A 42149-nucleotide genomic window follows, 5' to 3' on the forward strand; every position below is an offset into this window, starting at 1 on the left:
GCCATTAAGGTCTTTTGACGGTTATTAAGTTTGAGTTGGGTCTTGAAGGCTCGTTGCATAGATGTATTCTGTTATCTTACAGATAGTACCGTGTTGTACCATAAATTGTCAACTAAGTTACTGCTCTAATGTATCTCGGTGCAACGGTTTGTCTACCCAAAGCCCCAAACTGTTCGCAATGTCCCTGGAATACCGATTGTCAGGCTCATTTATTCAATTTACAACAGCAAATTCCCATGCGTGAAGCCGCTTCTCCTTTACCCCATAAAATTATCGGCGTTGCCGTCATTTGGAACGAACAGGGACAGATTTTAATTGACAAACGACCCGCAAAAGGACTACTCGGAGGACTTTGGGAATTTCCGGGCGGTAAACTCGAAGCAAACGAAACCCTGGAAGACTGTATTCGGCGAGAAATTCAAGAAGAATTAGCCATTGAAATCGAAGTCGGATCACATTTAATCACGATAGAACACGCCTACACTCATTTTCGCGTTACCCTCAATGTTTATCACTGTCGCCATGTTAGTGGAGAACCTCAACCCCTCGAATGCGATGAAATTCGCTGGGTGACGCTAGATGAAATCGAGCAATTTCCCTTTCCCAAGGCGAATGAAAAGATAATTACAGCCTTGAAAGAAGCGAGAACATCTTAGATTGACCAAAAGGGTAACACTCCACTAACGAACTACTAAACTAATAGTGATAAACAGGTAGGGTGAAATGGAAACAACTGCCTTTATTCGGGGAGGAGTCTACCCAAATTTGACCATAGTGGGCGCGGATAATTCGTTTACACAGCGATAAACCAATACCATAGCCATCTTGAGACTCATCTCGTTCCAGTCTAAAGCGATCTTGAAAAATCCGATCGCGATTTTCTTCAGGAATACCCGGCCCACTATCGCAAATACTGACTTGTATTTTTTGAGTGGTACGATGCAAAATTGACACTTGCAAGCTTCCACCTTTGGGCGTGTACTTGAGTGCATTATCAAGCAGATTGACAATCACCTGTCGAATGCGTTCCTGATCGGCATAGACAAAGGGAATATCACTCGGAATATCGGTTTGGAGTTGCAGAGATTTACTTTGCAACTGACCTTTGAACTCAGCCAAAATCTCCTTGCAGAACTGAGCCAAATCCAGTTGATTCGGTTGCAGCAACAATTTCGCACTCGGGCCGGTTGCCGTTTGCAAAAGATCTGTGATCATTCGATCAATGATCCGGAGCTGGCTACGCGCTTGTTGAACGAGGCGTTCTTTAAAAGCCTGAGTGATCTGAGGTGAGTCTTTCTCTTGAGCCTTTTGAGTCGATGCTAACAGGGTTTCTAAAGCCAGAGAAGCCGCCGTTAGCGGACTACGCAGATCGTGAGCCAGGATTTCTATAATACGGTCTTTAAAGTTCAGTTGTTGAGTCAGTTGCTCTTTTTCCTGCTTGAGACGGAAGACTTCATCACTCAACTTGATCAATTCTGATACATAGGCAACAGAAGTGATGGAGTTGGCATTACTACCAACTTGAGAGACTTGAGGATGAGATTTTTGCTCTGCACAGCAACATTCCTCCAGAGCCAGTTGCCAACGGGGCCACCAATGTTCCAATTGAGCAACCAGATCACTACCCGCTAAGATATGGCGGGGTTCTGGAAAAATCCTGACAATCGCTGGCGTTGCCACCAGTTTAAAATATTCGGCTAGATAGGGCTGTTGTCCCACATCGATCACTTGCAGCTCATAAGCCTCCTCACAATCTAATTTCTCTAGAAATTGGCGGATCTGCCGGATCTGTTCCTTAGAGCTAGGACGCTGGTCGGCAAATAGCAGAAGTTGTAGACACGCTTCTGGGTTAGTCGATTTTTCTGGAAATACCTGCATGAAGTCTGTTTGAAGCAGGGAGTATCTACCGTTTAGGCTGTCTCTCGGATAACAAGAGTTAAGCATTGGCAAAAGTAATTAACTAATAGTTTAATTTAAGATCTCCTTTAGATTCGATCTTTTTAGGAGCTACAGTCGTGGAACGCACACTTAAGGATTAGTTATCTGCCATCCTTGGCTGATCATTCAGTAAGGCAGGCTACCAGTTTAGACACTCACCAGTCACTGGTTATCAGGGTACTGGGTACTGGGTACTGTAAGAGATCATTTGCCCCTAGAGTCTAACTTAAGGGCGCAAATTGTGGGATATTAGGGGTTTGAGACTTCAAGGGGAACGGCGTATGTTCGCAAGTTGGCCGAAAAATCCAGCACTCCAAGTTGTTGTGAAAGCAGCGATCGCATTTTTTGTGATTTGTCTATTCTTAACGCTACATCGCTATTTCAGCTTCTACGCTTCTTATGATCACGGCATTTTTAACCAAGTCTTCTGGAATAACCTGCATGGTCGGTTTTTTCAGAGTTCCCTGTCTTCTGCACTGTCTACGAACGTCGTTCATCAGGGCCAATTTCCCGATGTCTCTTACCATCGCTTAGGTCAGCATTTTACTCCCGCCTTGCTTCTCTGGCTACCGATCTACGCTTTATTTCCCTCGCCAGTCACGTTAATTTTCATCCAAGTCACCCTTGTTACTGCCGCAGGGGTTATTTTATACATTCTAGCCAGACAACATTTAGAACCGCCCTTATCGGCTTGGATCACCGTCAGTTTCTACGCTGCCAACGCCGTAATTGGCCCAACACTCTCCAATTTCCACGATGTCTGTCAAATTCCCCTATTTGTATTTAGTTTGCTGTTGGCGATGGAAAAACGCTGGTGGTGGTTGTTTTGGGTATTGGCTGTTTTTCTGTTAGGGGTACGAGAAGATTCCGGCGTGGTGTTGTTTGGCATCGGTGTGTACCTGATTTTAAGCCAACGTTACCCCAAACAAGGCATTGCAGTTTGTATCCTTAGCTTCGGTTATATGATCTTGCTGACGAATCTGATTATGCCGTTGTTTTCTGAGGATATTTCCCAACGGTTTATGATGGAACGGTTTGGTCAATACGCCGATGGAGAAGAAGCTTCTACTTTAGAGATTATTTGGGGAATTGTCAGTAATCCCTTCCGATTAATTGGCGAAATCTTTACACCATTTTTTGGTACAGTTAAATATTTACTGGGTCAATGGTTGCCTTTAGCCTTTGTTCCGGCTGTTGCTCCCGCCTCTTGGATGATTGCCGGATTTCCCCTCTTAAAACTGTTTATTGCTAAAGGAGATTCCGTTTTAGCGATTACCATTCGTTATGCGATGACCGTTGTTCCCGGATTATTTTATGGTGCTATATTATGGTGGGCAGAGCGACAAAAACAGCATCCAGAACAACAACTTCCCTCCCGCAAATTCAAACGATTTTGGATAGTTTGTATTGGTTTATCTCTATTTTTTACCTTAACTTCCAACCCCAACCGCACCCTTTATTTCTTAATTCCTGACTCAGTTCAACCCTTAGTTTATGTTCCTATTACAAAACAATGGAATCATGTTAAACAATTTCGCCCGTTACTCGCTGAAATTCCCCCCGATGCCAGTGTAGCAGCAACCACTTATCTAATTCCTCAGCTTTCCAGTCGTCGGGAAGTCTTACGGTTTCCTCAATTTGAATTATACAACGATGCGGGAGAATTAGTTAAAATGGAGTATCTAATTCTTGATTTATGGCAAATGCAGCAATATCAAGCCGCCTTTAAACATGAACGAGATAGATTAAAAGAAATCGTTCCTATTTTGAATCAGTTTACCGCCACGAATGAATATGGTATGATTGGGTTTGAAAATGGTGTTGTCTTAATGCAAAAATCAGCCACATCCAATCCTCAAGCGATAGAAGATTGGAATTTGTTTCAAAAAGAGTTAGAACCGATTTTAGCTGAAAATCAATAAAAAATAAATTAATTGTTCTACCATCCGACAATTTACCAGACAAGAAAGGAGGTTTTATGAAGAAGGAAATTGAAAACGAAATGGAAGATGAATTACGTCCAGAGTACGACTTTGCTAAAATGCAGGGGGGAGTCAGAGGTAAATATATTAAACGGTATCGTGAAGGGACAAATTTAGTGCTTTTAGATCCCGATGTTGCTCAAGCTTTTCCCAATGATAAAGCGGTTAATGAAGCCGAAGCGATCGCTTATTCAAATGACTCAACCTCAACACCCTAACGCTTGATTGAAGTAAACACTAAGATGCAGATTAACTTAATTCCGGTATCTAAAGGCATTCCCAATGCCAACAATGTCATAACAGAGGCGATTACTCGTTTTAGAAAACACTTACTGACAGTGATTGTTGTTTGTCCTGAAGATGGATTAGAGTATTTAGGAGAAGAACTGACTCCTGAAAGTATTACACGTGCTGGTATAATGCGGTAATTGTTTTGTTTCGTGAGCCGGGAACTATTGGTCAAATTACAGGCTATATTCAATAAAATGGTATTAACATTAATCTGTCAGGCTCAGGCGGAGGCTATGGAAAGCTATTTATGCAATGCTTAATTCAAAACAATATTCAGCCTTGGTTTCACCCAGTTATACCCGTTTATGATCAATTTTTAAACTGGTCAGGTAAGCTTGATTATTCGGCTTTAGATGAGTTGTCAACCGAGGAGACATTATTGTATTGGAAAAGATTTTTAATTAATGAGATAATTCCTGAGTTTTATACAGAAAGAGTAGGATTATTACTGATGAGTCATCGTACAGGAAGCTGGCAGACATCCTGGCAGGTTGGCGATCAAGAAGAGTATGTAGATCGAAGTCAATTAGAAGCAATACTATCAAATACAGAGTTCTACCGTACTTTTTTAGGTGAGATTGTTAATTTACGAACGTTGAATAATCTCAATATTTCTGACAACCAGGTTAAAATTACTTTAAAAAAACAAATTTATGTGGGTGCAATAACTTGTTTGGAGACTTATTTATCAGACGCTTTTATCAATACAGTTCTATCAAGTAAAGAATATATCAAATCCTTTTTTTCATCATTTAAAGATTTTGAGTCTCAAAAGTTTGCAATGAATGAATTACTTGATTTTGCTGAACAGGCAGAAGACATAGCTAAGAAAAATATGCTGGAGGTTCTTTATCATAACTTACCTAAAGTTAGTAATATGTACAAGGCAACACTCGGCGTTGTGTTTCCGAGTATTGCTGAACTCCAGAAAGATATCTTGGTGAGACATGATATCGTTCATAGAAATGGGAAAACAAAAGAAGGTAAGGAGATTATTCTTAACGATCAATCTGTAGCTGAGGTAATCTCTAGAGTAGAAACTTTTATCAATGAAATTGATGAAAAGTTAAAGGACAAGTAAAATGATCGCGTTTGAGATCGAAAGCGATTTGAGTTTCTACTTCAAGATCATCAGCATCACTATCAGAATATTTCTCAAAATAGTGATGTTGACAAATCATTTGTACTCGTTTATCCTACTGCCAATTTCGTAAACTGGCGCATATAGGGGGATCTATATCCGAGAATAATATCGGACTTAGGTACTCCAGCTTCAATTAACTCATTGGCTATCCCCCTCTCAGTTCCATCTCGTTGAATCCAAATTTTTCCCTCCTTAATCTCAATGTGAATAACACATCCAAATACTCGCTTTTCGCCACGCCATCCTATATGAAACATTAGATAGCGATCGCGTTTGAGATCGAAAGCGATTTGAGTTTCCACTTCAGGATCATCAGCATCACAGTCAGAATATTTCTCAATAACTGACTGAATAAGTTTTCTATATGTCTCTATTTCCATGATACAATTTCCTCTGTAACAGGATTAAATACGAGTAAGTTTAACTGCATTCGGTTTACTGACATTTGAGCTAAACGTCGAGTGAAAAACTCTTCATAAATATCTTCTGGAACTGCTAGATAAAGTATTCTATTGGGTTGTTGCTCCTCTAAAACCACTTTATAGTTCCATGCTTGACCAATAGCAGAATGAAAATCATTAATCAATGAAAGACCTAAAAAACTTTTAATTTATACTGCTATTTTTTGCCCATATCTCTCTGCTCCTAATAACTGATTTTCAGCACCTAAATCCACATATAGCTTATCTTCGTCTATTTTAAGATGCAGAGGATCATCAGTAATTGTCCACCCTTCTTTTTCCAACGCTGAACGTACAACAGCATGAAATAAATCTTTTGCGGACATAGGTGACTTTAGGATGGTTATTTTAATCGTAACACATTCTACGAGGTTGTATTCTTCTTAATTTGTTCAAGGGTAAACTGACTGCAAGGCATTTTGCATCATTTTCCCTTTAAACCGACAGTAAATTAATTCGTTCTATTGTACGTTGATTTTCTTCTGGGGTGCCAACGGTAATGCGTAACCCTCCCCCTGTATGACGAATTAATGTTCCTTGAGACTTGAATTTTTGTTGGATTTGCTGTAAAATAGTATCAGAATCTCCTAACTCTAAAGATTTCGGACGAACATATACAAAATTGGCGTTACTTTGCCAAACTTTTAACTGAGGATGTTGAGTAATCGCATCAATTAATAAACGACGTTGAGCGATTATTTCAGGAATAACGGTTAATAACTCATCTTGATTATTTAACGCAAACTCAGCCGCAATTTGAGAGAAGCTGGGGAGATTATAAGGAAGTCTAACTTTCTCTAAGATAGCAATTAAATCGGAATTGGCGATCGCATAACCCACTCGCAAACCCGCTAACCGAAACGCTTTAGAAAAGGTTCGTAAAATCACCCAATTGGGATGTTGAGGAAGTTCACCCACTAACGTTGTTTGGCTAAACTCAAAATAAGCTTCATCAATAACCACTAAAATTTCTGGGGGTAAGCTTCTTAACCAATTAATTTCTTTTTCTGTTAAGGCATTCGCCGTTGGGGAATTGGGATGAACCACAAACACGACTCGTATTGGCGGGTTTTGGGTTTGTGAAATAGCATTTTGGGCTGCTTCTAAATCCATTTCAAAGTTATTTTCATTTCGCCCAATTTTCACGACTGGAATTCCCAATGTTTCGGCTAAAATTCCATACATCGAAAACGTGGGAGTTGCAACTAAAATTGAACCTTCACCGCCTAAACAGGTTGCAATTAACAACGAGCGAATTAACTCATCCGAACCATTTCCCACACAAAGATTATCGCTATTAACCGGAATTTTAGCATCGGGAATTCCTCGGTTAACATATTGAGCGATCGCGCTTTTTAAGGTAGAATGAGAACCATCCGGGTAACGATTGGTTTCAATTTCATGCTGATACGCCCAAGCCAGTTTTTGTTTTAACTCACAGGGAAGATCATAGGGGCATTCATTGGTATCTAAACGATCTATAATCATCTCAGATGCAACTGGACTCCCAGACTCTCCACCGGGATGAGGTGCATAGGCTTGAAATTGAGCGAGATCGTTACGGATGAAAGGAAGCATAGACTAAAAACAGTGAACAGTTGTGTAGGGCGGGTTCATTACAGTTATCAGTTATCAGTTATCAGTGACCAGTGAAAACAGTTATCAGTTATCAGTTATCATCTGACCTGACACCGACCTTGACACCTGTTCACTGGTAACTGTAAAACTGGTCGCTGTTTAAACCGCCCCTACATTTTTATAAATTATAATCCCTAATCCCCAAAAATGGTTTCTCTTAAACTTGATATTGGTTATCTTCCCACACCGCCTGAATTAGTGACGGCGATGCTTGACAGGTTGAACTTAAACGAGCAAGATGTATTTTATGATCTCGGTTGTGGAGATGGACGAATTGCGATCGCTGCGGCTCAATGCTATGGTGTTAGAGCAGTTGGAATTGATATCGATCCTCAACGGATTCAAGAAGCAAATGAATTTGCTAAAATTGCTGGAGTTAATGATCGCGTAGAATTTCGCTTACAGAATTTATTTGAAAGTGAGATTGGGGAAGCAACAGTGGTTTATGTTTATCTGTTACCTCACCTCAATCTCAAGCTTAAATCTCAGTTTAACCAATTGCAACCCGGAACGTTAATTATTTCACGAGATTTTGAGATGGGAGACTGGAAACCCTTTCAACAGTTTCACATTCAAGGAGTCGAAGAAGAATCAACCTTTTACTGTTGGCGAACTTGACGAAATAACTCGGCTAATTTGTTCGCTTCTGTGGTAATATTATGTTGATGATGAACTCGTTCTGCTCCGTATTTTCCCATTTCTTCGAGTTGTTCACGAGGCATTTCTAGAACAGTTTTCATGGCTGCTGTGAGTGCTTCTATGGAACCTGCGGGAACGAGCCAACCGCTTTTGTTTGGTTCGATTAATTCAGGAATTCCCGCAATATAAGTCGTTAAAGCTGGGCGTCTGAGTGCAAGTGCTTCCATTAAGACTACGGGTAAACCTTCGGCGAAACTGGGTAAAACAAAGGCTTGAGATGCTAATATTTGTTCTCGAACTTCTGCGTTTGTTGCCCAACCTGTAATTTCAATGTAATCTTCCAGATGAAGCTGGCTGATTATCGTTTCTATCTGGGGGCGTATTCCTCCGTCTCCCACAAAGACTAATTTAAACCGAATTCCCTCAGCAGCAAGTTGGCTAGCGGCTTCAACAAGGAGTAAATGACCTTTTTGTTCACTCAAACGTCCGACACAAACAAACCGGGGTTCGTTAGGAATAGCAACAGGAGATTGTTCAAGAAATAGGTGATCAACCCCACAACGAACGACTTTAATTTTAGACCATTGTTTGTAGTCACACCAGCGATAAAGTTGACTTTTTCCAAAAGAACTAATAGCGACAACAAAACTGGCGTTATTGATTTTTTCGGTTAAATTAATTGCTTGAGGTTTATCAAATTCTTCTGGGCCATGAACGGTAAAGCTGTAAGTTGGCCCCCCTAACGCCCGACACAGCATCGCCACAGTGGTGGAATTGGTGCCAAAATGAACATGAATGTGTTCTACATTTGACTCTAAAAGCCATCGTAACAGCACACAGGCTTCTGCAAGATAGATGAGATGATAAAAAATACCGCGTTCTGATTTTTGACCGATTTTAAAAGCCAGTCCGATAGCAGAAAAGAAACGCAGAGGACGACGGATTTTTACCCAGAATACACTCAAGAGTAAACCGATTGCTCCGACATTCAAAATAAATCGGGTTTTAGCCAGTTCTTGTTTATCGGCTTCGTCTACGAGTTCGTCTTCTATGGAGCGAATGGAAAACCGAAAAACTTCTATTCCAGTCGCTTCTACAGCCAATATTTCCCGACGGATAAAACTATGGCTAACTTTGGGATATAGGTTAACGAGGTAGGCTATTTTCATCTATCAATATTTACTCTTTACTGTTGACTGTTAGAGGGCGGGTTTAGGTAGAATATTGGCGAGACAGACAGGCTTTGTGCGGAACCCGCCCCTACGTTGAACCCTACTCTCTGTTAGAGGGCGGGTTGATGTAGAATATTGGCGAGAAATGCAGTATTGTGCGGAACCCGCCCCTACGTTGAACCCTACTCTCTGTTAGAGGGCGGGTTTAGGTAGAATATTGGCGAGACAGACAGGCTTTGTGTGAAACTCGCTTTACGTTGAACCCTACTCTCTGTTAGAGGGCGGGTTTAGGTAGAATATTGGCGAGACAGACAGGCTTTGTGTGAAACTCGCCCCTACGTTGAACCCTACTCTCTGTTAGAGGGCGGGTTTAGGTAGAATATTGGCGAGACAGACAGGCTTTGTGTGAAACTCGCCCCTACTTTGAACTTACTTTGACTTGATCTCGTTCTGTTCTAACCCATTCTTTTTCGCGTTTAACGAGGAAACCGAAATATAAGGGAATTTTCCAAAGGATGTAGAAGGGTACACTCAGTAAAGTCCAACCCGAAATGCGCTCTCGACCATATTTCGCCCAAGCTGCTAAAATGGCGATCAGCATCAGTCCGCCTGCAATAGCGCTGAAGAGAGCAGGTAGCCAGGATAACCCAAAAATTCCGGCTATTATTGCGATGATTGTCACGACTAACCACAACATGACGAGTAGAGATAACGGTGGTACAAATAGATCTAAAGCCATCACGAATAGGTCTAGTCGTTTTTGTTGCAGGGAAGCTTTTAGGAGTCGGGGAACTTGAGTTTGGATGGTTTGTAGATGTCCGTGTTCCCAACGGGTTCTTTGTTTGATGGCGGCTTGTTGTTGTTGGGGCAGAATCCCTGTAACTCGCCCTTGAGGACAGTATAAAGGGGGATGACCTGCGATCGCTAAATCGACTCCAAGCTGCATATCTTCGACAATATTACCACTGGCAACGCTAACTTCACGAATAATTGACCAGGGAAAAGCCATTCCGGTTCCAGTTAAAGCACAGGGAAAATTCAGGCGTTCGAGTCCTTGAGGGCGGACTTGATTTTTGACGAGAAAAGCTAAGGCTGAGATCGAATCTTTGGGAGTCGGTTGCTCAGGAATTTCCATCAAGTATAACGCTTGTACGGGTCTTTGTGTCGCGATCGCTTTTTGGGTAATTTGTTCGAGGGTTCCGGGTTCAACTCGACAGTCTGCATCCACCATGACGACAACTTCAGGCGGGTTTTCAGCTAAAAACTTTAAGCCATAGTCTAAAGCATAGCCTTTTCCGCGTTGATCGAGGCTATGACGTTCGAGAACGGTGACTCCGGTTTGACGAGCAATTTCGGCGGTTTTATCGGTACAATTATCAGCAATGACGACAATTTGATCATTGGTTTTTAATTGAGGTAATAACGGTTCAATTGTCGCGAAAATTCCCAATTCTTCATTATGCGCTGGAATTAAAACAGTAACTTGGGGTTGTAAGTTTTGAGACTTTGATAATTGATTAGATAAAGGGGTGAAAAATGCTAAAACACATTCAAGAAAAAACACTAAAATTGGCATGGACAATCCTAGTGTTATCCCCAATAGGATTATGATGAATAAGTCGCTCACGATTTACCTCGGAATCCGCCTCTGCTTTTAAATTTTATCAGGTAAAATTTCTACTGACAAGATGATAGATTTCGCTGAAAGTTCATCAATACTGTGAATTGAGCGTTTTGCTCCGAAGTATTTAGGCCAGTGGGAGTCAAGAGTAGAGCTTTACAAAAACTTTAATTAAAGCCCAAAAATTTTACAATTTCTTGACATCCGGGGGTAAAAAGCATCACCCAATAGGCTCAGGCTGGGAAGTTTGATCAGGAATTGATCCAGATGCGATCGGCCAAGACTAGGGGATAAAAACAACGAGCCGTGTTGAAATTCTGGCATAAAGGGCTGACGATCGTTAGGGAGAAAGACTATACTGGTTCGGTAGAAATCAACGAATAGTGAGGGCAGCCTGATGCCTGGTTCGGAAGTCAGAGCAGAGGAAATCTCGGATCAAATGTTGAGGATAGCCAAACAGCTCTTGAATAACAATGAGGGTGCAGGTCTCAAATCATTTCTTGAAACAAGGAACAATGCTAATTCAATCGCTTGGCAAATCTGTCACCAGCCTAACGCTACTGACAATTATCAGCTTGAATCTACAGTTACCCGTTCTTGCTCAGAATCAACCTCAGACTTCCCCAGCCAATCAGACAACCAATCCGACTGCGATACCCCAACTCGATGGAACGTATAATCTCGGTACGGGTGATCAACTGCGGCTTGATGTGTTCGGGGTTGACAAGTATAGCGGACAATATCTCGTTTTAACGGATGGAACCCTGAACTTACCAGGAATTGGGACGGTTCAAGTACAAGGACTAACATTACCCCAAGCTCAAGCGAGAATCTCGGAGCGATATGCCGCTTTACTCAAACAGCCCGTTATTACCCTAAGTTTAATCGCCTTTCGTCCGGTACAAGTTGCCATTTCAGGCGAAGTGAACCGTCCAGGGTCTTATCGAATGGCTGGAGTTACAGGTCAAGCCGGAGGCGGTGATGGACAACTTCCCCGAGTCACCCAGGCGATTCAGTTAGCCGGAGGTTTAACTCAAGCGGCGGATTTAAGTCGGATTCAGCTTCGACGGGTTACAGCAACGGGTTCTGTCGTGACGTTGAACCTGGAAGAATTACTCCAACAAGGAAATTTGAGTCAAGACCCGATTTTATTGGATGGGGATAGTCTCTACATTCCAACGGCGGTTAGTATTGATTCGTCGCAAATTCGTCAAATTGTTTCATCGGGTTTAGTTTCTCAAGAGTACGAACCGTTACAAGTGGTCGTCGTCGGACAAGTGTTTCGTCCGGGAGTTTACACCGTTAGTGCAGAAAATGATAACTCAGATCCGCCCACAGTCACCCGAGCGATTCAAATTGCAGGGGGAATTACGAACTTAGCCGATATTCGCAATATTGAAGTGCGTCGGATTACCCGAACCGGTTTACAAACGACTCAAATTAATCTCTGGGAACTCTTGCAATCGGGTGATCCGAATCAAGATCCGTTTTTGCAAGAAGGGGATACGATTATTATTCCCACTGCTTCGGAGATTAATCCGGCGGAGGTCGAAGCCTTGGCGACAGCCAGTTTTGCTCCAGCCACGATTAATGTCAATGTGGTTGGGGAGGTCGTCGATCCTGGTATCTTGCAAGTTCCTCCAAATACGCCTCTCAATCAAGCGATACTTGCGGCGGGGGGATTTGATAGTGTTCGCGCTAGTAAAACAGAGGTAGAATTAATTCGCTTAAAGCCCGATGGTACAGTGATTCGGGAGAACATTATTGTTGATTTAGCCCAGGGAATTAATGACCAAAATAATCCGGTGCTACGGAATAACGATATCGTCGTGGTCAGTCGAAAGGGTTTAACTCGTTTTGCAGATTCCACATCAGAATTTTTCAGACCAGTAAGGGATATTATCACCCTGGGTGCATTTCTGAGATTGTTTGGGGGTAATTAATCATCCGGCTTAACGGGGAAATCTCTCTCTAGAGTCTCTGAGATTGACCATTAGAAAAGCAGATGATCGTCAACAGTTTTGAGAATCTCTAGCATCGCAGCCCCATCAAAAGTGCTGTCATTCAAATATCCACTGATAAGATAGAGTAAGGCTATTTCAAGTTAGGTAATTATGCAGCGTGATACTGTAGCATTCGACTCGGGCGAGCTAAAAGCTTCACAATTTTCTGAGGAGACAGAGGAGACAACGGCTTCGTCTCAGGGTGGGTTAAATCTAGGCCCACTGTTAAGAACGATTCAACGGAAAATCCTGTTAATTGTCGGCCTGACTGGGGCTGCGGGAATGGCAGCGAATCATTATTTGATTCAAGAGCCGACTGCAACTTATCAGGGTCACTTTCAGATGTTAGTTGAACCCGTTAGCTCAACGGATAAATTGGCCGATCCCTTAACATTAACGAGAACCCAGGGAAACCCGAATGAGAATCTGTTTAACCTGGATTATCCCACTCAGTTACAGATTTTGCAAAGTCCAAAAATTTTAGATGAGATTGTCAACCAAGTTCAAGCTGAATATCCTAAGTTTAGCCTCCAAGACATTCAAAAAAACTTAACGGTAGAGCGTTTAGCGGGAGAAAATAAGAGATTTGACGTCACTAAAATCCTGGAAATCAAATATCAAGGTTCCGATCCCGATATCGTTGAACGGGTTTTAGAGGAAACGGCAAAACGATATGAAAAATACAGTGTAGAGGAACGCAGTAGTGGTATTCAGGAAGGCGTTAAATTTATTGATGCTCAACTTCCGGATTTAGAAAAACGGGTCAATAGCTATCAAACTGAACTGCAAAACTTACAACAAGATAACCAACTGGTTAATCCCGAAACTCGCGCTCAGGAATTATATGAACAAATTCAAGTGTTGGAGACTCAAAGTAACGAAGCACAAAGACTACTTCAGGAGTTAAGAACGCAGTACGTTAACTTGCAAGCCCAACTCAATTTTACACCAAATGAAGCTTTAGCTGCATCGGCTTTGAGTGAAGCCCCAAATCGAACTCAGTTGTTGGCAAGTTTAGCAGAAATAGAAAGAGAAATTGCTAAACAATCAGCCGTGTATAACGACAATACACCCGAAATGCAATTGCTCCTCCAGCAACGAGCAAATATACAACAACTCCTCGATCAAGAAACCCAACAAGTCTTAGGAGAAAACTCAGCCAATATCTCCCCTAATTCCTCTGTTTTAGGATTTCAAAGTTCAATTCGTCAGCAATTAATTTCCCAGCTTGTTGACGTGAGTAATCAAATAGAAATGCTAGAAGTGCGTCTAGCAGGACTGCAAGAATCCCAGTCTAGATTTGAGCGACAAGCTCAAGTTCTTCCGAGCATTTCTCGTCGATATGCCGAGCTACAACAAAAACTAGAATTAGCCAACGGAAACCTGAAGCGATTTTTAGAACAACGGGAAAAGTTACTACTAGAATCTGCTCAAGATAACGTACCTTGGCAAGTGATTTCTCGGCCTCAAATTGAGGAAACGATAGAAGATAACAGTCAACAAACCCTAATGATGGGTATAGTTGGAGGCTTAGTGGCGGGGCTGGTATTGGCGATTTTACTGGAAAAACTTCAAAATATTTTCTACACGATTGACGATCTAAAAGGATCAGTAAAACATCCGATGTTAGGGATTATTCCCCGTCAAAAAAGAAAATCTGTTTTTGAGTTATTTAGCAATTCTCAACAGAAACAGTCTCGATTTATGGATGCTTTTGATGTCCTTTATGCTAATGTCCGTTTTCTGTATGGGGATTCTTCTTTACGTTCTTTGGCAGTGTGTTCAGCCGAATCTGGAGACGGAAAATCCACCGTTGCTTTACACTTAGCCCAAACAATCGCCAGTATGGGGCAGAAAGTGTTAATTGTCGATGCTAATTTACGTCATCCTCAACTGCATCAAAGCTTAGGCTTACCCAATCAAAAAGGACTCAGCAATCTTCTCACCGATAACCGCATTGCTCCGAGTATTCTCATCCAACAGTCGCAGATGGCGGATAACCTGTTTGCTCTGACCGCCGGGACTCCCACAGCCGCCGCGATTAAGTTGTTAGGTTCGGCTCAGATGCGGCATATCGTTGATGAATTGCAAAAAACCTTCGACCTGGTAATTTACGATACTCCTCAACTGCGAGACTACACTGATGCCAGTTTCTTATCCGGACATCTGGATGGTCTGCTCTTAGTAGTGGGAATTGCTAAAACCCATCAATCCGTCACTAAAGACGTATTAGCTCAACTCGACAAGTTTCATCTCCCCTGTCTAGGTGTGGTGGCGAACCACGCCAAGAAGGGTCAAGCCTCCACAAACCCTCCTTACTTATTGCAAACGATGCCTGTCCACAAAACAGAAGAGGTTGAGCAGTTAATTTGATCTCAATCGAACCTGAATTCAAAGATGGCTCAGACTCAACTGATCAACCCGTCAAAATCTCTTCTGTCCCGTTTATTACGACTAAGAAGGTTGACATCCTCTCCTCCCTTTAGGGAGAAGATTCCTCACCACGCCACCTTTAACGGGTGGTCGCTGAATGGGGTTGACGCTTCTCAGGACGCTGCTTCAATAACCGGAGTCTTATGCCTTCCTCCACGTCCGTTTCAAGTCTCAGAATGTCCTCCCGCGACTATTAACAAATCTTGTTTTTGTTTGTCTGTGTCTTCAAGTTTGATTTTCTCATTGACTTTAAGACTTCCCTTGTTCTGCCCTCAACTAAAGGAGTTCCAACCTAATCTTCTATTCTGTAGTATTTATGGGACAAGGCGGGTTTTTCAACCTCTTTGATTTTACCATAAAAGTCGCCCTTAAGGGCGAGGCTTGTATCCCAATTTTTTGGTCATCTGCTTATGAAACTTTTGTCTGATCAAGCTCCACAAGACCCGCAAATCAAGAACAAATTTCAAACCAAGTCTGACGGTAACAGGCTAGCCTCTGGAGAATTCCAGTCAACTTTTAAGTCGTATACTCGGCGTTAATTTTCACGTAGTCATAGCTCAAGTCACATCCCCAAGCTTTTCCGACACCCGAACCGGAACCCAACTGCACTTGAATCAAAACCGTATCACTCTTGAGATATTCCCCGGCGGCGGCTCGCTTCAAATACTCACTGGCGGCGGCTCGTTCAAAGGGTAGAGGTTGACCGTTTTCCATTAAAACAAAATCACCCAATTGAATTCGCAATTCTTCTTGCTTGAAACTCACCCCGGCACGTCCGGCGGCGGCGGCAATTCGTCCCCAATTCGGATCACGGCCAAAAATGGCTGATTTCACCAGGGATGAACCCACAATAGTTTTTGCCACTTGACTTGCTGCGGCTTCATCGGATGCTCCAGTGACTTGCACTTCAATCAAACAAGTCGCCCCTTCCCCGTCCCGAGCGACGGCTTTCGCTAAATGTTCACAAACCGTCGTCAACATCGCTTCGAGTTGATCGGCTTCCGGCCCTCTACCCGTAATCGCCGGGGTGCGAGATTGACCATTGGCTAAAGCAATCAAAGTATCATTGGTGCTGGTATCGCCATCAACGGTAATTTGATTAAAGCTGCGATTGGCGGCTCGACTCAACATTTCTTGCCACAAGGGAGGCGACACCGCCGCATCACAAGTCACAAATGCCAACATCGTCGCCATATTCGGGTGAATCATCCCAGACCCTTTAGAAATCCCCCCAATGCGAACCGGGCGATCGCCAAACATCGTTTCTAGGGCGATAGATTTTGTAACTAAATCGGTCGTAATAATTGCACGAGCGGCTGCATCCCCGCCTGTCTCGGAAGCTTGCGCCACTAGCTCAGGAATAGCAGCTTTGAGAGCATCCATTTTAATGCGCTGACCGATTACCCCTGTTGAAGCGAGTAAAACCGATTCCGGGTCAATATTCAAGGCTTGAGCGAGGACTTGAGCGCTTTCAACGGCATCTACGCAACCCTGTTCTCCTGTAGCGGCATTCGCTTGTCCTGCGTTGCACAAAATGGCTCTAGCGCCAAGTCGTGCTTGCAGTTGCTGACGGCAATAATCGACACAGGCGGCTCGGACTTGAGAAGTCGTAAACACTCCTGCCGCGATCGCATCAACCTCCGATAAGATTAAAGCCAAATCCGGCGCTCCCGATGGTTTCAATCCTGCTACGATTCCAGAGGCTTTGTATCCTCTCGGTGCCGTTATCCCCCCTGAAATCTCAGTCCAATCTGACATGGTTTCCCCTTTCTCTGTCGCTTCCAACAGAGGCGATTAGCGTTTCAAGCCCCATATTATACAGTGAACAGTGAACAGTTATCAGCGCAAACTTGCGACGGGCGCGGTTTCCGCCAGAAGCACAGTTTGTAAGAGAGTGACCAGGGAACAGGTTACAGGTTACAGGTTACAGGGAATATTCATAATTGATAACTTTGACACTCCCACGCCTTAAAAGGCGGGGATTCTTGGTTCAGCGAGTCCACTTAATATAAATAAGTTTCCTTATTTATACCAGAGACGGATCTCTCCCCAAACGTTTTACTCCATTCCAGAAGCCTGTTTCCGAATGCCCTTCGGTACAGTTTGAAACCCTAAAAAAACTCTTGGTTTCTCTGGTACTTGGTGCTTGTACGCGCAGCGTTGCCGCAGGCTAGTTTTTACCTTCTCAAGCGTTCCTGAGAAGAACCCCATAACTTCAGTTTTCAAGGTTCGTTGCCTTTTCGGCGACTGGGTTTTTCGCGTGGTTGATTACCCTTTCCACGTCTATAATTCTAACATAAAAGTCGCCCTAAAGGACGAGGCTTGTATCCCAGTTTTTCGGTCATTAAAATCCCCACTATAGCAGGTGCTACGGTGGGGCGATTGGGGTTTAATTGTACACAAAGCAATCTCTTGTGGAGGTTTAACTAACTCATTGAGGCGTTGCTACGGTCATAGCTGGTGCGGAAGTTTTCGGTGGGCTTCCCTTGAATTGTGCTGTGATAGTCACCGACTTCTATACCCACTTCGTCAGCAACCCGATTGAGCATAGCTTGTTGACGATTTTTAACCATCTGGTGATGACGCATCATTAAAGAACGAGCCTGATCTTGAGTACCCATTTTGATTGCTCTCCTAAATTTTTAATGAATCTTGATTTTTTCTTAAAGAATTGTCAGGGATTCTCAGAATAACCCTAGCTCACCCTTAGCTCATCGAAGCATTGCTGCGATCATAGTTTTGGCTGAAGGTGGGGTGGGGTTTTCCTTGAATGTGATTCCAGTAGTCTCCGGCTTCTAAACCGACTTCGGCGGCGGCTCGATTTAGCATCGACTGCTGACGGTTTTTAATGATCTGGTGATGACGGATCATCAACGCTCTGGCTTGGTCTTCAGTACCCATTTCTCTACTCCTCTTTTGGGGTTCAGTTCTGTCTGATGAGTCTGCTTCTTTGACTCACCTTTTTATCATAAACCATAATTCTGTAGTCTATTTTACAAAATAAGCTATATTTACAATTCTTTACATAACTTTACATCAACAGGAGACAAACAGGATGAGTCCCTACCCTAGAGACGGATAGGGATTTCCCCGACATTTGATCTCAACCCGAGTTAGAACAGCGGTCTATAGACATGGAAATCAATATTGGGGAAAATATTGTCAATCGCTTCGACCTTCTGCAACCAACCGGAGTCAATTTTTCCCTGAAGAACATCCTCAAACAGCTTATTAAAGCGCATCAGATGAGATTTAGTCCGTCGCTCCGCATAGGGCACCATCGTTCCGGTACTCATAATAAACGCCCAGTCCGAAGATTGAGCTAAGAGCAATTCTCGTGCAGCTTGGTTGAGGGCGCGGCGTTCGAGTTCATCAGTCGGTTCTCGACAAGCCATCGTAACCATGCGTTCAGCCGCTTTGTGGAGGTGGGGATAAATCCAACTATTGGTATGATTGAGCCAATATTCATGGAACCCTTTGTAGCCCCAACTCGACTGAGCGGGTTTGCAAACTTGGTTGGTGGGGTATTTTTTCAGATAATCCGCTAAGTGAATCATCCCATAGGTTTTTTGATCGAACCAAGTCTTGCGGAATAAACAATCCAAGAACCAGGGGCCTTCATACCACCAATGTCCGAACAGTTCTGCATCATAGGGCGAGACAATCACTGGAGGACGCTGCATAATACTGTAGAGATGCTCAACTTGCTGTTCTCGGTTCTGCATGAAATTTCCGGCGTGTTCAACCGTTTTTTCTCGCGCCCAATAGGGATCGTATAATTCTTTTTCCGACAGCGCTACTCCACGACCTGTAATTTTGTGATATTTAATGCCTGTATTTTTGCGCTGACCATTCGGCATAATATAAGGCTTAATATATTCATACTCAGCTTCCCAACCCAAATCTTTGTAGAATTCCCGATATTCCGGCGCACCCGGATAGCCGACTTCCGAAGACCACACCTGCTGAGAAGATTCATGATCCCGTGCAAATACCGCCACGCCAGATTCCGTAAAAATGGGGGTGTAGGTGCCAAAACGGGGACGAGGACGAGCGTAGAGAATCCCGTGACAATCGGTGAGAAAATAGCGTAAACCTGCATCGGCGATTTGTCTATCTAAACCATCAAAGTAGGCGCATTCAGGTAGCCATATTCCCCTTGGGGGACAGCCAAAATTTTCCTCATAATGTTCACAGGCGACTTTGATTTGCGCCCAAACCGCCTGGGGGTACATTTTCATTAAGGGTAAATAACCATGAGTTGCCCCGCAGGTGATAATCTCTAGGTTATTGGTGTCTTGAAATTGCTTAAAGGCTGTAATCAGGTCTCCCTGATAGCGTTCCCAGAGTTCTCGAACCTCAATAAATTCCTGGATGTAATGTTCAGCTAAGTAGCGGACATGACCATTGTGTTTGTTGCGTACAACTTCCTGTTCGACGAGTTGTTGGAGTTGGGCGAGATGCTTGTCAAAACGGTCTTGGAGAAGGGGATCACGTAACATTGACACCAAGGGAGGCGTCAAACTCATGGTCATTTTAAAATCAACCCCATCCCGTTTTAACCCTTCAAACATTTTGATGAGCGGGACATAGGTTTCTGAGATCGCTTCAAATAGCCATTCTTCCTCTAAGACATAATCGCTCTCTGGATGTCGGACAAAAGGCAGATGAGCATGAAGAACCAGAGCGAGATAGCCAATAGCCATAATGATTTAACTTGAATAGAGAGAAAACAGATAGGGGCTTGCTGACAACTTTACAATATCTTAGGATTTTAAAGCGAAACATGAACACAGCGATAATAATGATTCGGATGTCTGATCCCCGGATTGGTGTTTTTGTTCTCAAATTCCTTAAGCAGAGGAGACAGAATGTAGTAATATTCGCGGTTGTGACTTCTGACTCCTCTATTGTTCAATGAGTGACAGGTGACGCTCAAAACACGATAAGGCTATCTCCTGTGTTGCTGGGTGAGTAGCGATCGCTTCGTCACCAATTGTATCAATCAACATTGTGTCAAAACCGCCCCTAACTGTTTATGGGTCACAGTTGTTGATTCGCCAATGTTCAGAATATCATTAGTTGGGTCAAGGGTGGCAATTTTTCTCGTTTGATGGGACTACGCCAGATCGAATAATAATATTTCAGCCTCTTCTGTTGCTTCTAGGGTGATTTGGCTTTGATCGCTGATGGCTAGTCCATCCCCTGATTTTAAGGTTATATCATTGACTAGGAGTTCACCTCGAAGCACTTGAACCCAAGCATGGCGTTGGGGGGCGAGGTCATAGAAAAGGCGTTCACTTTTCGATAAAATAGCCGCAGATAAGTTAACATCCTGATGGATTTTCAGTGATCCGTTTTCAGGGTTTGAAGCTGCAATCTGTTGAAATTGACCGGGAGTTTCTAACAGGTTAAACGCTTTTTGTTCATAACTGGGGGGGAGTCCGATTTGGTTGGGAAGTATCCAAATTTGCACAAAATGAGCGGGTTCAGTTTTAGAGGCGTTAAATTCACTATGAAGAATACCTGTTCCTGCACTCATGCGTTGAACTTCTCCTCGATGAATGATTGCGCTTGTTCCGGTGCTATCTTGATGTTCGAGTGATCCTTCTAAGACATAGGTGAGAATTTCCATGTCTCGATGTCCGTGTGTATCAAACCCGGCGCCGGGACTGACTCGATCTTCGTTAATCACTCGTAAGGCGCGAAAGCCCATGTGTTTGGGGTCATAATAGTTGCCAAAAGAGAAGGTATGATAACTGTTTAACCATCCAAAGTTTGCTTGTCCTCTTTCGGTTGATTTTCTAAGGGTAATCATGCTGAAAAACTCCTGAAATTTGTTGATAAAAATCTTGTTTATATTTTGAGGATAGATCAAATCAGGGTAAACTGTGAAGTAGGCACTTGAATGTAAGATTGTATCTAAAAAGTAACTATGCAAGCTCCTCAAGAACAGTCTAAGAAAGAAAATTGTCCGGCTGAGACGACGTTAGCGTTGATTAATGGACGCTGGAAATTGTTGATTTTGCGAGAGTTATTTTCCGGGGTGAAGCGGTTTAATCAACTTCAGCGATCGCTAACGGGAGTGACTCAAAAAATGTTAACACAACACCTGCGAGAAATGGAAGCAGATGGTCTTGTGTATCGAAAAGTTTATCCAGAAATTCCGCCGAAAGTTGAATATTCGCTCACCTCAACAGGAGAAAGTCTAAAACCCTTAATTGAGAAGATGCACGAATGGGGAATTGAGAAGTCAGAAGTCAGAAGTCAGAAGTCAGAAGTCAGAAGTTTAGAATTGCCACATGAGATCTAGGAAGATTGCCTATTCCCGACTCCCTATTCCCTAATGAGAAGCGAGCTTTTTTTGTTCTTCTTTGGTCAAGAATTCAGGAACATATTCAGGAAGTAGAATCATAAAGGTTGAACCCACATCCAGTTCACTTTGGACTTGAATTGTACCCTGCATCATTTGACAAAAACGCAGACTAATGGATAATCCTAAACCCGTTCCGCCGTATTTGCGAGTTGTTGAATTATCGGCTTGAACAAAGGGCTGAAAGACTTTTTCTACTTGTTCGGGTGTCATGCCAATTCCCGTATCTATCACACTAAAAACAATCCAATTATCGGATATTTTATCAGCGTTATTATAAGATTCTAAACCATTTTTTTGTTCCCGGGGAGAATGACCATTTTGAATCGGTTCTGTTGTCCGAACCACTTTTAAAGTTACGCAGCCCTGTTGAGTAAATTTGGCGGCATTACTCAATAGATTTAATAAAGCTTGCTTAACTTTTGTGCGATCGGCGTACATTAAACCGATAGAATTAAGACAATCAATATTAAACTTATTATTATTTTTATGAACTAAAGGCTGAACAATGGCCTGAACTTCATTAATCAACGTGGCAATATCAAACTGTTCAAGATAGAGATTCATCTCCCCAGATTCGAGTTTAGAAATATCTAAAATATCTTGAATCAGAGCCAATAAATGTAAACCGGAAGCTTTAATCTGTTCTAGGTCGGGAATAAAATCAGTATAGCCTAAATCTTCAGCATCTTCTCGCAACAAATCACTATAGCCAATAATCGCATTTAAAGGAGTCCGTAACTCATGACTCATACTGGCCAAGAATTCACTTTTTGCATGATTAGCAGCTTCCGCCTCTTCTTTGGCTTGTTGTAACTCAATTTGGGCTAATTTACTATCCGTAATATCGCGAACTATTGCTAAAACTTCATTATTACCACTAACGACAATACGGGCTTCAAAATGACATCGCTTTCCATCAATAAACCACTCATATTCAAAAATCTGAATTTGATCGGTTTGTAGGGCTTCTAGAACGTGATCCGTATACAATTGAGCCACGTGTTCAGGCAACAAATCATAAACGGTTTTATTGAGATGTTTGCTCAAAGACTGAAGCAAATAGCCATTTCTAGAGGCTTTAAAATCCAGAAAAATTCCTTCGCGACTGAAGCGAAACATTAAATCAGGAATCGCATTCAGCAAGGCGCGATTTTTAGCTTCACTTTGACGTAGGGCTTCGGCTCGATGTTCTAAACTTTGAATCAGTTTTTCTTTACTTTCAATCAGTTCTCGCAACTGATCAGTCATACGATTAAAAGAATCAGCTAACAACTCCAATTCATCCTGAGTCTGAATCGTAATTTTTTGAGTCAAATCTCCCTCAGCCAGACGTTGTGTAGCCGCCGTCATTTGCTGGAGAGGTTCAGTAATTGAGCGACTCAAAACCAACGCCAAGGCGGTTCCGGCTGTAGCGGCGGTGATGGCGACAATCAAGCCTTGATTGCGAACGGCTGCCATTTTAGCTTCTAATGGAGCGGTTGATAAGCCCACACTCACGGCGCCCAAGCGTTGACGCCCGACTTTCACAGCTTTTCCGGCGAGTAACTGATCGTCTTCCCATTGAAAAATCGTGTGATTACTTTGGACTAATATTTGACCAAAGGGATCAGGTTCAACCCGATGCACCAACACACTATCACTGTAAGCATCTGCGACAATACGACCTTGCTTTTCATAAATACGTCCGGCGGAGAGAACTTGATCGGCTCCGAGTTGCCCCATAATTTCTTCCATGAAGTCAGCATTGAGCATATACAGAGAGTCTGCTGTTGTCACCGCCAACGTATCTAAAAGAATCCTGGCTTGTTGTTCAAGTTCTTTGCGAAAGGTTTGTTGTTCACGACGTAGGGATAGCCAGGTAACGCTCACCACAGCAACGATGACCAAGCTTGTCATGGCCAACGTTAACTTGCTTGCTAGCGACACCCGTCTGATCCCAAAAAGGCGCATCCAACTCACCTGTTTTTGACCTTCTCATACAATTCTCGCATTCTGGCAATGTCTTCCTCAGTGGGGAAATTGTCAAATTTTGTTGTTTCTTCAAAATTCTCCATTACCTCCCGCCCTTCAGGAGACTGATCCATGTTGAGTAATGTTTGTTTGATTTGTTCAACAAGTTTTGGATCTAAGCCTTCTCGCGCCAAAACAACGTGACGAGCAACTTTTTCAGTTTCAGCTAATACAGTCATGGCTTCACGACTTTCGGGAGGAATATTTAAGAAACTGCGATGATCAATAGCGGCGGCATCCACTCGACGACTGATCACCCATTGAATATTATTTTGGTCGTCTTGGCTAAAGACATAACCCACTTCGTCGGCTGCTACGCTTTCATCGGATGACTCTTTTTTCTTCATATTTAACCCCGCTTCCATCATGTGAACCATCGGTAACACATAGCCCGAAGTGGAGGTGGGGTCATCAAAGGCAACCTTGTGGCTGGTTAAATCATTCAAGCTTGTGAATCCGCTATCGGTCATGGCAAAGATGATAGTATAATAAACAGCATCGCCACCTTTCCAACGACGCAGAACAGGTTTCGCTCCAGAGATTTCATTAACGAGCATCGCTGGATAGGGACTGTCGAAGTAGATATCGACCTCACCCGATTTGAGTAAGCTTGCCATCGCTTCTGTATCGGGGGCAACTTTGACTTCACCCACGCCAATGCCAAATTCTCCGAGATTTGCAGCCAGATAGTCGGCTAACGGTTGATAACGCTTAATTTTTTTTGCAGGTTGACTGGTGACATCTCCAACTACAATGGTTCCTGTTAACTCAGGGTTGTCCGCAGGGTCGTTTGTTTCGGGACTAGAGGTTGTTGTTTGAGCCGTACAACTGAACAATAGGGTAGCTAGACCCACAAGTAAAGTTTTTCCAAAGAAGGTGCGTAGCATTGGATTTAATTTTGTAGTGTTGAGTCAGCAAGGGCTTTAACTTCAAGTATGGCATTTGTGTGAAACGATACTCAATTGGCGATCGCAAAAGTAGATGCAGAGGGATTTCTTGGCAGTTGAGTAGAGTCGTCAGAGGGAATCGTCAAATCATAATCAGCTTCAGTGAGCTTGCCTTCACTGAGCAACAAAATAAATCATAGCTTGCCTATAGCGTGATTTTAACAAACCCTTGAGTGATCAATCAGTAATGAAATTTGAGAACTTGCTTCACATAGGGGTTTTTTTGGAGGATTTACGGAGTGCTTATTTAAAGATTTAGTAAAAAATCAGTAAATTCAACTAGAAGAGCTTGTCATTTGCACTGTAAAAATGCAAGAATTCTGTATACTCACAGATGAATATCAATTCTAATTCCCTCGTTAATGCTACTTATACAGTTAGTGATACATATGTAATGTGATATTCTCAGGGACATCTGTACTAGCAAAACAGATGAGTGCATCTTATCCGCCAAGTGTTATGGGGCTAAACTCGTGAAAACCTTTGAAGCGGTAGAAGTGAGATCACTCTCTGAGAGCATCTTCACAGAGGGATAGATTCATGTTTTTCTATTGAGGTTTTCAGAAATTTTGATTTCATTTTCCTTAAAAACAAACTCTAACTCGGAGGTTTTTCAATGAACAACTTTGATCGGGGAAGCCGTATCTGCTATCAAACCATGAAACATTTTGTTTTCTCAGCAATCCAGTCAACCTTTTTACTCGGTTTAATCTCAACTTCCGCTACTGCTTCTACGCTAAAAATCCAACCGATTGGGAGTTATTCTACAGGCATTTTTGATGATGAAGCTGCCTTTATTTCGGCATTTGATCCGTTTTCAAGCAATTTATTTGTAACAAATCGTAGCGCCCAGTCCATTGACATTCTTAGCCTGTCCAACCCCACGAACCCCTTCCTCGTGGGTCAGATCAAAATTCCGGATCTCAATCCCGATTTGTTTGGGAATGTCCTTCATGTGCGTTCATTTAGCTATGATACTCAGAGTTTGTTTGCCGTTAGCGTAGAAAACGTTAATCGCCAAGACAACGGCAGTTTGTTATTCTTCAACGCCGATGGCAGTCTGTTTAACGGTAGCGTTGAAAATTCCTCGGTCATGGCTGGCCCCTTACCTGATATGTTCAGCTTTACACCCGACGGAACAAAGCTTCTTGTCGCGAATGAAGGAGAACCCAACGATGAGTATACGATCGATCCTGAAGGTTCAGTTAGCCTAATTGATTTAGAAAATCTGTTTGCAGGTTTGGCGCCCACAGAGACAAAAATTGGCTTAACGGACTTTAATGTTGGCGGTTCTAAAGCAGACAAACTAACAGGTGAAGGAATTCGGATTTTTGGGCCGAATGCTACCGTTGCCCAAGACCTTGAACCCGAGTATATCACCGTTTCCGCAGATGGCAAAAAAGCCTGGGTGACATTCCAAGAAAATAATGCCATTGGTTTACTTGATTTAGAAACTCAGGAATTTACCGAAATTGTCGGACTGGGATTTAAAGATCATCGTTTACCGGGTAATGCTTTAGATCCGAGTGATCGAGATGGCGGAATTAACATCAAAAACTGGCCTGTATTTGGGATGTATCAACCCGATGAAGCCGCCGCTTATACCGCCAAAGGCAAGACTTATATTGTCATTGCTAATGAAGGTTCCGGTCGAGCATTTGATGATGGATATAGCGAAGAAGTTCGGGTGGAAGATTTAACCCTTGATCCCGATGCGTTTCCGGCGGATATTCAAGATCGAGATAAACTGGGTCGTTTAACGGTAACAAATCAACTGGGTGACACCGATGGCGATGGTGATTTTGATGAACTTTATGTCTTTGGTGGACGCAGTTTTTCCATCTTAGATGAAAACGGAAAAATGATTTTTGATAGCGGCGATCAATTTGAACAAATTACCGCTAAATTATTCCCTGAATACTTCAACGCCGATAACTCCGAAAATAACTTCGATAACCGTAGCGACAACAAAGGCCCTGAACCAGAAGGTGTTACCATTGGTGAATTGTTTGGTCGTACCTATGCCTTTATTGGCTTAGAACGCATTGGCGGAATTATGACCTATGATATTACTGATCCGTTGAATCCCTTCTTTGTCAGTTACGATAATAACCGGGATTTCTCGGTTGAATTCGACGAAAATGAAGAGGGAGATCCCGATCCGACTGATGAACAATTAGCGGCAGTTGGTGATTTAGGCCCGGAAGGATTGCTATTCATTGATGCCAAAAATAGCCCCAACGGAAAAACGCTGTTAATTTCAACGAATGAAGTGAGTGGAACCACAACGATTTATAGTGTTGAACGTGTTCCTGAACCCGGTACTATTTTAGGTCTTTTGGCTGCTAGTAGTTTAGGAAGTTTGATGGTGAAACGCAAGCGTTAAAATTAGTAGGTTTAAAAGCCGATCAAAAACCCGGTTTCTTTGAGAAACCGGGTTTTTAAAGTGTATTTATATCAAATCGAAAAAATAATGCTACTAAAGCTTCCAAATAGATGCCGGAATAATTTGGATGAACGGGGCGGGTTCATTACAGTTTACAGTTATACAGTTATCAGTTACCAGTTTTTACTGTTCACTGGTCACTGTTCACTGTTTAAACCCACCCCATAACAGAATTAATCAACCGGACATAATATGACATCGATTTGGGTGGAACCCGCCCCTACAGTCAAAACAGGGCGGGTTTATTAATGTTGTTAGTGAGTGACATCGATTTGGGTGGAACCCGCCCCTACAGTTGTGAGGCTTTTTGAAGGGTTTAACGAGTGAATATGGCGGTTCATTTGTTCTAAATATCGCGATAAAACCGAATATTCACGGTTGGGAAGTAACGGATCATTTTTTTCGGTGACAACTTTTTCTAAAGGTAAAATCCGAAAATTATATTTGTTATTTGCTGAGTAACGATGTACCCAAGTGGGAAGGGCTTTAATCTCTGTAAACTCAATCGTTTCTTCGGGAAAAGATTTGCGAATATTCACTTTAAAAATTACCCCTAAATCTTTATAATCTCCCCGTTGGTTAGAAACAAAGTTTCCCATTGAATAAATCGCCACAGCTTTTCTTTTGTTTCCCGACTCATCCGTGATTTCAAAGATTTCATAGGGTTGAACCACATGGGGATGACTTCCTAAAATAATATCAGCCCCCGCATTCACGAGGTTTTTAACTAATTTTTTCTGTTGTTCATTCGGTTGGCGTTGATATTCATTTCCAAAGTGTAACGCAACGGTAACAACATCCACCCCTAACTGACGGGCGGCTTGAATATCTTGAATGATTTTAGGTTCATCAATTAAAGAAACTAAATAGTCTTTTCCTTTGGGAATGGGAATGCCATTTGTTCCATAAGTATAAGCAAACATTGCCATCGATATCTCATTTTTTTCCAGAATTAAGATTTCTTCGGCTTCTTCCGCAGAGGCGGCTGTTCCCACAGGTACTATGCCTCGACTGCGAACATTTTCTAGGGTTTTTAAAACCCCAGCTTCTCGGCGATCTAGGGAATGATTGTTAGCAGTGGTTAAGACATTAAATCCAGCCTTTTTAATCGCATCGGCGAGGGTATCGGGTGCGTTAAACATAGGATAGCCTGTATAACCTGTTTCTGGCCCTGCTAACGTTGTTTCTAAATTGCCAATTGCCCAATCTCCCTGAGAAATAATATCTTTAACTTCTGTAAAAAAGCTATCATAATTGTAGGTTTTTGTGTTAGGATTATAACCAGATTTAATCTGGGTTCCGTGCATCATAATATCCCCAACAGCGACTAATTTTGCTTCGCGAGTATAAGGCTGAGGTTGGGGTGGTTCAGGGGGTGAATTTTGGGCGGTTTGTTCAACAGTTGAGTTTGAAGGGCGATCGCATCCTGAAATCAAAAATACACCAAAAATTAAAATTGTCGTTAAAAATTGAATCGGTTTTCCACTGGTTTTCATCGGTTCACTCCTCAAATCACTGATCAGACTTGATTATTGTAGAATAGGAGCGATACTTTGCAGAACCCGAATTATTAAAGGTGAACCCAGTAGTAAAACTTGCTCAACCCAAATATTAGGTGGGGAAAGGCACAATACAGAAATCAGGGGTTTCTAGTATCAGGGGATGAAGCTAAAGTCTGATCAAAGGTCATAAACCGGGTTTCTAGCAACTGCCTTTAGTTTATAGCCTATATTTTTCTTGGAGAAACCCGGTTTCTCAGGTCTTGTTGAATAAGTTGGAGAAACTGCATAAAACCCATCAGTCCATCCTAATAGTTAAGTAGAGCAGTAACCTAGTTGACAATTTATGGTACAACACGGTACTATGTGTAAGATAACAGAATACATCTATGCAACGAGCCTTCAAGACCCAACTCAAACTTAATAACCGTCAAAAGACCTTAATGGCTAAACACGCGGGATATTCTAGATGGGTCTGGAATTGGGCCTTAGCGATGTGGAACGAGGCTTATAAAGAAGGACTAAAACCTTCAACAAACAAGCTTAAAAAATTCTACACCAATCACATTAAACCTCAATACTCCTGGCAGTCAACGCTAAGTTCTAGAGTTTATCAATTTGCTTTCATGCACTTGGGAGAAGCATTTAGCCGATTTTTTAAAGGCATTGCCAAACATCCTAAGTTCAAGAAAAAAGGCAGAAATGATAGCTTTACGATTGATAATTGTGGCAAAGTAATGAGGTTTTCAGGGAGGAGATTTAAGCTTCCTTTTATTGGATGGGTATTCACTTATGAACCCCTACCTGAAATCAACACAAAGCGAGTCACAATTAGTCGAGTAGCTGATTCTTGGTATCTGTCTGTAGCCTACGAATTTGAATCAGAACAGACTGTTAAATCAAGAGTTTATCTGGGTGTTGATGTTGGGGTTAAGGCATTGGCGACCTGTTCAGATGGTACTGTTTTTGAAAATCCCAGAGCTTACAAAAAAGCACAGAAAAATCTGGCAAAACTTCAGCGCGAACTCTCGAGAAAACAGAAGGGTTCAAATAACAGGAACAAAGCTAGACTGAAACTCGCAAAAGCACATCAAAGAGTGGCTAACATCCGAAAAGATACAATTCATAAATTGACCTCATGGCTATGCAAAAACCACGCAGTCATCGGGTTAGAAGACTTGAATGTTTCTGGGATGTTAAAGAATCACAAGTTAGCGGGTGCTATTGCTGATTCTGCTCTTTCTGAAATTCGTCGCCAAGTCGAGTATAAGTCTGAGTGGTACGGTTCAAGAGTAGTGTTTGCTGATAGATTTTATCCGTCAACTAAGACTTGTTCAAGTTGCGGTCACGTTCAAGAAATGCCACTGAAAGAACGAGTTTTTAACTGTTTAAATTGCGGTGTAAGCGTTGACCGTGATTTAAATGCCAGCCTGAATTTAGAAGGTTATGCCGAGGGCTTCTTGGTGAAATGCCTGTCTGACCGGGTGCTGCTGACAGTCCGGGGTGATGCAGGAAATAAACATTAACACGGTTTATACCGCGTTATATCAGTTTTATAAAGCAGCAGTGTCAGCCTGCTCTGGGAGAAAAAATATTCTGTGTGTGATGGACTTTCAAGCGGCTTTTTCCTCTGCTTGGGCGGAGGGTTGTTCCTTAACCACAACCCATCGGCCAGTTTCAGGGTCCCGATAGGTTGTAAAGGGATTGGGTTGTAAAGGTTTTTCACAGGCTTTCATGGTCGTTTCGTCACTGTTTCAAAGATGATAAAGCTCATTTCATGTGGTTCTACTGTGATAGTGACGTCAATTCGCAAAATTTTCCGTGATTTCTTTCTAGTCGGGTTGTGAAACAGATCAACAAAACCTTGTGATGGCAAGCACAGACAATAAAGCGCTTGTAGGGTATGTCATCGATCAAAGACTGACAAGAGATTTTAATCTCTTGCTAATAACAAAAGTCCTCTCAAGAGGACTACATTTAATGTTTCTCAAAATGCTGTATCAAACTGATTGATTTATTGATAAATTGTAGGGTTCATCAAACTTATTAATGAATTGAGACTGCAAATCATTGTTGAATTTGATGCACCCCACGAGGAGAATTTAAGCGGGAACGGTTGCGGGTTTGAGTTCATTTTCTGACTCGTATTGAACTTTGAAATACCAATATAAATTCGCAACCGTCATGTGAGAAGCTTTTTGTAAATTAGCAGAAACAAGGCTTTTAAATCCTGCATTTTTTGCTTGTTCACTCACATAACGTTCTGACTCTCGCCGTAATTCGGGATTCATTAAAAATAGAAGTTGTTTATGTAGAGATTTAGGGTGAGACTTTTGTTTTAACTCCTGATAAAATTGGTATTCTAGCGGTTCTGCAACGGTGGTTAATTGTGTTTCTGGGGTTTCGGTGGACTCTTGAAAATCTGCACTTGCTAATAGTTTTAAGTCTTCGGGTGGTAAACTGATTATCCAATCTATTTGATTTTCCCACGCTGACAACGCTGCTAAATCATGGTCGTGAATGCGGGTCAATTCGGGGAATATAAAATCTAATTCTTCTTCGGTTTGGCAAGATTCGATCACTTCTAAGGAATCTTGACGAATTTTTTCTTGTAAATCAGAAACGGACTGTTTTAACGCTTTGGGTTCATTTTGTAGTTGATAGGTGAGACAAATCGTTTGTTCTATTGCCCAAGCACATTCGTGTCTTCGCAGTTTTCCGGGTGCGGAAGTTTCTGATAACAAATGGGGACTATTGTAAATCGCCAACGCTTCTCCGAGGGTTTGACGGGCGTTAGAAAGTTCTACTTTTCTCGCGTCTAAATCTTCGATTGTCGTGGCGGTTTTCATTAATTTAGTCGCTTGAATAAACCGTGAATAGGCTTTGAGATATTCGAGGCGATGCTGTTCAAATTTGATATCTTCGGCGACTTTATCCAAATGTTGAATAATTTCAACGCCCTGGCTTCTTAACGCTTGTTTGAGGTCAAGAAAACCGCCTCGGAGTTCTAATTTTAATTGTTTAACATCTTCTCGTAACTTCAATGTTTGCCATAAATTAACCGCCGAAAGTACAGCCGTCACCGCCACACCCACGCCGATAAAAGCCGTTGTTGCTTGCAACACTCCCAGGCTCGATTTAATAACGTCTAACTGTCCTAATATTTGTTGAGAACCCCTGAGATTTTGAAACATATTTCCACCAATTACAGGTGACAAATGATCGTCGTTTATGAATGCACCTTTTGCAATTTCTACAAATCGACCCGTAGCGGGATCTCGTACTAATGGCAAAAGTTGACCTGTACTTGTTGTGGTAGCTTGAACCAGTGTACCTGCGGCTAAACGAGCTTGACTTTCTGCACTAAAAATGTATTCTATCATTGTTAACTTTTTTATTGAAGAATGACCCTGCTTTCTAGTCGAATGATATACTATCTTCGTGTAGAAGCATTACTCTCATTCTACTCTAACTCGAATTGTAGTGAATCAAGAAAAATTGATTTGTTAGTTAGTTTTCGCGAGAGAATTTTCATCTCCGTATTTTTACGGAAGTTCTCAATAAAAACCTATCAATCACTAAAATTGAGGAGATTGACGACTCATGGATATGTCATTAATTAACGCTGATACCGTCGATTTACTGTCTCGCATCACCGGACACGAACTTGAAGAAGAAGATCTCAGCCCTCTCGTTGTCTTTCTCGCCGCTTTAGTCTGTGTATTATTGGGTGTGATAGCTGTCGATAACCAAGTCACTCAAGAGGAAACACAACAACTTCTAATTACTCTCCGTCGCTTTATTCCAGAAACAGGAAACGTTCGCGAGTTAGTTAAACTAATGAAACAGGGAGTTCGTTTCCAAAAAACATATCAAAATATTAATGATTTGTTGTTGCTGACTGCTTCTTTTTCGGAATCGGAAAAGCTGTTATTGATTGGCTTGGGTTATGAAATGTCAGCAGCAGATGGAAGTATGGATGCGCGAGAGAAAAAATATTTAGAAAATTTGGCGAACCGCTTGAGACTTGAACCGCAATATTTAAACGTATTAGAATCGGCGTTTAGTAATCCCGCTTCTGTAGATAAGGAATATTTAGAAAAAGTCAGATTTTTACTCGATCCGGTTTGGTTTCACGATTTAGATAGCGTGTTTGTGAAAGCGGCGAGTCAAATGTTGGCGGTTCTTCCGGTTGTTTCCGAAAAGAAAAAAAGTCAACAGCATCGCACGATTTCCTATGAGGCGTTACAAGCCTTTCAAGAATGCAAACGCCAGCTTGATCGAAAATGCTTTGATATTTATCAAATTGTACAGGATTGTACGGAGAGAGAGTTTCTTCAGGCGTCTTTAATAGAGGAAATTGACAAAGTTTCTAAAAAGCTACAGTCTCAACATTTTCGAGTTGCGGTTGTGGGTGAATTTAGTCAAGGAAAGTCAACGATTTTAAATGCTTTACTGGGTGAAGAAATCCAACCCGTTCGAGATATTCCCTGTAGCGGAACGGTAACGGTTTTGAGATATGGAGAACAAAAACGGGTGATTTGTTGTTACAAAGATAAACGACAAGAAGAAATCCCGTTAGAACAGTATCAAGAAAAAGCGGCGATTTCTGAAGAAGCTGCATTGGGAAATATTACCGAAGGATTGGCGAATTCTGAAGTTAGTAAAATTAGCGAAATTATTTTTGAGCATCCTAACTTAGAGTTGTGTCGATATGGGGTTGAAATTGTTGATTCTCCGGGGTTGAACGAACATCCAGAACGAACCGAAATCACTCAACAACTGCTAAAAGATACCGATGTTGTGATTTTTGTAACGAATGCTTCCCGTCCTCTCACACAGGGAGAACGAGAGTTACTTGAAAGTCTGAAAAATCAACTCAATGGCAATGAACAGGAACCCGCCAATAATTTGTTTATCTTGGTGAATTTCTGGGATTTACTTCGCAGCGAAAATAGTCGTCAGCAGGTACAAAAACGGATAGAAAATTTGGTGATGGTGCAAAATCCTATCATTAGCGGAGAAAACCGAATTCATTTTATTTCTGCACAAGCAACCCTCGATGCAATTTTAGCGGGAACGGAGAATGAGTATCTGCAAAGTTTTTCTCATTTTACCCAATCTGTAGAAAAGTTTCTGACTGAGGAAAGAGGAATTTTAGAGGTTAAGAAAGCAACGACAGAAGTTAATCAATTAATTCAGTCTGGGTTAGAAGGTTTGCATCAAGCCGAGAATCTTTTAGAAGGAAAACTACAACTAACTGAGAAGAAAAAGACAGAAATTATTGAAAAAATAGGAGAAATCAGTGGACGGGATGTAAAAATTAAAATCTTTGCAGATCAAGAACTAGAAGATGTGATTGACGAAGTTCTTGAATCTTGGAATAAATGGCTTGATCAATTGGATGAGCGCATTATTCAATCAAGCGAACAATGGACTTCAACCTATTCTCCATTCAAAGACAAAAAAAAGTTAATCAAAGACTATGGAGATCAATTTATGGCTTCTCTTTTAAAAGAAATTAAAGAGTGGGAATCAACATTAAAAGATGACCTGTTGCTTGACTGGCTTAAAAATATAAATGGATTCATTCAATATGAACTTGAAGAAATCAAAAATGATTTAACCGAATTAGATAGCAAACTCGATACATATATCGGTAATCAATTTACCTCTACTCTAATTGGAAATTTGAATGCTTGTCGAGAATTAGGGATTAATCCTACACTGAAGTCTCAGAAGAATGAAGAAGAAGATTTTCATTTATTTGCTGGTCTGGGAACCGCAGGTGGATTAGCAATAGGCGCAGCGTTAGCATTTACAGGAATAGGGTTGATTCCATTATTGATAGGTGGTGTAGGTGGAGCGGTCACTGGAGTAGTCGGTTCTGCATTATTTGGTAAGAATAAGGAGAGCATTAGTGCTAAAGTTAAGGAAGAAGTTTGTCAGGCAGGTTTGAAAAACTTTTATGAGTCTCAACAACAACTTTTCGACAACATTTGTGAGCAGATTGAAGCTATGTATGATACCCGAGTTGAATTGGCGAGTAATTTAATTAAACAAGCGATTTCACTGTGCGAAAATCCACTTAAACAGCAAGAAAAAGATTATCAAAAATCTGTTCAACAGCGCCAACAAGATCAAGTTTGGATACAACAACAGCGTCAACGTTTGGAACAAGTTCGACAGGAAATAGAAGCCATTGTTCGTGATATTAACCCGTGAGAGATTTTCAAACCCTAGTAAGTCCTGTAGGGGCGGGTTCCGAGCAAATTTAGATTTCCCACAAACCAATTATATAAACCCGCCCCGTCTGAGGTTTCTTTGCGTAAGAGATTTAAAAACCACCTTTCGATAAAGTTACCGGGTTTTTCTACTAGGGCGCGCCTCACAACAAATTTAGATTTCTCACAAACCAATTATATAAACCCGCCCCGTCTGAGGTTTCTTTGCGTAAGAGATTTAAAAACCCGGTTTCTCGAAGAAACCGGGTTTTTCTACTAGGGCGCGCCTCACAACAAATATAGATTTCCCACAAACCAATTATATAAACCCGCCCCGTCTGAGGTGCGCGATAAAGTTACCGGGTTTTTCTACTAGGGCGCGCCTCCGAACAAATTTAGATTTCCCACAAACCACTTATATAAACCCGCCCCGTCTGAGGTGTAGCATTATTTTTTCGATGTCATATTATATTATATCCGGTTGATTAATCTGTGTTATGGGGCGGGGCGGGTTTATCTCAATCTTTAAGTGGTAGTAAAGATCAACGCAGAACCCGCCCCTACGCTTGGGATTATTAATTAGTCGGATATCATATAAGATGGGGGTTTGATGGGTGTTTGATGGGCGCAAGCCTTGCGCCCCTACGGGGAACGTTTAACTTCGAGTTTTAATGCAGCTTTTACCCATCCCAACTCGGCGGTAATTTTATCATAAATTGTGGTAATATCTTCTGATAAAGGAACGCCTTTTTCCAGGGTTTGACGGGCTTTCATCTCTAACTGTTCGCAGAGTTCAAATAACGTCAAAGCGCCCAACGTTCCGCTAATAGACTTGAGGGAATGGGCGGCGGGTTTGAGTTGTTCGGCGTCTCGGTTGGTGATTGCAGATGCTATTTTTTCTAACAGTTCCGGTGTGGTTTCTAAATAGGCTTCTACTGCTTCTTCTAAGGCTTCAATTTCTCGTAAACTTTCAATCACATTTGGATCGAGAACAACTGATTTTTCAGGGGGAAAGGTTTGATTTTGTTCAACTTCAGGGGTTAACTGAACTGTCTCAGAAACAGCCACATCAGCATTATTTAAAATCCCTGGATTGATCGGTTGACATTGTTTTAAAACCGCAACTAACTGTTCCATTCTAATCGGTTTACTGATATAATCATCCATACCTGCGGCGATACAATCATTGCGATCGCTTTCCATTGCATTCGCTGTCACCGCAATAATTCGGGGACGTTCAGAAGTTTCAGTTTGGCGATCGCCATAGAGTTTTTTAATCTGTCGCGCCGCTTCTAACCCATCCATTTCCGGCATTTGCATATCCATTAATACAACATCATAGGATTGACGCCGCAAGGCTTCTAAAACCTCTAAACCATTCCCCGCCACATCGGCACGATATCCCATGCGTTGTAAGATTTGTAGCGCCACTTTTTGATTAACTAAATGATCTTCAGCGAGTAGAATTCTCAGAGGTAATGTTTTCGCGAGTAACGGAATATCTTTGGTGGGTTTGAGTCGAGTTTGATCCGGTAAACGAACCTCTAGGGGATCTCCACCTAAAATATTCATCAACACATTATAAAGCTGAGATTGCTTAATCGGCTTATTCAAACAGGCGGAAAAATCTTGCAATTGATTTTGATTAATACTCTGTTGTCCCATTGAAGTTAATAATACCAATGGAAGTTTTTTATATTGGGGAAATTTTCTAATTTCTCGGGCTAATGTCAAACCATCACAATCGGGCATTTGCATCTCTAATAATGCCATATCAAAGGGTTCACCCTCCCGAATAAAAGCGATAGCTTCTTGTTGATTGGCTGCGGCTTTGGCGAACATTCCCCAAGCTTGAGTTTGCAAGGTTAATACTTGGCGGTTTGTGGCATTATCATCCACAATTAATAAGCGTTTTCCGGTTAGTTCGGGTGTCTTTGCCCAGCTTGTGATTAAATGAGAACAGGACTCTACAATAATCGTAAAATAGAAGGTAGAACCGACAAATTGATTAGGAATAAAAGATTGAGGCGTTTGAGTAATTTGAGTAATTTTTGTGACCTCAGAAATTGAGCGAACGCTTGCCAAATTCGACCTTAACGGGGTAAAATCATCAGGGGCTTCCCCGGCAATCGTATCATAACTTTCCACCCACATTTGACCCCCCATCATCTCAGCCAAGCGCTTGCTAATCACTAATCCTAAGCCCGTTCCGCCATATTGACGACTGGTTGAAGAATCCACCTGACTAAAGGATTTAAACAGGCGGTTCATTCGTTCCGGTGGAATGCCAATTCCAGTATCTCGTACTGCAAATTGAATCTCATAACGGTTAGGTTGAGTTGTTGTTTCTCTAGCGGTTTCCGTTGTGTTTTCGTCTAAAATCACAGGCTGTAAAGAAACCGCTTTCAGAGAAATAACCACTTCTCCCATTTCGGTAAATTTAACCGCATTACTAATTAAATTCACTAAAATTTGTCTGAGTCGCGCCCCATCTCCTAATACCTTTGACGGAGTAGACGGATCAATTAAATAGGCGAGTTCAATATTTTTACTCGCGGCTTTTGTCGCCAGTAAATCCAGGGATTCTTCAATACAAGTTCGTAAATCAAAAGGATGTCGTTCTAACTCCAATTTCCCGGATTCAATCTTAGAGAAATCCAGAATATCATTAATCAGTGAAAGCAACGCATCGCTACTACTGCGAATGGTTTCCACATAATCTTGCTGCGTAGAAGTAAGTCGAGTATCTAACAACAATCCTGTCATCCCAATGACTGCATTCATCGGGGTTCTAATTTCGTGACTCATGGTGGCTAAAAACTCACTTTTCGCTTTAGTTGCGGCTAAAGCTTCATCTCGCGCCTTGGCTAAATCTTGGGCGGTTTGTTGACGTTCAAGTTCACCGCCGATCCATTGCGCCATTAACTTTAAAAGTTCTCGATCAACGGCTTTAAAGGGTTCTGTTTTAGTTTGACGACTCCAGAAACATAATATTGTATCCACTTGACCCCCAACAATCACCGGAATACCCAAATAAGCGGCAATTTGCAATTGATTTTGAATCGAATGGGGTAAACCGGAATATTGCAAAGATTCAAAATAAAGCGGTTTTTTCGCTGTAGCTGTCATGGAAAATAAACTATCCGTTAGTTCAATTACTTTTTTGTTCTTCAGGACAGGATTAGAACCGACGACTGCAATCACTTCTATTTTGAATAAACTTTGAGCGTCATTCACGGGTTCAATTTTAGCAAGTAACCCCACTTCTAAGCCAAACTTATAACAACCTACCTTTAAAATGCGACGCAGCCGTTCTTCAAAGTTTAGTTCTCGGGCGGATGTCACTTGATATAATGCTCGAATAGAAGCTTCACTTTCTTGTAATTGTTGTTCTCGTTGTTTGCGATCGCTAATGTCTCTGGAAACGCCGATAATTTCTTGTATGTCTTGATGTTCACTGGTGCGAATGGCGCTACTGGTGGTTTCAAACCAGACATAATCTCCATTTTTGTGGCGAATTCGGTAAGTTATCGTATAGGTAACATTTTGTCGCAAGACAAACAAATGGGCTTTGACTAAAGTATTAATATCATGGGGATGAAGAAAATCAGCCGGGGTGTGATTGACTAATTCTTCCGGTTCATATCCGAGTAAAGTTCGACAAGCAGGTGAAGCGTAAAGAATCACTCCCTCAGCCGAATGACGAGTAATCATATCGGTTGAATGTTCAGCTAATAGTCGATACCGTTCTTGTTGTTCTAAACGATCCGAGTCAGCATCTTCTAGGGCGTGAAGCATCTGGTTAATAGTTTCTGCTAAATGGGCGAGTTCATCCTCTCCCGACACCGAAATTTCCAGAGACAAATCACCACTATTGCTAATATGACTCACTTGATCATTTAAATCAGATAAACGGGATAATACCAACTTTTCGAGAACAAATAAAGTAATTCCCCCGCATATTGCCCCAATCAATAAAACGGCTAAAATTAAGTGATATTGGCTATCTTGAGCCGCTTTAGAAAAAACGCGCTCAACGTTGACTTCGAGTTGTAGGGCGTTCCCGTAGAGATCGCGAATGATTGTATATCCCGCTAAGGTAGAAGGATTGAGAACTTTCACAAAAATTTCGCGATCGTCTGAGGAAAATCTTTCTGAATTTGAGGGTTGAATCTGGATAGATAGGGGACTATTTTCGGAAATCGGACTAACGGTGTTGAGATAACGCCCTAAAATTAATATTCCCTGATTTGGGCTTTGGGAATTTGGAAAAATCGGTTGGGCTGCAATTAATAAGGGGTTTTCTGGTAACATCAAAATACCCGTAATTGCACCTTTTCCAGCTAAACTCGCAGACCCAGAAATATTAGAGTCTGAAGTCGGCTTGAGTAAAGCCAGTAACGAAGGATCAGACGGTAGTGCGGGTTTCAAAGCATCATTTCTACCCGTGCGATCAAAACCTTGACTAAAAACGATCTCCCCTTCGGCGTTGAGTAACACATAGAGATCCACTTCCAGTCTTTCCCAGTTGAGCTTGATTGTGTTGCTGGGATTGTTTGAAGAATTGACGATAGCCCGAAGATCATTCAACTCTATTTGATCTTGGGCGAGCTTCTCGAGATCCACCTGTTCTTGATGTAAAGCATCCACCGCCCGCACCACCGCTTGACGTACAGATTGCACTTCGAGTTGATGAAAGTTATTATGCAGGACAATTGACGCTGTGACATAGAGTGCCACAAGGAGACTCGATAGGGCTGCACCGATAATCAACAGGGTTTTCTTACGCAATTTCATGGGGATGTTCCTTCATTGTGCGACTGAGTGATTCGCATCAATACACCTGCACCCAACGGATGGTGGGGGATCTCCTAGCACGCCATCTCAATAAACTGGAATCGTTTGCTGGTGGCATTACCTCATCTTTTTCAGAGGTTAGTTGATGTCTCTTCTCGATTTTAACTTGAATATTACAAACCCTTCCAATCTCTTCGACTTGATTCAAGCAGACCGTCTGAAAACACATCCCTGAAAAATCATAGAGAAAGCGTTTAAATATTGATCTTTAATCCCCGTTTAGCGGCTGACTCACTCAGGGAAAATCATTGGTTCTCTAAAATTGATCACGAGATTATCAATAATTGATGTCAGGTAAACCTTACATTTTTATGTGATAATTTATGATGAATAGGGGATAATAGGTGTAAAGTTGACTTGAGATTTTTTAGCTCTAAAATTTCTGATTTAAACACTTGATAACCTAACATTAAACATTTATTTAAAAAACATAACAAAAACTAGAAGATGCGTTTCCGCTCACGATCAACCCAGATTTTTACAGAATTCCGATGCCGTCTCACCTTCAAAGGGAGTGGCTTTTCCCTCTGCCAGCGAGGAAGTCAGCAAACTTTTGTGGATCTTAACTCATATATAGGTTTTTCAATAAAACTTTACAGTTGATTCATGTCACAATAGAGGACAAGTTGAAGTCATAATGAGTTACTGAGGGGAAGTCAGATATGGTAGCCCTTACCGATAAAGTTCAATCTAGTCGCCTAACGATAGAAGTCAGCCAGACGGTTACAGATACAACGGCTATTCGTTCCCTCGACTGGGATCGCGATCGCTTTGATATCGAATTTGGACTGCAAAACGGAACAACCTACAATTCCTTCTTGATCCGAGGCGAAAAAATCGCCCTGGTTGACACCTCCCACGCCAAATTCCGTCAACAGTACCTCGACACCCTGCAAGGACTCATCGATCCTCGTCAAATAGACTATCTGATTATTAGCCACACCGAACCCGATCACAGTGGTTTAGTCAAAGATGTTTTAGAACTCGCTCCCGATATTACCATTGTTGGCGCAAAAGTCGCCATTCAATTTTTGGAAAACTTGACTCACGTTCCCTTTAAACGCATTCAAGTTAAAAATGGCGAGACTTTAGATCTCGGAAATGGTCATCTATTAGAATTTGTTTCCGCTCCAAATTTACACTGGCCGGATACCATTTTTACATACGATTACAAAACCCAAACCCTGTTTACCTGTGATGCGTTTGGGATGCACTACTGCTCAGATTACACCTACGATGAAAATTTAGCCGAAATAGAACCCGATTTTCGCTTCTATTATGAATGCTTAATGGCGCCTAACGCCCGTTCGGTGATTAGTGCGATCAAACGCATGGAAAAATTTGGAGAAATCAACACCATCGCCACCGGACACGGGCCACTGTTACGCCATAATGTCGTTGAATTCGTCGGACGTTATTTGGAATGGAGTCAAGCCCAAACCAAGGGAGAAACCACAGTCGCAGTCTTCTACTATTCCGATTATGCCTACAGCGATCGCCTGTCCCAAGCCGTTGCTCACGGTGTCACCAAAACCGGAATTGCGGTGGAAATGCTCGATTTGCGATCGGCTGATCAGCAAGAAATCCGTGAACTGGCTAGCTCCGCCCAAGGCTTAATCGTTGGAACTCCGCCTGTTTCTGGCCCCGATGCGGAATTGGCAGAAGAAGCGATTAGCACGATTTTAGCCTCAACCCACGCCAAACAAGCCTTTGGTTTGTATGAATGTGGTGAAAGTAGTTTATCAGTTTATCCGTTAGAAGTCAAGTTCAAACAAACCGGAATTAAACAAGCCTTTCCGTCTATTCGCGTGACTGAAAATCCCACAGAAAACACCTATAAACTCTGTGAAGAAGCGGGAACCGACATGGGACAATTGTTAGGCTTGAAAAAAGCAGTTCAGCAAATGAAATCCCTCGATAATGACCTTGATAAAGCGCTCGGTCGTATCAGTGGAGGCTTATATATTATCACCGCAACCAAAGGAGAAGTCAGCAGTGCGATGTTGGCATCTTGGATTTCTCAGGCGAGTTTTCAGCCTTTGGGACTGAGTATTGCCGTAGCAAAAGATCGGGCAATTGAAGCGTTAATGCAGGTGAATGATAGCTTTGTTTTAAATGTATTGGCTGAAAATAACTATCAGAAACTCATGCGTCATTTTCTCAAACGATTTGCACCAGGGGCGGATCGTTTTGAAGGCGTTGAAACTCAAAGCGCAAGCAATGGAAGTCCAATTTTAACCGATGCTGTGGCTTATCTAGAATGTCAAGTTGCAAGCCGGATGGAGTTAAGTGATCATTGGATTATTTACGCCACCGTTGAAACAGGACGGGTGAGTGATCCTGATATTTTACCTGCGGTTCACCATCGCAAAGTCGGTAATCATTATTAAATAGGGAACAGGGTACTGGTTACAGGGAACAGTAGGGGCGGGTTCCGAATAAATATATGTTTCCCAGAAACAATATAC

Annotated in this window: 29 protein-coding genes and 1 pseudogene; 13 read left to right on the forward strand and 17 right to left on the reverse strand. The window is 42.0% G+C overall.

Translation table 11 applies throughout. The annotated features are described in order from the left end of the window. Nucleotides 1-236: 236 nt before the first annotated feature. Nucleotides 237-656: an 8-oxo-dGTP diphosphatase MutT gene (gene mutT, locus VB836_RS19835; protein WP_456085765.1), complete on the forward strand. Its 420-nt coding sequence runs from the start codon at nt 237-239 to the stop codon at nt 654-656. A 40-nt stretch (nt 657-696) separates the two neighbouring features. On the opposite strand, the gene VB836_RS19840 is transcribed toward mutT, so the two are convergent. Then, nucleotides 697-1878 carry a histidine kinase gene (locus VB836_RS19840; protein ID WP_323221967.1) on the reverse strand — a complete coding sequence of 394 codons (1182 nt, stop codon included), beginning with the start codon at nt 1876-1878 and terminating at the stop codon, nt 697-699. A 341-nt stretch (nt 1879-2219) separates the two neighbouring features. On the opposite strand from VB836_RS19840, the gene VB836_RS19845 reads away from it, so the two are divergent. The 4 genes from VB836_RS19845 (at nt 2220) to VB836_RS19860 (ending at nt 5292) form a co-directional block, all read left to right on the forward strand. Further along, nucleotides 2220-3860 carry a DUF2079 domain-containing protein gene (locus tag VB836_RS19845; protein ID WP_323221848.1) on the forward strand — a complete coding sequence of 547 codons (1641 nt, stop codon included), beginning with the start codon at nt 2220-2222 and terminating at the stop codon, nt 3858-3860. A 56-nt stretch (nt 3861-3916) separates the two neighbouring features. Continuing rightward, complete coding sequence (locus VB836_RS19850) at nt 3917-4138, forward strand: hypothetical protein (RefSeq protein WP_323221850.1); 222 nt, start codon at nt 3917-3919, stop codon at nt 4136-4138. Nucleotides 4139-4162: 24 nt separating this feature from the next. Next, nucleotides 4163-4348 carry a hypothetical protein gene (locus VB836_RS19855; protein ID WP_323221852.1) on the forward strand — a complete coding sequence of 62 codons (186 nt, stop codon included), beginning with the start codon at nt 4163-4165 and terminating at the stop codon, nt 4346-4348. Nucleotides 4349-4458: 110 nt separating this feature from the next. Next, the gene (locus tag VB836_RS19860; RefSeq protein WP_323221854.1) at nt 4459-5292 is read left to right on the forward strand and encodes a hypothetical protein; all 834 of its coding nucleotides are present in this window, start codon (nt 4459-4461) and stop codon (nt 5290-5292) included. 110 nt (nt 5293-5402) lie between these two features. Here the strand turns inward: VB836_RS19860 and VB836_RS19865 are convergent, their stop codons facing one another. From VB836_RS19865 to VB836_RS19875, 3 genes and pseudogenes are all read right to left on the reverse strand, one after another. Further along, complete coding sequence (locus tag VB836_RS19865) at nt 5403-5735, reverse strand: XisI protein (RefSeq protein ID WP_046277712.1); 333 nt, start codon at nt 5733-5735, stop codon at nt 5403-5405. Beyond that, nucleotides 5726-6142, reverse strand: a pseudogene (locus VB836_RS19870) (XisH family protein). The gene VB836_RS19865 and the pseudogene VB836_RS19870 overlap by 10 nt, the downstream one beginning before the upstream one ends. A 109-nt stretch (nt 6143-6251) precedes the next feature. Then, a complete protein-coding gene (locus VB836_RS19875) occupies nt 6252-7394 on the reverse strand; it encodes a histidinol-phosphate transaminase (protein ID WP_323221856.1) in 1143 nt (380 codons plus the stop codon). A gap of 207 nt (nt 7395-7601) precedes the next feature. On the opposite strand from VB836_RS19875, the gene VB836_RS19880 reads away from it, so the two are divergent. Continuing rightward, complete coding sequence (locus tag VB836_RS19880; RefSeq protein WP_323221858.1) at nt 7602-8072, forward strand: SAM-dependent methyltransferase; 471 nt, start codon at nt 7602-7604, stop codon at nt 8070-8072. Here the strand turns inward: VB836_RS19880 and VB836_RS19885 are convergent. Both VB836_RS19885 and VB836_RS19890 read right to left on the reverse strand, forming a co-directional pair. Continuing rightward, nucleotides 8054-9262 (reverse strand): glycosyltransferase, encoded by a 1209-nt coding sequence (locus tag VB836_RS19885; RefSeq protein ID WP_323221860.1) that lies wholly within the window; start codon nt 9260-9262, stop codon nt 8054-8056. The genes VB836_RS19880 and VB836_RS19885 overlap by 19 nt on opposite strands. 421 nt (nt 9263-9683) lie before the next feature. Then, on the reverse strand, nt 9684-10841 hold the full coding sequence (locus VB836_RS19890) for a glycosyltransferase family 2 protein (RefSeq protein WP_323221861.1): 1158 nt from the start codon (nt 10839-10841) through the stop codon (nt 9684-9686). A gap of 560 nt (nt 10842-11401) precedes the next feature. Between VB836_RS19890 and VB836_RS19895 the strand changes: the two genes are divergently transcribed. Together VB836_RS19895 and VB836_RS19900 are read left to right on the forward strand one after the other, a co-directional pair. Then, on the forward strand, nt 11402-12829 hold the full coding sequence (locus tag VB836_RS19895; RefSeq protein WP_323221863.1) for an SLBB domain-containing protein: 1428 nt from the start codon (nt 11402-11404) through the stop codon (nt 12827-12829). 171 nt (nt 12830-13000) lie between these two features. Next, nucleotides 13001-15262 carry a GumC family protein gene (locus VB836_RS19900; protein WP_323221865.1) on the forward strand — a complete coding sequence of 754 codons (2262 nt, stop codon included), beginning with the start codon at nt 13001-13003 and terminating at the stop codon, nt 15260-15262. Nucleotides 15263-15838: 576 nt separating this feature from the next. On the opposite strand, the gene argJ is transcribed toward VB836_RS19900, so the two are convergent. From argJ to VB836_RS19925, 5 genes are all read right to left on the reverse strand, one after another. Next, a complete protein-coding gene (argJ, locus tag VB836_RS19905) occupies nt 15839-17080 on the reverse strand; it encodes a bifunctional ornithine acetyltransferase/N-acetylglutamate synthase (protein ID WP_323221867.1) in 1242 nt (413 codons plus the stop codon). A 668-nt stretch (nt 17081-17748) separates the two neighbouring features. Next, complete coding sequence (locus VB836_RS19910; protein ID WP_046281246.1) at nt 17749-17943, reverse strand: hypothetical protein; 195 nt, start codon at nt 17941-17943, stop codon at nt 17749-17751. A gap of 85 nt (nt 17944-18028) precedes the next feature. Further along, the gene (locus VB836_RS19915; RefSeq protein WP_046281245.1) at nt 18029-18223 is read right to left on the reverse strand and encodes a hypothetical protein; all 195 of its coding nucleotides are present in this window, start codon (nt 18221-18223) and stop codon (nt 18029-18031) included. Nucleotides 18224-18435: 212 nt separating this feature from the next. Then, nucleotides 18436-20028 (reverse strand): glycoside hydrolase family 57 protein, encoded by a 1593-nt coding sequence (locus VB836_RS19920; protein WP_323221870.1) that lies wholly within the window; start codon nt 20026-20028, stop codon nt 18436-18438. 413 nt (nt 20029-20441) lie between these two features. Continuing rightward, nucleotides 20442-21140 carry a pirin family protein gene (locus VB836_RS19925; protein ID WP_323221873.1) on the reverse strand — a complete coding sequence of 233 codons (699 nt, stop codon included), beginning with the start codon at nt 21138-21140 and terminating at the stop codon, nt 20442-20444. Nucleotides 21141-21257: 117 nt separating this feature from the next. Between VB836_RS19925 and VB836_RS19930 the strand changes: the two genes are divergently transcribed. Further along, nucleotides 21258-21635 (forward strand): winged helix-turn-helix transcriptional regulator, encoded by a 378-nt coding sequence (locus VB836_RS19930; protein ID WP_046281242.1) that lies wholly within the window; start codon nt 21258-21260, stop codon nt 21633-21635. Between the two features lie 30 nt (nt 21636-21665). Here VB836_RS19930 and VB836_RS19935 read toward each other — a convergent pair whose 3' ends face one another. Both VB836_RS19935 and VB836_RS19940 read right to left on the reverse strand, forming a co-directional pair. After that, nucleotides 21666-23594, reverse strand: coding sequence for a sensor histidine kinase (locus VB836_RS19935; RefSeq protein ID WP_323221876.1), 1929 nt, complete (start codon nt 23592-23594; stop codon nt 21666-21668). Nucleotides 23595-23653: 59 nt separating this feature from the next. Then, nucleotides 23654-24595: a phosphate/phosphite/phosphonate ABC transporter substrate-binding protein gene (locus tag VB836_RS19940; protein ID WP_323221878.1), complete on the reverse strand. Its 942-nt coding sequence runs from the start codon at nt 24593-24595 to the stop codon at nt 23654-23656. 676 nt (nt 24596-25271) lie between these two features. Between VB836_RS19940 and VB836_RS19945 the strand changes: the two genes are divergently transcribed. Then, nucleotides 25272-27041 carry a choice-of-anchor I family protein gene (locus VB836_RS19945; RefSeq protein WP_323221880.1) on the forward strand — a complete coding sequence of 590 codons (1770 nt, stop codon included), beginning with the start codon at nt 25272-25274 and terminating at the stop codon, nt 27039-27041. A 314-nt stretch (nt 27042-27355) separates the two neighbouring features. Here VB836_RS19945 and VB836_RS19950 read toward each other — a convergent pair whose 3' ends face one another. Further along, complete coding sequence (locus tag VB836_RS19950; RefSeq protein WP_323221883.1) at nt 27356-28597, reverse strand: CapA family protein; 1242 nt, start codon at nt 28595-28597, stop codon at nt 27356-27358. Nucleotides 28598-28989: 392 nt separating this feature from the next. On the opposite strand from VB836_RS19950, the gene VB836_RS19955 reads away from it, so the two are divergent. Then, on the forward strand, nt 28990-30126 hold the full coding sequence (locus tag VB836_RS19955; RefSeq protein WP_323221885.1) for an RNA-guided endonuclease InsQ/TnpB family protein: 1137 nt from the start codon (nt 28990-28992) through the stop codon (nt 30124-30126). An 87-nt stretch (nt 30127-30213) separates the two neighbouring features. On the opposite strand, the gene VB836_RS19960 is transcribed toward VB836_RS19955, so the two are convergent. After that, entirely contained in the window at nt 30214-30336 is a 123-nt protein-coding gene (locus VB836_RS19960; protein WP_323221889.1) for a hypothetical protein, read from the reverse strand. Between the two features lie 366 nt (nt 30337-30702). Next, nucleotides 30703-31983 carry a hypothetical protein gene (locus VB836_RS19965; protein ID WP_323221891.1) on the reverse strand — a complete coding sequence of 427 codons (1281 nt, stop codon included), beginning with the start codon at nt 31981-31983 and terminating at the stop codon, nt 30703-30705. 220 nt (nt 31984-32203) lie between these two features. Between VB836_RS19965 and VB836_RS19970 the strand changes: the two genes are divergently transcribed. After that, on the forward strand, nt 32204-34825 hold the full coding sequence (locus tag VB836_RS19970) for a dynamin family protein (protein ID WP_323221892.1): 2622 nt from the start codon (nt 32204-32206) through the stop codon (nt 34823-34825). A 641-nt stretch (nt 34826-35466) separates the two neighbouring features. On the opposite strand, the gene VB836_RS19975 is transcribed toward VB836_RS19970, so the two are convergent. Continuing rightward, nucleotides 35467-39621, reverse strand: a complete 4155-nt coding sequence (locus VB836_RS19975; protein WP_323221894.1) for a response regulator — start codon at nt 39619-39621, stop codon at nt 35467-35469. A gap of 722 nt (nt 39622-40343) precedes the next feature. Here VB836_RS19975 and VB836_RS19980 point away from each other — a divergent pair. Then, nucleotides 40344-42071: a diflavin flavoprotein gene (locus VB836_RS19980; RefSeq protein ID WP_323221896.1), complete on the forward strand. Its 1728-nt coding sequence runs from the start codon at nt 40344-40346 to the stop codon at nt 42069-42071. The last annotated feature ends 78 nt before the right edge of the window (nt 42072-42149 follow it).

The sequence above is a fragment of the Limnoraphis robusta BA-68 BA1 genome, assembly GCF_034932365.1.
Classification (GTDB): domain Bacteria; phylum Cyanobacteriota; class Cyanobacteriia; order Cyanobacteriales; family Microcoleaceae; genus Capilliphycus; species Capilliphycus robustus.

Bases quoted from the DNA above. Each gene is read 5' to 3' on its own strand.
- VB836_RS19960 (WP_323221889.1), bottom strand. From the start codon at position 30,336: ATGAAAGCCTGTGAAAAACCTTTACAACCCAATCCCTTTACAACCTAT.
- VB836_RS19935 (WP_323221876.1), bottom strand. From the start codon at position 23,594: ATGACAAGCTTGGTCATCGTTGCTGTGGTGAGCGTTACCTGGCTATCC.
- mutT (WP_456085765.1), top strand. From the start codon at position 237: ATGCGTGAAGCCGCTTCTCCTTTACCCCATAAAATTATCGGCGTTGCC.
- VB836_RS19980 (WP_323221896.1), top strand. From the start codon at position 40,344: ATGGTAGCCCTTACCGATAAAGTTCAATCTAGTCGCCTAACGATAGAA.
- VB836_RS19945 (WP_323221880.1), top strand. From the start codon at position 25,272: ATGAACAACTTTGATCGGGGAAGCCGTATCTGCTATCAAACCATGAAA.
- VB836_RS19965 (WP_323221891.1), bottom strand. From the start codon at position 31,983: ATGATAGAATACATTTTTAGTGCAGAAAGTCAAGCTCGTTTAGCCGCA.
- VB836_RS19900 (WP_323221865.1), top strand. From the start codon at position 13,001: ATGCAGCGTGATACTGTAGCATTCGACTCGGGCGAGCTAAAAGCTTCA.
- VB836_RS19955 (WP_323221885.1), top strand. From the start codon at position 28,990: ATGCAACGAGCCTTCAAGACCCAACTCAAACTTAATAACCGTCAAAAG.
- VB836_RS19920 (WP_323221870.1), bottom strand. From the start codon at position 20,028: ATGGCTATTGGCTATCTCGCTCTGGTTCTTCATGCTCATCTGCCTTTT.
- VB836_RS19855 (WP_323221852.1), top strand. From the start codon at position 4,163: ATGCAGATTAACTTAATTCCGGTATCTAAAGGCATTCCCAATGCCAAC.
- argJ (WP_323221867.1), bottom strand. From the start codon at position 17,080: ATGTCAGATTGGACTGAGATTTCAGGGGGGATAACGGCACCGAGAGGA.
- VB836_RS19940 (WP_323221878.1), bottom strand. From the start codon at position 24,595: ATGCTACGCACCTTCTTTGGAAAAACTTTACTTGTGGGTCTAGCTACC.
- VB836_RS19970 (WP_323221892.1), top strand. From the start codon at position 32,204: ATGGATATGTCATTAATTAACGCTGATACCGTCGATTTACTGTCTCGC.
- VB836_RS19880 (WP_323221858.1), top strand. From the start codon at position 7,602: ATGGTTTCTCTTAAACTTGATATTGGTTATCTTCCCACACCGCCTGAA.
- VB836_RS19950 (WP_323221883.1), bottom strand. From the start codon at position 28,597: ATGAAAACCAGTGGAAAACCGATTCAATTTTTAACGACAATTTTAATT.
- VB836_RS19860 (WP_323221854.1), top strand. From the start codon at position 4,459: ATGCAATGCTTAATTCAAAACAATATTCAGCCTTGGTTTCACCCAGTT.
- VB836_RS19975 (WP_323221894.1), bottom strand. From the start codon at position 39,621: ATGAAATTGCGTAAGAAAACCCTGTTGATTATCGGTGCAGCCCTATCG.
- VB836_RS19850 (WP_323221850.1), top strand. From the start codon at position 3,917: ATGAAGAAGGAAATTGAAAACGAAATGGAAGATGAATTACGTCCAGAG.
- VB836_RS19910 (WP_046281246.1), bottom strand. From the start codon at position 17,943: ATGGGTACTCAAGATCAGGCTCGTTCTTTAATGATGCGTCATCACCAG.
- VB836_RS19930 (WP_046281242.1), top strand. From the start codon at position 21,258: ATGCAAGCTCCTCAAGAACAGTCTAAGAAAGAAAATTGTCCGGCTGAG.
- VB836_RS19840 (WP_323221967.1), bottom strand. From the start codon at position 1,878: ATGCAGGTATTTCCAGAAAAATCGACTAACCCAGAAGCGTGTCTACAA.
- VB836_RS19865 (WP_046277712.1), bottom strand. From the start codon at position 5,735: ATGGAAATAGAGACATATAGAAAACTTATTCAGTCAGTTATTGAGAAA.
- VB836_RS19915 (WP_046281245.1), bottom strand. From the start codon at position 18,223: ATGGGTACTGAAGACCAAGCCAGAGCGTTGATGATCCGTCATCACCAG.
- VB836_RS19895 (WP_323221863.1), top strand. From the start codon at position 11,402: ATGCTAATTCAATCGCTTGGCAAATCTGTCACCAGCCTAACGCTACTG.
- VB836_RS19925 (WP_323221873.1), bottom strand. From the start codon at position 21,140: ATGATTACCCTTAGAAAATCAACCGAAAGAGGACAAGCAAACTTTGGA.
- VB836_RS19885 (WP_323221860.1), bottom strand. From the start codon at position 9,262: ATGAAAATAGCCTACCTCGTTAACCTATATCCCAAAGTTAGCCATAGT.
- VB836_RS19875 (WP_323221856.1), bottom strand. From the start codon at position 7,394: ATGCTTCCTTTCATCCGTAACGATCTCGCTCAATTTCAAGCCTATGCA.
- VB836_RS19845 (WP_323221848.1), top strand. From the start codon at position 2,220: ATGTTCGCAAGTTGGCCGAAAAATCCAGCACTCCAAGTTGTTGTGAAA.
- VB836_RS19890 (WP_323221861.1), bottom strand. From the start codon at position 10,841: ATGCCAATTTTAGTGTTTTTTCTTGAATGTGTTTTAGCATTTTTCACC.